The organism is Candidatus Shapirobacteria bacterium (assembly GCA_041659325.1).
In the GTDB taxonomy this organism is placed as follows: domain Bacteria; phylum Patescibacteriota; class Microgenomatia; order UBA12405; family UBA12405; genus JBAZYN01.
The window spans coordinates 1-55176 of record JBAZYN010000003.1; the positions used below are offsets into that span (position 1 = coordinate 1).

67 protein-coding genes (1 of these 67 only partly in view) are annotated in these 55176 nt (G+C 41.7%); 31 read left to right on the forward strand and 36 right to left on the reverse strand.

Features of this window, described 5'->3' with window-relative positions; genetic code table 11:
- Positions 1-285 precede the first annotated feature (285 nt).
- Positions 286-513: a hypothetical protein gene (locus WC841_04805; GenBank protein ID MFA5828645.1), complete on the reverse strand. Its 228-nt coding sequence runs from the start codon at positions 511-513 to the stop codon at positions 286-288.
- Between the two features lie 173 nt (positions 514-686).
- Between WC841_04805 and WC841_04810 the strand changes: the two genes are divergently transcribed.
- The 4 genes from WC841_04810 to WC841_04825 all read left to right on the forward strand — a co-directional run bounded on the left by WC841_04810 (position 687) and on the right by WC841_04825 (position 3956).
- The gene (locus WC841_04810) at positions 687-1913 is read left to right on the forward strand and encodes a hypothetical protein (GenBank protein ID MFA5828646.1); all 1227 of its coding nucleotides are present in this window, start codon (positions 687-689) and stop codon (positions 1911-1913) included.
- Between the two features lie 193 nt (positions 1914-2106).
- Positions 2107-2712 carry an SIS domain-containing protein gene (locus tag WC841_04815; protein ID MFA5828647.1) on the forward strand — a complete coding sequence of 202 codons (606 nt, stop codon included), beginning with the start codon at positions 2107-2109 and terminating at the stop codon, positions 2710-2712.
- Positions 2699-2917 (forward strand): hypothetical protein, encoded by a 219-nt coding sequence (locus WC841_04820; protein ID MFA5828648.1) that lies wholly within the window; start codon positions 2699-2701, stop codon positions 2915-2917. Before WC841_04815 ends, WC841_04820 begins: the two co-directional genes overlap by 14 nt.
- Positions 2918-3293: 376 nt before the next feature.
- Entirely contained in the window at positions 3294-3956 is a 663-nt protein-coding gene (locus tag WC841_04825) for a hypothetical protein (GenBank protein ID MFA5828649.1), read from the forward strand.
- A gap of 14 nt (positions 3957-3970) precedes the next feature.
- Here the strand turns inward: WC841_04825 and WC841_04830 are convergent, their stop codons facing one another.
- The 8 genes from WC841_04830 to WC841_04865 form a co-directional block, all read right to left on the reverse strand.
- Positions 3971-4378, reverse strand: coding sequence for a DUF3795 domain-containing protein (locus tag WC841_04830; protein MFA5828650.1), 408 nt, complete (start codon positions 4376-4378; stop codon positions 3971-3973).
- Between the two features lie 2 nt (positions 4379-4380).
- The gene (locus tag WC841_04835; protein MFA5828651.1) at positions 4381-4791 is read right to left on the reverse strand and encodes a DUF5655 domain-containing protein; all 411 of its coding nucleotides are present in this window, start codon (positions 4789-4791) and stop codon (positions 4381-4383) included.
- Between the two features lie 35 nt (positions 4792-4826).
- Positions 4827-6215 (reverse strand): hypothetical protein, encoded by a 1389-nt coding sequence (locus WC841_04840; protein ID MFA5828652.1) that lies wholly within the window; start codon positions 6213-6215, stop codon positions 4827-4829.
- Positions 6216-6346: 131 nt separating this feature from the next.
- Positions 6347-6958: a hypothetical protein gene (locus tag WC841_04845; GenBank protein ID MFA5828653.1), complete on the reverse strand. Its 612-nt coding sequence runs from the start codon at positions 6956-6958 to the stop codon at positions 6347-6349.
- 192 nt (positions 6959-7150) lie between these two features.
- Positions 7151-7648, reverse strand: coding sequence for a nucleoside deaminase (locus tag WC841_04850; GenBank protein MFA5828654.1), 498 nt, complete (start codon positions 7646-7648; stop codon positions 7151-7153).
- Positions 7649-7651: 3 nt separating this feature from the next.
- Complete coding sequence (locus WC841_04855; GenBank protein MFA5828655.1) at positions 7652-8122, reverse strand: HAD-IA family hydrolase; 471 nt, start codon at positions 8120-8122, stop codon at positions 7652-7654.
- A gap of 1 nt (position 8123) precedes the next feature.
- A complete protein-coding gene (locus tag WC841_04860; protein ID MFA5828656.1) occupies positions 8124-8936 on the reverse strand; it encodes an inositol monophosphatase family protein in 813 nt (270 codons plus the stop codon).
- A 233-nt stretch (positions 8937-9169) separates the two neighbouring features.
- Positions 9170-9550, reverse strand: coding sequence for a hypothetical protein (locus WC841_04865; protein MFA5828657.1), 381 nt, complete (start codon positions 9548-9550; stop codon positions 9170-9172).
- A gap of 206 nt (positions 9551-9756) precedes the next feature.
- Between WC841_04865 and WC841_04870 the strand changes: the two genes are divergently transcribed.
- From WC841_04870 to WC841_04880, 3 genes are all read left to right on the forward strand, one after another.
- Positions 9757-10002: a hypothetical protein gene (locus WC841_04870; protein MFA5828658.1), complete on the forward strand. Its 246-nt coding sequence runs from the start codon at positions 9757-9759 to the stop codon at positions 10000-10002.
- A 103-nt stretch (positions 10003-10105) separates the two neighbouring features.
- Positions 10106-10516: an NUDIX hydrolase gene (locus WC841_04875; GenBank protein ID MFA5828659.1), complete on the forward strand. Its 411-nt coding sequence runs from the start codon at positions 10106-10108 to the stop codon at positions 10514-10516.
- Between the two features lie 134 nt (positions 10517-10650).
- Complete coding sequence (locus WC841_04880; protein MFA5828660.1) at positions 10651-12783, forward strand: acetate--CoA ligase family protein; 2133 nt, start codon at positions 10651-10653, stop codon at positions 12781-12783.
- Between the two features lie 9 nt (positions 12784-12792).
- Here WC841_04880 and WC841_04885 read toward each other — a convergent pair whose 3' ends face one another.
- Positions 12793-13551 (reverse strand): SDR family oxidoreductase, encoded by a 759-nt coding sequence (locus tag WC841_04885; GenBank protein MFA5828661.1) that lies wholly within the window; start codon positions 13549-13551, stop codon positions 12793-12795.
- A gap of 117 nt (positions 13552-13668) precedes the next feature.
- On the opposite strand from WC841_04885, the gene WC841_04890 reads away from it, so the two are divergent.
- Together WC841_04890 and WC841_04895 are read left to right on the forward strand one after the other, a co-directional pair.
- Positions 13669-14169: a hypothetical protein gene (locus WC841_04890; GenBank protein ID MFA5828662.1), complete on the forward strand. Its 501-nt coding sequence runs from the start codon at positions 13669-13671 to the stop codon at positions 14167-14169.
- Positions 14166-14963 (forward strand): [Fe-Fe] hydrogenase large subunit C-terminal domain-containing protein, encoded by a 798-nt coding sequence (locus tag WC841_04895; GenBank protein MFA5828663.1) that lies wholly within the window; start codon positions 14166-14168, stop codon positions 14961-14963. The genes WC841_04890 and WC841_04895 overlap by 4 nt, the downstream gene beginning before the upstream one ends.
- On the opposite strand, the gene mltG is transcribed toward WC841_04895, so the two are convergent.
- Together mltG and WC841_04905 are read right to left on the reverse strand one after the other, a co-directional pair.
- Positions 14955-15947, reverse strand: a complete 993-nt coding sequence (gene mltG / locus WC841_04900; protein ID MFA5828664.1) for an endolytic transglycosylase MltG — start codon at positions 15945-15947, stop codon at positions 14955-14957. The two genes, WC841_04895 and mltG, sit on opposite strands and share 9 nt — an antisense overlap.
- A 60-nt stretch (positions 15948-16007) precedes the next feature.
- Entirely contained in the window at positions 16008-16208 is a 201-nt protein-coding gene (locus tag WC841_04905) for a hypothetical protein (GenBank protein MFA5828665.1), read from the reverse strand.
- A 106-nt stretch (positions 16209-16314) separates the two neighbouring features.
- On the opposite strand from WC841_04905, the gene WC841_04910 reads away from it, so the two are divergent.
- From WC841_04910 to WC841_04920, 3 genes are read left to right on the forward strand one after another with little or no spacing between them, the layout of a single operon-like run.
- Complete coding sequence (locus WC841_04910; GenBank protein MFA5828666.1) at positions 16315-16578, forward strand: hypothetical protein; 264 nt, start codon at positions 16315-16317, stop codon at positions 16576-16578.
- 29 nt (positions 16579-16607) lie between these two features.
- Positions 16608-16829 (forward strand): hypothetical protein, encoded by a 222-nt coding sequence (locus tag WC841_04915; GenBank protein MFA5828667.1) that lies wholly within the window; start codon positions 16608-16610, stop codon positions 16827-16829.
- Positions 16830-16851: 22 nt separating this feature from the next.
- Positions 16852-17322 carry a TspO/MBR family protein gene (locus tag WC841_04920; GenBank protein ID MFA5828668.1) on the forward strand — a complete coding sequence of 157 codons (471 nt, stop codon included), beginning with the start codon at positions 16852-16854 and terminating at the stop codon, positions 17320-17322.
- Between the two features lie 90 nt (positions 17323-17412).
- Here WC841_04920 and WC841_04925 read toward each other — a convergent pair whose 3' ends face one another.
- Positions 17413-18111, reverse strand: a complete 699-nt coding sequence (locus WC841_04925) for a D-alanyl-D-alanine carboxypeptidase family protein (protein MFA5828669.1) — start codon at positions 18109-18111, stop codon at positions 17413-17415.
- Between the two features lie 479 nt (positions 18112-18590).
- On the reverse strand, positions 18591-19712 hold the full coding sequence (locus WC841_04930; GenBank protein MFA5828670.1) for a hypothetical protein: 1122 nt from the start codon (positions 19710-19712) through the stop codon (positions 18591-18593).
- 179 nt (positions 19713-19891) lie between these two features.
- Between WC841_04930 and WC841_04935 the strand changes: the two genes are divergently transcribed.
- Positions 19892-20914 (forward strand): phosphotransferase, encoded by a 1023-nt coding sequence (locus WC841_04935; protein MFA5828671.1) that lies wholly within the window; start codon positions 19892-19894, stop codon positions 20912-20914.
- 118 nt (positions 20915-21032) lie between these two features.
- Here the strand turns inward: WC841_04935 and WC841_04940 are convergent, their stop codons facing one another.
- From WC841_04940 to WC841_04975, 8 genes are all read right to left on the reverse strand, one after another.
- Complete coding sequence (locus tag WC841_04940; GenBank protein MFA5828672.1) at positions 21033-21458, reverse strand: nuclear transport factor 2 family protein; 426 nt, start codon at positions 21456-21458, stop codon at positions 21033-21035.
- Positions 21459-21581: 123 nt separating this feature from the next.
- Positions 21582-22232 carry a YdcF family protein gene (locus tag WC841_04945; protein MFA5828673.1) on the reverse strand — a complete coding sequence of 217 codons (651 nt, stop codon included), beginning with the start codon at positions 22230-22232 and terminating at the stop codon, positions 21582-21584.
- An 86-nt stretch (positions 22233-22318) separates the two neighbouring features.
- Positions 22319-23212: an alpha/beta fold hydrolase gene (locus tag WC841_04950; protein ID MFA5828674.1), complete on the reverse strand. Its 894-nt coding sequence runs from the start codon at positions 23210-23212 to the stop codon at positions 22319-22321.
- Between the two features lie 134 nt (positions 23213-23346).
- Positions 23347-24294 carry a hypothetical protein gene (locus tag WC841_04955; protein ID MFA5828675.1) on the reverse strand — a complete coding sequence of 316 codons (948 nt, stop codon included), beginning with the start codon at positions 24292-24294 and terminating at the stop codon, positions 23347-23349.
- 287 nt (positions 24295-24581) lie between these two features.
- The gene (locus WC841_04960; GenBank protein ID MFA5828676.1) at positions 24582-25019 is read right to left on the reverse strand and encodes a GNAT family N-acetyltransferase; all 438 of its coding nucleotides are present in this window, start codon (positions 25017-25019) and stop codon (positions 24582-24584) included.
- 118 nt (positions 25020-25137) lie between these two features.
- Positions 25138-25470, reverse strand: a complete 333-nt coding sequence (locus WC841_04965) for a hypothetical protein (GenBank protein ID MFA5828677.1) — start codon at positions 25468-25470, stop codon at positions 25138-25140.
- Positions 25471-25631: 161 nt separating this feature from the next.
- Positions 25632-26117: a peptide-methionine (S)-S-oxide reductase MsrA gene (gene msrA, locus WC841_04970; GenBank protein MFA5828678.1), complete on the reverse strand. Its 486-nt coding sequence runs from the start codon at positions 26115-26117 to the stop codon at positions 25632-25634.
- The gene (locus tag WC841_04975; GenBank protein ID MFA5828679.1) at positions 26114-26473 is read right to left on the reverse strand and encodes a methionine-R-sulfoxide reductase; all 360 of its coding nucleotides are present in this window, start codon (positions 26471-26473) and stop codon (positions 26114-26116) included. The genes msrA and WC841_04975 overlap by 4 nt, the downstream gene beginning before the upstream one ends.
- Positions 26474-26538: 65 nt before the next feature.
- Here WC841_04975 and WC841_04980 point away from each other — a divergent pair, with 65 nt between their 5' ends.
- From WC841_04980 to WC841_04995, 4 genes are all read left to right on the forward strand, one after another.
- A complete protein-coding gene (locus WC841_04980; protein MFA5828680.1) occupies positions 26539-27255 on the forward strand; it encodes a C39 family peptidase in 717 nt (238 codons plus the stop codon).
- A gap of 102 nt (positions 27256-27357) precedes the next feature.
- Positions 27358-27834, forward strand: a complete 477-nt coding sequence (locus tag WC841_04985; protein ID MFA5828681.1) for a VOC family protein — start codon at positions 27358-27360, stop codon at positions 27832-27834.
- 319 nt (positions 27835-28153) lie between these two features.
- Positions 28154-29944: a PAS domain-containing sensor histidine kinase gene (locus WC841_04990; GenBank protein ID MFA5828682.1), complete on the forward strand. Its 1791-nt coding sequence runs from the start codon at positions 28154-28156 to the stop codon at positions 29942-29944.
- A complete protein-coding gene (locus WC841_04995; GenBank protein ID MFA5828683.1) occupies positions 29945-30319 on the forward strand; it encodes a response regulator in 375 nt (124 codons plus the stop codon). It abuts the gene before it with no gap.
- On the opposite strand, the gene WC841_05000 is transcribed toward WC841_04995, so the two are convergent.
- A complete protein-coding gene (locus WC841_05000) occupies positions 30309-30977 on the reverse strand; it encodes a response regulator transcription factor (protein ID MFA5828684.1) in 669 nt (222 codons plus the stop codon). The two genes, WC841_04995 and WC841_05000, sit on opposite strands and share 11 nt — an antisense overlap.
- Positions 30978-31166: 189 nt before the next feature.
- On the opposite strand from WC841_05000, the gene WC841_05005 reads away from it, so the two are divergent.
- From WC841_05005 to WC841_05015, 3 genes are all read left to right on the forward strand, one after another.
- Positions 31167-31343, forward strand: a complete 177-nt coding sequence (locus tag WC841_05005; protein ID MFA5828685.1) for a hypothetical protein — start codon at positions 31167-31169, stop codon at positions 31341-31343.
- A gap of 102 nt (positions 31344-31445) precedes the next feature.
- Positions 31446-32651, forward strand: a complete 1206-nt coding sequence (locus WC841_05010) for a hypothetical protein (protein MFA5828686.1) — start codon at positions 31446-31448, stop codon at positions 32649-32651.
- Positions 32651-32989, forward strand: coding sequence for a hypothetical protein (locus WC841_05015; protein MFA5828687.1), 339 nt, complete (start codon positions 32651-32653; stop codon positions 32987-32989). Before WC841_05010 ends, WC841_05015 begins: the two co-directional genes overlap by 1 nt.
- Positions 32990-33116: 127 nt before the next feature.
- On the opposite strand, the gene WC841_05020 is transcribed toward WC841_05015, so the two are convergent.
- Positions 33117-37976, reverse strand: coding sequence for an Ig-like domain-containing protein (locus WC841_05020; GenBank protein ID MFA5828688.1), 4860 nt, complete (start codon positions 37974-37976; stop codon positions 33117-33119).
- A gap of 129 nt (positions 37977-38105) precedes the next feature.
- Complete coding sequence (locus tag WC841_05025) at positions 38106-40577, reverse strand: HAD-IC family P-type ATPase (GenBank protein ID MFA5828689.1); 2472 nt, start codon at positions 40575-40577, stop codon at positions 38106-38108.
- 182 nt (positions 40578-40759) lie between these two features.
- On the opposite strand from WC841_05025, the gene WC841_05030 reads away from it, so the two are divergent.
- The 3 genes from WC841_05030 (at position 40760) to WC841_05040 (ending at position 42411) form a co-directional block, all read left to right on the forward strand.
- Positions 40760-41338 carry an RNA polymerase sigma factor gene (locus WC841_05030; GenBank protein ID MFA5828690.1) on the forward strand — a complete coding sequence of 193 codons (579 nt, stop codon included), beginning with the start codon at positions 40760-40762 and terminating at the stop codon, positions 41336-41338.
- On the forward strand, positions 41313-41972 hold the full coding sequence (locus WC841_05035; protein MFA5828691.1) for a hypothetical protein: 660 nt from the start codon (positions 41313-41315) through the stop codon (positions 41970-41972). The genes WC841_05030 and WC841_05035 overlap by 26 nt, the downstream gene beginning before the upstream one ends.
- Before the next feature lie 76 nt (positions 41973-42048).
- Positions 42049-42411 (forward strand): hypothetical protein, encoded by a 363-nt coding sequence (locus tag WC841_05040; GenBank protein ID MFA5828692.1) that lies wholly within the window; start codon positions 42049-42051, stop codon positions 42409-42411.
- A gap of 97 nt (positions 42412-42508) precedes the next feature.
- Here the strand turns inward: WC841_05040 and WC841_05045 are convergent, their stop codons facing one another.
- From WC841_05045 to WC841_05075, 7 genes are all read right to left on the reverse strand, one after another.
- Positions 42509-43117 (reverse strand): DUF4256 domain-containing protein, encoded by a 609-nt coding sequence (locus WC841_05045; GenBank protein MFA5828693.1) that lies wholly within the window; start codon positions 43115-43117, stop codon positions 42509-42511.
- A 109-nt stretch (positions 43118-43226) separates the two neighbouring features.
- Positions 43227-44489, reverse strand: coding sequence for a hypothetical protein (locus WC841_05050; GenBank protein ID MFA5828694.1), 1263 nt, complete (start codon positions 44487-44489; stop codon positions 43227-43229).
- Entirely contained in the window at positions 44473-44733 is a 261-nt protein-coding gene (locus WC841_05055; protein MFA5828695.1) for a hypothetical protein, read from the reverse strand. Before WC841_05055 ends, WC841_05050 begins: the two co-directional genes overlap by 17 nt.
- A 45-nt stretch (positions 44734-44778) precedes the next feature.
- Positions 44779-45450: an SOS response-associated peptidase gene (locus WC841_05060; GenBank protein MFA5828696.1), complete on the reverse strand. Its 672-nt coding sequence runs from the start codon at positions 45448-45450 to the stop codon at positions 44779-44781.
- Between the two features lie 58 nt (positions 45451-45508).
- Positions 45509-45997: an excalibur calcium-binding domain-containing protein gene (locus tag WC841_05065; protein MFA5828697.1), complete on the reverse strand. Its 489-nt coding sequence runs from the start codon at positions 45995-45997 to the stop codon at positions 45509-45511.
- 91 nt (positions 45998-46088) lie between these two features.
- On the reverse strand, positions 46089-46514 hold the full coding sequence (locus tag WC841_05070; GenBank protein ID MFA5828698.1) for a GNAT family N-acetyltransferase: 426 nt from the start codon (positions 46512-46514) through the stop codon (positions 46089-46091).
- 85 nt (positions 46515-46599) lie between these two features.
- A complete protein-coding gene (locus WC841_05075; protein ID MFA5828699.1) occupies positions 46600-47037 on the reverse strand; it encodes a GNAT family N-acetyltransferase in 438 nt (145 codons plus the stop codon).
- Between the two features lie 132 nt (positions 47038-47169).
- Here WC841_05075 and WC841_05080 point away from each other — a divergent pair, with 132 nt between their 5' ends.
- A complete protein-coding gene (locus tag WC841_05080) occupies positions 47170-47412 on the forward strand; it encodes a GlsB/YeaQ/YmgE family stress response membrane protein (GenBank protein MFA5828700.1) in 243 nt (80 codons plus the stop codon).
- 31 nt (positions 47413-47443) lie between these two features.
- Positions 47444-47656, forward strand: a complete 213-nt coding sequence (locus tag WC841_05085; GenBank protein ID MFA5828701.1) for a hypothetical protein — start codon at positions 47444-47446, stop codon at positions 47654-47656.
- Between the two features lie 60 nt (positions 47657-47716).
- Here the strand turns inward: WC841_05085 and WC841_05090 are convergent, their stop codons facing one another.
- Positions 47717-48400, reverse strand: coding sequence for a hypothetical protein (locus WC841_05090; protein MFA5828702.1), 684 nt, complete (start codon positions 48398-48400; stop codon positions 47717-47719).
- Between the two features lie 134 nt (positions 48401-48534).
- Here WC841_05090 and WC841_05095 point away from each other — a divergent pair, with 134 nt between their 5' ends.
- The 5 genes from WC841_05095 (at position 48535) to WC841_05115 (ending at position 51743) form a co-directional block, all read left to right on the forward strand.
- Positions 48535-48738: a hypothetical protein gene (locus WC841_05095; protein MFA5828703.1), complete on the forward strand. Its 204-nt coding sequence runs from the start codon at positions 48535-48537 to the stop codon at positions 48736-48738.
- 108 nt (positions 48739-48846) lie between these two features.
- Positions 48847-49182: a phage holin family protein gene (locus tag WC841_05100; protein MFA5828704.1), complete on the forward strand. Its 336-nt coding sequence runs from the start codon at positions 48847-48849 to the stop codon at positions 49180-49182.
- Between the two features lie 54 nt (positions 49183-49236).
- Positions 49237-50841 (forward strand): PQQ-dependent sugar dehydrogenase, encoded by a 1605-nt coding sequence (locus WC841_05105; protein ID MFA5828705.1) that lies wholly within the window; start codon positions 49237-49239, stop codon positions 50839-50841.
- Between the two features lie 31 nt (positions 50842-50872).
- Positions 50873-51457 carry a Fe-Mn family superoxide dismutase gene (locus WC841_05110; GenBank protein ID MFA5828706.1) on the forward strand — a complete coding sequence of 195 codons (585 nt, stop codon included), beginning with the start codon at positions 50873-50875 and terminating at the stop codon, positions 51455-51457.
- A 19-nt stretch (positions 51458-51476) separates the two neighbouring features.
- A complete protein-coding gene (locus WC841_05115) occupies positions 51477-51743 on the forward strand; it encodes a DUF5661 family protein (GenBank protein ID MFA5828707.1) in 267 nt (88 codons plus the stop codon).
- 37 nt (positions 51744-51780) lie between these two features.
- Here WC841_05115 and WC841_05120 read toward each other — a convergent pair whose 3' ends face one another.
- From WC841_05120 to WC841_05130, 3 genes are all read right to left on the reverse strand, one after another.
- On the reverse strand, positions 51781-52080 hold the full coding sequence (locus tag WC841_05120) for a hypothetical protein (protein MFA5828708.1): 300 nt from the start codon (positions 52078-52080) through the stop codon (positions 51781-51783).
- A 226-nt stretch (positions 52081-52306) separates the two neighbouring features.
- The gene (locus WC841_05125) at positions 52307-52849 is read right to left on the reverse strand and encodes an NUDIX hydrolase (protein ID MFA5828709.1); all 543 of its coding nucleotides are present in this window, start codon (positions 52847-52849) and stop codon (positions 52307-52309) included.
- A gap of 164 nt (positions 52850-53013) precedes the next feature.
- A complete protein-coding gene (locus WC841_05130) occupies positions 53014-53439 on the reverse strand; it encodes a hypothetical protein (GenBank protein ID MFA5828710.1) in 426 nt (141 codons plus the stop codon).
- 456 nt (positions 53440-53895) lie between these two features.
- On the opposite strand from WC841_05130, the gene WC841_05135 reads away from it, so the two are divergent.
- Positions 53896-55176 carry the 5' portion of a glycosyltransferase gene (locus WC841_05135; GenBank protein ID MFA5828711.1) on the forward strand. Its footprint extends 108 nt past the window's final position, so 1281 of the gene's 1389 nt are visible here — the first part of the coding sequence; the start codon lies at positions 53896-53898; the stop codon falls past the right edge of the window.

Genomic DNA, 55176 nt, shown 5'->3' on the forward strand with positions numbered 1-55176 from the left:
CTTCTATGGCCGCCAGCTCTTTTGGTGTAGAAAGCTTGTTTTTTTCTAAAAGGGTAATTAACTCTGACGAATTTAGCGAGGGCATATATAAGAATAACAAATTTTGGCCGGGGGATATTGCTATTAATACTTGCGGTGGTTTTGGCGTTTAATCGGATAAACTGTGCCTTAAACTCAAAAAGGACAGTTTGATCTCCGCTATCTCGAGGTGTTGGGAGTAGGTTCGTCCAGAAGAGATCCGAGATCGATTACGATTTTATGGGTGTCACCCTGAAAAAAATCAGATTATGGGTTCTCACGAACACATCGAAGCAGTAAATCCTGATCAGAAATGTCGCCGCCTGACAAGCCCTTTGTTGCTCTAAGTTCCGCGTATTGTGCCTGTCTTACTTGTAAAAAAGCCTGTTCCACTTCCTCACTAAGAGGAATATTGGCAACTTGAGCTGTATGTCTTACCACCAAGAGGACACTTCTGTCTTGGTGAGATAATGGAAGTCCTTTTCGTTCTGCCATAGTGAAGTGTACCACCATTAAACAGCAATGTTGCAATCGAAAGTATAGTACCTATAACAATTTGACTACACATATGATAGATGGTAAAATCCGAGCATTTCAGATAGTTATTTTTAAAAGTCACCGGTACAATCAGGAAGATCCGGATATAAAATAAACAAAATATATACAATATGGGTGTTCTAGAAAAACTGAAAAGTGGTTTGATCGGAACAGGTGGGGGTTCCTTTGGTAACGGGAGGGTAGAGAGCCAGACCGTAATCACAGAGGAAATACCCGGTACGGGAATGCAGACAACGGTGGGAAGATCACCGACTTATGAGAGGGGGACACCCGAATATGAGCGGCTATCCCCCCAAGGCAAGGTAAGGGTTGATGGGGCTAGGGATAGGTTTGCCGCCAACCGAAAACGGGCCGATATAATATCCCAAGCGCAGGGTGGCTTGGAAGCCTTTTCGTCGGTAGTTGACCGGCGGCAAGCTACTCCCGAATACCTGAGAGTTTTAACCCCGCAGGTTGTTCCACGGGAAGAAGTATTGCGAGTGGCAGAAGGTATGGTTGATGCCTATGACCAACTATTACATGATCCGTCCAGGCTTGTCATATATGAACATAGTATAGACTTTACCCCAGTTAGCAACCTTGACCCGGGACTTGTGAGGAATCTGCCAATAGACCGGGAAGTCCGCCATGGCCCGAAAACCGATGGTTGGGCCGTTAATGTCCTCCTTAGACAAGAGCCCGATACCGAAAGTTCGCTTTGCTCGCGGTTAGTAATCGCTGATGCTGTGGTATCCGTTACCCCGGATGTGACTGAAACGGAAACAGCACACGTTAGACTGAGCCCATTGGTGATGGCATTTGAAGGACGAAACCTACTGACTCGGCCACTTACTACTTACCTGTCCTCTCAGGCGGCATCGTTGGTCACCGCGGTAGCAAGAATATCGGCAAAGGGACCAACTGAAGAATTTATTGCTGCCGGGTTGGGTACACGTGGGTCGGAAAATGAATGTACCTCCGAAGCGGACGCCAGACTACATAGAATATTTGGCGAAACTGAATGGCATGTTAATTGGGTATATGGAAAGCGTGATTTTTCTGATGCCAGACAACAAAGAGCACAAATATTATGGGCTACAGAACGAAATCGAGCCGAAAGCGATGCCGCAGGGGGGAAATTTGAAAGAGAGGTTAATAATGCTCTTTCTACTGCAAGTAGTGAGCAAATTGTACAACAACTAGGTACTGATAGAGTTGATAGATTGGTTGATCTCGGAGCAGCAATTGGTGGGACCTGGCCCGATAGAGTGGGAGCATTTGCACATGAGAGACTTACGAGGTTGGGTTCTCCGGACAAGAAAGGTGGCCCCCGACTGGTTTTTCCCGGAAAAAGATAAGACGCAACTTTTTGTGGTTTAGAGGATTTCCGTGCTGTATATTATTGGTATGTCGATGTATGAAACAATTGTAAGAACAGCCGGGTAGTTTGCTTTTGAGCCAAAAATTATTAATGAAGAAAACCTGAAAGAACATAGCGGATATGTGACGGTAGGAATGGGAGGGTCATATTTGGCGGTAGGATTGGTCTAAATGTGGCTGCCGGGATTGGACATAATCAGGCATCAGAACTACGGACTGCCCGTAATTTCCGAAGCCAAACTTAAAAAGCGATTGATTATTTTTAGCTCGTATTCCGGGAACACGGAAGAAGTGATTGACGCATATACAAAAGCCGGCGAGATGGGATTAAACAGAATAGTAATTTCCGTCGGCGGGAAACTTTTGGAGTTGGCGAGGCGGGAGGGAGTAGCCTATATCCAAATGCCGGATGAAGGGATTCAGCCGCGGTCGGCGCTGCCTTTGAGCCTAAAAAGTATGCTCCTGATTTTAAGGCAAAAAGAATTGCTATCAGAGATAATAAAGTTACAATACGATTTTCATCCGGAAAAGTGTGAAAAAGAAGGCAAGGAATTGGTAGAAACGCTTAATGGCCGGGTGCCAATAATATATACAGCCAGCCAAAGCGCCATTTTGGGATATGTCTGGAAAATTACTTTTAATGAAACCGGGAAAATACCGGCATTTAGTAACGGTTTTCCCGAACTTGACCATAATGAAATAGAGGGCTTTGGAGTAGAGGAAACGACGGCCCGACTTTCGTCTAATTTTTTATTTTTTGTCTTTGTCAGACGGTGATGATAATTCAAAAATAAAAAAGAGAATGGAGGTAACGGCTAAATTGTATGCGGACCGAAAATTACCAACCAAAATGGTTGAGCTTTCCGGAGATAATAAGTATCTGAAATTTTTTAATTCCAGGGCAGTAGCGGAATTTGCGGTTTTTTTACTGCTAAAAATTACGGACTGGAAGCACAGCAGGTGCCAATGGTGGAAGGACTGAAAAAAATGTTTTGAAGAAATATGTTATTTTGAATATATAGAAAGTCTGCAAAAATCTGACCTTCTTTTGGTTTTTACCTATGCGCCGGCCGGACTGGGACACCCGAGGGTAACGGATGCGACTTCGATAGAGATTTGGTATGTACCCGGAGCAAAATATGGTGTTCCTCTCTACAAATCTTCCTGACCCGCTTCTTTCTGGCTGCAGTTGTAGATTGTGAATTTCTTCAGGATCAAACATGGTGATTGGGGCAATATATATTCCGTTAGGATGCTTGTTAAAATTTGTCAACATAACTTGAAAGAAAGAGGGATGATACCGTGTAATTGATTGGGTTTAATGAGAATGCCGAAATTTATTGTTACAATATGTGATTATGCCAGGAGAGAGATCCGGCTTTTTTCAGTCAATCATTGAGTCGGCAAATAGCCGTCGTCTGGAGTCTAAAACCGGGACTTTTCTGCGCGAACATGACCTAACGGTCCACACGACAGACAGACCCTCTTATCCATGTTTAATTCTGTCAACTCATCCGACAATCTGGGATACGGTATTTTGGCGAACAAATGAGAATATGTACCATGCGATAAATAGTGCGGCAAGTAGAAAAACAGGTGTCGAAGGTCTTGATATGATGTTGGCCCGGACAATACCTGTGTATCAGGGCGAAAAAAGATTAAGGACCTACGATCTAATTGCCCGGATAATATCCCATGGAGGGCAAGTTGTGTTAAATCCGAGCGGAGAAACAGCCTGTAGTAACGATGTTCCGTCGCCGGAAGAAATAAAACTTGGAGCCATGTATAGGTCGTTACAGAGATCAGACATCAGAACAGTGGTGCCGGCTATTGTATGGGTTGATGGAGAAATATGTATCGACGGTACTGTCGGCAGTGCGAGTAAGGTGAATATCATTTTCTCGACACAGCCAATGGATTTGAGCGAGGTCGATTTTCGGCTCGATCGTGCGCCTCCAAATATGGCATTGAAAATTTGTAGAGAATGGCAAAGGTTGTACGCGGAGGCTAGCGGAGTATAGAATAGTTTTTCGCATTAAATACGGAACCTCGGACCGTCCGATTGAATAGTTTTTTCTGGATATCGTTTCTTGTCGTGGACGCAAAATGTACCGTCTGAATTTACCCACTTTTTTTCTTCCTTTTCAAGAAACGATGATATCCCCTCTTGTTGAATTGTTTTTAAATTTTCTATCTCGCTCATTCCGTATCTATCCTGATATCTTTTATCCAAGTGTTTTAGCCTGTCGCAGGGAAATTTATCACAGTTGAAACAGTAATCTCCGCGTCTATCCTTACAAAGTTTAATCCCGCATTTTATGCATTTTCCACTGACCTTTCTGCCACTTAAGCAGCCCGGGCATTTGTTTTTTTCCCGCAGATGATGAAGACAAAGCCCGCAATTCATACCGCAGGGAGCAATAAGGTCTTTGTTTACGGCCATAATTATTTTAATTCCTTCAAGTGATAGGATTCTTTAAGCCAGCCGATAACTAAGTCATCTATGTCGTCAACTGAGTAAATATCAATACAATCTTTGTAAAAATGTTGAGATAACGGTACTGTTTGCTTCACTCTTTTATCGGTGAGAATTCTGTCCAAAGCAAACCTGATTTCCAACCTGTCTTTTTTGGGCAGAGCGGCCAGAAAATCATAGTTGCCAAATAGATGGATACAACAGGGAATTGAGATTACTTGGCATTTACCGATTTTTTCTTCTATTGTCTTTTTCAAAATGCAAAATAATTCCAGGGCTTTTTCTTTGCCCTTGAAATGAAAATCCAGGGGGACTTTTCGGCAGGAGTGGGGCTGGGAGTTTTTGGCGAAAATTCGACTGCAGATTTGACACGTCCACATATAAGTTATGATACTCCAAAAATTAATTTATCGGACTAATTTTGTACTAATAACTTATTAACATATTCCAGGGCCTCAACCTGTTCTTTTTCGAAAATCCGGATGGTTTTTTTCCTGAGAGACGATGGGAGGGAATAGGAGGTATGGATGCCAAAAAACTCTTTTACCAATTTATCTTTTCTTTTTTCAGCTTCATCTAAATAAAGTTCGGCAAATTGATCAATTAATTCGCCTTTGGTTCCGTTTTTGTAAGCCAAAAGAAAGGCCAAAAGCTGCTCGTCCCGGCCTAAACCACTGCCACCATAAGCACTGTCTTTTGTGACCTCACCAAAAATTGCGTAGAGATCTTTTTTCCCGGAATTTAGCATTTGTTTACTTCGAAAACCGATTTTTTCCGGATCAACTCCAAGTGCCTTAAAAAAGATATACATGCGGGCACATTTTTCACAATTACCACACCATAGACTTTTTTTTGCCTCCGGATCATCGGAGAAGCACGACATCTGGAAGCGGCCGATATCGGGATAGCGGTGATGGAGGATATAGCTGATAAAAATTTCATGAATCGGCTCCACTAGACTGCCAAGATGAGTATTGATGGAAAAATGTTTTGGGATTTCCTGGAGCAACTGCATACCGGCCACGCTTTGTTCGTAAACCGGGTTTACCAGATAACCCTCATCGTCTAAGGCATTGTAATTACAACTTTGTTCATTGCCAAGGAAAATATATTTTGCCTGGTGATAAAAAAGATAGGGAATTAAAACAAAGACATATTGGGAAAGGAGAATATCCCAGCCCCAGTATGATTGATCTTCCTGCCTGAGGCGGCCAAAAGACAGGGGAATAATACTGACATCTTTTTTGAACTTTTTATAAAATCGGTCGGCCAACTTTTTTTTATGGGAATTCTCGAAAGCACATTGGGGTTCTTTCATGAAAAATAGATTGATACCAACCCCAAGTTCGTCAAGTAAACCGTAGGTCAAAAGACTATCCTTGCCAAAGGAGAAAAGAAGAATGGCTCTTTCTTTTAGACTTTTTTTGAGTTTTTTACCCGAGAAATTGTAGTTAAGAGCCTTATACCGAGTTTGGGAGTTGTAGTTGAAAAAATTTCTGATTAACTCGGAGTTTTTGGGTTCTTTTTTCTGAAAGACACTGGAGGCGATTGAATATAAAAGAATTTTGAAAATTATCGGCTCGACAATCGGATGGGAAAAATGATAAACCAGACTGCCGTTTTCAATCAAGGGGAGGTGCCAAGTGGCAAGATAGGAGAGGCTGTCGGCAAATATTTTGTGTAGAGGCTTGGGGAATTTTTTCCAAATCCGGCGGGGGTATGATAATTCATATTTTTTTTTCCTGACTTTGATTTCGACTCCGGAAGTGGTGAGTTTTCTAAAAATATGTAATTCATTTACCATTTTATGTATTTTACATTATATAAATTTAATAAAATATTATTGACAGTGGGATTTGCTTAATTTACCAGAAACGGATCACAGGGTGAAATATCCGCCGAAAGTGGAAAGATTATCAAACTATTACCAAAAAACTATTCCGCAAGTCTCAAAATTTCCTTTTCCAGCAAAAGTTCATTTTCCTTAAATTGGTTCCACCATATTTGTGGTTTTTTGGTCCAACGATTTCTGTATGTATCTATACAGTAGTCTACCCTATCCTCAAAGTTAACGTCTTTGCTTCCTTGAAGAGACCAATCGGCATAATGAATTATTTTTACCTCCAAAGAACCGGTCAAATAAACCTGATTTCCTGTCCAACCGATACTGAGAAGAAAGTCCGCTAGATCATCAAAACCTTTTTTCCGAAATATATTTGCCAAAACCTGAAGTTCATGACCATCACTCCCATATTTTTTTCTAAGTTTTTTCCATCTTTCTATTTGCTCTTTTGTTGCCGGAGGTGCTCCAAATTTTTCCGGAGCTAATTCTTCAATTGTTACGATTTTTGCCATATCGTGAAATTTCGCCCCCAACTCGACAAGTTCCAGGTTTATACGGTTGGCTTTTCCGTTTTTCAATATTTTACCGGCAATTAATAAGGCTTTTTTTGCACACGCTTCACAGTGTTCGGAAATTATTGGTAGAACATCTAATTCCTCCATTAACTCTCGTGTTTCCAGGCTAGACGGAATCTTAATCTTCATGTCTCAATTTTAACAAACAATAGTCGTAAATACATCAAACAATTCAAATCTGCAACACAAACATATTACGTAGATTTCCAAATAACTATGTAATGGATCACTAAAGAGAGGCTGAAACATCAATTATCTTTCCATATACAAAACCTGAAACCCATTTATAGACGGCAGTGGTAGCATATCAAGATAATGAGGCTAACTATATAAGTTTGCAGTCTTAGCGTTACCTTTTGCGAGAAAAAACTTTCGCATTAAGTCCTTTGATTGCCCTTTCAAATCTTCATAAGGCTCGGATACTAGTTCTATGTTTGGGAAAAAGTCCTTAAACATTATCTCACTTTTTAAATCGCCGATACCGCCTCTATGTGGGTCCTCTAGTGCCCAATAGATTTTCTTGATATTAGTTCTAGCAATAAAAAAACTGCAACCGAAACACGGTTCCAAAGAAGTAAATAAGATATTTTCGCCTGTCGCATCTTTTGATAACGCTAATCCCGATTGCCTAATACAAAGTATCTCTGCGTGAGCAGTAATGTCCTTTTGGGTTGTGTTCTCATTAAACCCTTTAGCAATTATGTTTCCCTGGCTATTTACTATAATTGAGCCAATAGGATAATTGTCTTTTTCAAAACCTTCTTTTGCCAGGTCAATGGATAGCTCCAAGTATTTTCTAATTTGTTCTTCGTTTAGCATAGGTTATTTTAATTGGCTTATCTTTTTAACAACGCTTGCATTATCCAAAAATTGAATTGTATTCAATCCAGCCCGGGAAGCGGCTTGTATGATTGTTTGACTATCGTCTATATAAATAACCTCATTCGGATTTTTAGCTAATTTTTTAGTCAGGGAAACATAGGCTTGCGGGTCTTTTTTTGATACTCCCATTACTTCTGCCGATAAAATACCTCTAAAAATCCCTGCTATCCTAGTTTTTATCTCTTTGGCGTTTTGGATTGAACCAGAAGTAAAAATATAAAGATCAAACTTTTTCTTAATTGTTTCAAGGTAAGCGAGTAGTTCTTCGTTTAACTCAAAATAGTCCAAAAATGCATAGTTTGGATTTTCTGCAAGAAGCTTCTTGTGCAAAGGATTTAAGTCTTCTTTATAGACCTTATCCTTGGCAAATAATAAAACTCGGGAAAAATCAAAAATTATCGTGTTAATCATATTATTGTCTTGGCTTTTTTAAGAGGTCTAAAACAAAATTAAATTTATCACCTTTAATAATTGTTGCTCCCGTGCCAGGTAGAGCTATATAGTCTTGAAGTTTCAGCTCCTCACCTTTATCGTCATAGACCTTTCCGCCAAATGCTCTACAAGCAACTGCGGCAGGTATAATATCCCACAAACCAGCAATTTGAACCCGGTGAACTGTGATTGCCGATTTGTGTGGGTTTATGACTGTATAGAGAGATTTTAGCCCTAATGCGGCTTGTTTTATTATACTTACACCAGACATATTTATAAGTTCCCGTTCAATAAAATCGCCAGGTCTTTGGTCAACATATATCGCATATTCTTGTGAGTATCCCCGAGTATTGTTTTCCCTAATTAAGTTATCTGGATTGTTACCGTCTATAAGAATCTTTTCTTTTGTTATAAAGTTGTAGCAAGCACCAAAAGTGGGGATACCATTTTCTACTAAGCCTAAAAGGAGACAGAAGTCGCTTGCTGCACCTAAATCCTCTTTAAGAAAATCTGTGATATCACCTTTATCTATGGCCTTGTTAACATATTCCAGATAACCCAAAGTTCCGTCAATCGGATCAATAGTTAAATAGTTGCCCGACTTCACAATTTCCAGGACTTTGTCTCCTTCCTCCGGAACAACTTGTAAATTATTGCTTTGTGCGATTTTTACCAATCTATTTTCTATTTGCTTATCGCAGTGTGTGACTACACTTTTGTCTGCCTTATGTTCCGCACTTATGGGAGTATTAAGAGTGAAATCCAGAAGCTCGTCTGAGGCTTCTACAATCATTTGGTTAAATAGCGAAAATGCTTGGTCTTTGGTCGTAGATTAGATTATAAACTACTTTAATCTATACCAAGGCTCCTTTGTCTTGGTTTCCTACTCTGAAGTTTCCACCTTCACTTGAGTTTCGACGGACGGACGAATGAGTCAATCAGGACCGCTGAGGGTGGGAACTGCTTAATTTATCCGGACTGAATCACAAGGTAAGATAACTCACGAACAGTGGAATGATTTTAGGACTATGCCAAATTGGAAACAGTAATGTTTACTGTTTCCTCGACTGATTTCACTGAAACATCAATTACCTTTCCATATACAAAACCTGAAACCAATATATAGACGGCAGTGGTAGCAACAGTACCGTAAGATTTTTGTCGGTGTGAATCCCTTTGGATGCAAACGCGTAGGGGAGCTGTCAGGGTGAAAACAAAATTTTTCGGGAAGTTTTTTATCAGGTCTTCTATCTGATTACGATGATAAAAATTCCCGTCAACCACAACCGATATTCCATTTTTGATAGTTTGTTTTATTTTGGGAAGAATATATTCGTTGACCTTTAAAAAACTTTTTAATGGGATGCAGCCTTGTTTTTCGTCTATATTGTCAAGATTTTTTTCCAAAAGAACGTCATCAACAGAAATATAATCTCCGTTTATACTTTTTGCTATTTTTTGGCAATGGTTGATTTACCAATCCCCAACGGACCTCTGATGATTATTAGTGAGCCCATGACTGATTATACATAAGTTCGAAAATCGCTCCGGATGCTCCACCGCTGCGGACCAGGTTAGTACTTGTTTTGTTTAGTTTTGTGATAGACTTCAGTATGACAGAGGTTAAAAATGTTCTTTGTGTATGGAACGTTTCTGAATGGGACAACGAGCACAAAAGGGCATTGGGGCAGGCGGTAGGAGAAGGGTTGGCTACCGCTTCTATATCATCCGAAGGCCTAGCGACAGTAGTGGCAAGGGAGGATGTATACCCTCAATTATACCGTAGGATGACTCAAATTTTGAACGAACCGGGCGTACCGATAGCGCCAGCAGCTGAGGCGCCCAAATCAAGGCAGTAGCGGAAGCTGAAGTTTCTACCTACACTTAAGTTTCGGCGGACAAGCCGGCGGACCAGACGAATCAATCTGAGCTGATGTTTACGAATGGTTGTATAATCTGCCCATGAATAATAAACTACCTCCTTGTTGTTATAGGGTATCGATTAAGGCATTGATATTTAAGGATGAGAAAATACTTTTGATAAAAGAAGCTGATGGCAGGTGGAGTTTACCTGGTGGAGGACTAGAGGTTGGAGAATCGTTTTCATCAGCGGTTACAAGAGAGTTGGAGGAAGAAATTGGTGTGAAAGCAACAAAAGTTTCCTCTCAACCTTTATACACCTGGACGCTTGTAAGTGTTAATAAACACGGTAATTTAGTTCCTAAAGTAATTTTGGCTTTTGTTGTTGAAACAGATTCTTTTAATTTCAAGAATGATTCTAGTGAAAGTGTTGAAATAAATTTCTTTTCAAAATTAGAAATACTAACATTGGACTTACATCCAAACGCGCAGGAATTATGTAAAGTTCTCTAGTTTATGACTGGGTATAAAAAGTTGGAACCTGTGCGTTAAAGCTACGGCGGACGAATTAGTCAATCAGGACCTGAACGAGCGGGAGATTAAATCTGAAAAAACATAAATTCGTAAATTTATGATAGCCTAAGTTGATGTCGCGCGACCTATCCGGTTTGTTTAATCCAAAATCAATTGCGGTAATCGGGGCATCCCGGTCGCCTAAAAAACTCGGGGCGATAGTTCTCAAAAACATAAATATCTCCGGTTTTTCAGGCCGGGTGTATCCGGTTAATCCTAATGTTTACAATGTCGGCCCGGTGAAATTTTACCCGGATGTGGCTAGTCTACCGGAAGTACCTGATTTGGCGGTGATTGCGATTCCCGCGGGAGGAGTTTTGGGGGTATTGGAAGAATGCGGAAAGGCGGGGATTAAAAATATTGTCATATTTTCGGCCGGATTTAAGGAAGCCGGAGAAGAGGGCCAGGCACTGGAAAAACAACTAATCGCGATTGCGACTTATTACAAATTTAATATTCTGGGGCCAAATTGCCTGGGTTTTGCCTCGACTGTCCCCCCGCTTAACGTGACTTTTGGCCAGGTTATCAAAAACCGCAGTAGTTTAAGATTTATATCCCAATCGGGGGCTTTGGCCTCAAGCTTGTTTGATTGGTGCCAGTCGACCGGTCTCGGTTTTAACAGTTTTATAACTATCGGCAACAAAGCGGTAGTTAATGAAAACGATATTTTGGAATATTGGCTGCCACAACTGGGCAAGAGTAGCGAGACAACACGACCGGTGGGTTTATATCTTGAGTCAATCGTGTCGGGCCAGGATTTTATTAAAACCGTAAAACAAATTACCCCCCACAATCCCGTATTTATTTTGAAACCAGGCAGGTCGGCGGCGGCGGTAGAAGCGATGCGTTCACACACCGGGGCTATTGCCGGAGAAGATAGAGTGCTTCGGGCGGCTCTGGCTGAAGCCGGGGCGATTCATTGCCAGGAACTGGGTGATTTTTTTGATTTGGCTCAGGCGTTGGCGTGGAAAAACGCTCCCCGCGGCCCACAAGTAGCCATAGTTTCAAACGCCGGCGGGCCGGCGGTAATGACAACTGATACGGTGGCTGACTGCGGGTTGGAAATGGCTAAGTTTAGCCGTGCTACCCACCAAAAATTATTGGAGTGCCTACCCCGGGTGGCCTCGGCGCTTAACCCGGTAGATGTTTTGGGTGACGCACTGGCGCAGCGGTTTGGAGAAGCTTTGGAAATAATTTTGCAGGAAAAAACAGCCCACGCGATAGTAGCGTTACTAACGCCGCAACTGATGACGCAGATCGAAAAAACGGCCGAAATAATCGGAAAACTATCGGCCAGATACTCTCAGCCAATCTTTTGCTCGTTTATAGGCGGCTATCATACGGTTGACGGCAAAAAAATACTCAATCAATATAAAATTCCGAATTATTCTTATCCTGAAAGAGCAATTAAAGTGATCGCCAAAATGTGGCAATGGCAAAACTGGCGCAAACACAGGTCGGTATCCCGTCTTTCGGGACGACTGTTAACGGAAAATCTGCCGGGGGTGGAAAAAATTCTTAATCAAGCAGTAGCGGCAAAATTACCAACGCTTGATAATCTACAAGCTGACAGATTGATGGGGATGATCAAAGTGCCCACTCCCCCGACTGAAGTTATCACTTCTGTAAACCAGGCGGTAATTTTTGGCCGAAAGTACGGTTGGCCGGTGGTTTTGAAATTATCGTCGGTGGGACTTTTGCACAAATCAAATGTGGGCGGGGTGATTGTGGGCATTAAGTCGGCCCGGGAACTTACCAATGACTTTAATAAGCTTGTCCGCAAGACAGCTAAACTGAAAAAAGAAAATGGGCAAGAGACGGGAATCCAGATTCAGAAACAAGTGGTGGGGGGAATTGAAATAATATTCGGGATTCGACGTGATGCCTGTTTTGGGCATATCTTTTTGTTTGGCGCCGGAGGCAAGTATGCTGAAGTTTTGGATGACCATAACTTGGGATTGTTGCCCATTACTTTGGAAAAAGCCAAAAAGTTGGTGGCGAGGAGCAAAATATTTAAAATGTTGTCGGGGTATCGGGATGATCCGCCGTATAACCTCAGCAGACTTTATGAAATTATGATGACTCTGGGGCAACTGGTAACTAGCTATCCACAGATTAAGGAAATTGAAGTTAACCCAATGATTATTACTCACAAAGGGGTTTGGGCGGTGGATCCCAAAGTTATACTGAATCAGGAAAATAATTGACAGGTCAATCTAATACGCCGTCCAACCGGAGTCGGCAGTAATGACGGCCCCGTTTACCAAACTGGAATCATCTGAGGCGAGAAACAAGGCCACTTGGGCGATCTCGAGAGGTTCACCCATCCGGGGATTATTGCCCACGCCCGACATAGCTCGTTCCATTCCAAATTTATTGGGGTTATCGATGGTTTTGCCGATATTGGTATTGACACCACCGGGGGTGATAGCATTGCAGCGGATACCCTCTTTGGCGTATTGAAAACCGATGTTTTTGGTTAACCCGATTACAGCGTGTTTTGAAGCGGTATAGGCGGCGCCGGCACGTGAACCCTGTAATCCACCAATGGATGAAATATTGATGATATTCCCCTTTTTGTTTTGGGAAAATATCGGCATGGCTTTTCTGATAGTGCGCATGGGTCCGGTGAGATTGACACCCAGGACTTTTTCCCAAAGCTCATCGGTAACATCGGCAATAGGGACAAAATTGTCCATAATACCGGCATTGTTGACTAAAATATCCAGAGTTCCATAAGTCTTGACGGCAGAATCAATAAGGCTGTCCACCTCTTCCTGGCGAGCGACATCGGCGGAAGCGGCAGTGGCAATCCCATGGGCAGCGGTAATTTCCGAAACTACTTGCCCGACACCTTGCGCGTTGATATCCGAAACAATTACTTTGGCCCCTTCTTTGGCAAATAAAACAGCGATGGCTCTACCAATACCGCTGGCGGCGCCGGTGACAATGGCAACTTTGTTTTCTAGTTTCATTTGGCTAAATCCTTCTGAATGATTAATTATATAAATTTGGACTTATTACTAAATAGTAATTTTACACATAATTTTATCTTATTGCAGCGGATGGAAAAAAATTTGCTAGACTAGTCTATGAATTTTGAAAGAATACAGACGATTGCGATCGAAACGGTGATGGATAGCAAAACAAAAGAAGTGCTTCTGACCCTCGGCTTGGTGGTGATACCGTTTGTGTGGAGCGGGCCACAACTATTGGTTGGTTCAGTGGTGAACATGTTGTTGTGTTTGACGGCGGCAAATAGTCAGCCGAAAAGTTGGTGGATAAAGGCGGCTTTGCCTAGTTTGGCGGTGGTAGCCCGCGGAGGATTGTTTAGCTCTTTTACCCCATATCTTTTGTATTTATGGCCAATAATTACGTTAGGGAATTGGGTATTTATGAGTATTGGTCAAAGTAAACTAAAAGTTTTAGCAAAAATTAAATTGCCGGTGGCGGCTATAACTAAAATGGTGATACTTATGACCGGGGCGACGGTATTGGCTCAACTAAAAATAATACCGGGGGCCATGGTGGGCAGTATGGGGATAATCCAATTAGTTACGGCTTTAATTGGTGGAATGCTTGCTGCCTTATGAATGAAAGTCAGACCTTAACAGAGCTTCTGAAAAATGGTAGCCCATTGGTGGCGATGTTGGCACCGTCGTTTCCGATTGTTTTTAATCCAAAAACTATTGTTGGGCAATTAAAGCGGGCCGGGTTTCAGCAAGTGGTTGAGATTTCGGTGGGAGCCAAACGCACCAACGAAATGATTATTGAGGCGCTGAAAAAAGACGAAACTTCCAGATTTATTGCCAGCCCTTGCCCTAATATTGTCAGAATGATACGAACAAAATTTCCGGAAGCGGTAAAGTATTTGGCCTTAAGCGCTGATTCACCCATGGTGGCCACCACCCGCATAGTTATTGAGAAATTCAGCGGTAAACGACCGGTTTTTATCGGCCCGTGTCTGGTAAAGAGACTGGAAGCCGCGCAAGATTATCCGGAACTAAACATTCTTTGTATAACCTATAGGGATTTACAACAAATTTTTGCTGATCTAAAAATCGAAGAGGAAGAGAGAGATAAAAATGTAGCGTTTGATTTATCCGGGGAAGAAACCCGACTCTATCCTATTTCGGGCGGATTGGCTCAAAGCAGCGGGGTGAGGGATCTTCTAAGTGACGATGATATTGAAGTGGTATCAGGGGCGAAAAATGCAGAGGAGGCGGTGAAACGGTTTCTTGACTCTGACCATCTCCGGCTTCTTGATATTCTTTTCTGTGAGGGAGGGTGTATCAGCGGCCCGGGAATTGACAGTCCATTAACTTTGGAAGAAAGGCGGAAAAAGGTAACTGATTATTGGAACAGACAAGTTGGTCAACTACCGTAAATATTTTTCAATATTGTGAAGATGCTCTTTGTAGGTAGGGGCGCAATGAATCTGCCGGTTATTGTCATGAATATAATATAAACAATCGGTGTCTGTCGGGTTTAAGACAGCTTCGATGGCATCTATCCCGGGATTACTAATCGGGTGAGGAGGCAACCCTTTGTATTTATAGGTATTGTAGGGAGAATCGATATTCTTAATATCGCTAGATTTTATGGGTGACCACCAACCTTCGTCGGTTTTGCCCCGGGCGTATTGCACCGTGGCATCGATCTCCAGCTTCATATCTTCTTTCAAAAGCCTGTTCCAAAGTATTCCGGCAATAAGGGGCATATCAGCTTTGCCCGCCGCTTCCCTCTGAATTATGGAGGCAAGTCGAAGCCCGGTGGTCCAAATAATATTTTGTTTGGCAAACTGTGGGAGGTAGGGATCGAATTTTTGGTTGAAACGATTGATCATCCGGTTGGCAATATCCAGCCCACTTTCCCCAACGGGGATAAGATAGGTGTCGGGGAAATATACCCCCTCATGATAATCGAGTTTCATGGCGGTATAGACGGTGTTCCATTTGTCTAGATCGTCGGAGGTCCAATTGAAAGTTTTTGTAAAAATTTCGCCAATTTCTTCTTTTCTTAACCCTTCGGGGATAATCACCCATTTCATATCGGGCGATGTGGTAAGTTTATCCGCCACCCGCCAGACATTCATGTTTTTTGAAAGGAAATATCCTCCCGGCTCGATTTGGTTGTGTTTATTTTTTATATACAAGACTAAGTTGAAAGCCAGAGGACTGCGGATAAACCCCTGACTTTTTAATTTGTCGATTATCACCGATTCGGCTGATTTCAAGGTAACAGTGAAAACTTGGGTGTTTTGAGTTTTTGGCACTGGAGCGCCAAAAAACATGAAGTAGGTAACAGACAAACTTACACCAACAGTGAGAAATAATCCTGCGATTATTAAGACAATTTTATACTTCGTCAAATATCTTATTATATATGCCCGGTGAGTAGTCTCCTACACTGAAGTTACTACGGGCTGCTTTTATTCTTGGTGAATTCCTAAATTTTGTACTATTTCTCTCCTTTGGACAAAAGTGGCTTCGCCTTCTGCCATTGGCATTGGTCTGAAGCCAAATTTATCTTGTAAATTTTGCGCCCTTTTAGGATCAGTTACCATTGCTATGGTACCTCCATCATTGATAAGAAACACTTGGAATGAACTTCCCGTTATTTTCTCATACATAATTTATTGTAGCAATAATTTTATTATATTCAAGATTTTACTTAACTTTCCGGTATATGCAACGTTCTGCTACTTTAGAACTATTCGGTATGGATTATAATTATTTATGAAAACAATTTATAAAAGAATTTGGCCAGATATGTTTGATGGCGACAAAGAGCTTTCGCTTGATTTTCGTTTAGCTGATTTTGAACTTGAAGTCGGAGATGAAATTGCTTATCAGGAATGGGACCCGGCAATAAAACAATATACCGGGCGAGAATATAGAAAAATAGTTAAAACATTAGTTAATTGTGAAAGCCCGACAAGATATTGGACGGTTGAGGAGCTTAATAAACACGGATTGTATCTGATGGAATTTGAACCATGAACCTGACCAATGAAAGTTATACGATAATTATGGGCACCAAAAATTTTACCGAAAAGTATTTCAAAGACAAATCGGGGTGGCTTAAAATTTCAGCAAAGGGCAAAGAATTTCGAATGACGGCCGAACAAGTTCTCAATCATATATTGCCGGCAATAGCGGGGATTAAAAAGAATTTGATAATAAAGGTGGAACACCGGGACAAGATTCAGGGGCTCCCCTGGCGGGTAGTAATTGGGCAAAAGAACCGATAGAATAATATTAGGGAAAAACGAGATGAAAAACTTGTCAAAACTTTTTGTTTCGGTGGTTGGTTGTGAATTGGTCGGAATTTTGGGGACGCCGTTTACCCTGTCGGCAATCCCGGGATGGTACGCGGGTCTTAACAAACCATCTTTTGCTCCACCCAATTGGCTTTTTGGACCGGCCTGGACGACTCTGTATTTCTTGATGGGAGTGGCAATTTATCTTGTCTGGAAACAGGGGTGGAAGAAAAATGAAGTCAAAACGGCCGGCAGGTATTTTTTGGTACAATTATTTCTTAATTTTATCTGGTCACCGATTTTCTTTGGGTTGAGAGCACCAGTGGCAGGACTAATAGTGATTGTGGCAATGTGGGTGATGATTGCTATGACCATGAAGAAGTTTTATCCCCTATCCAGGCCGGCGTTTTACTTACTACTACCGTATATTCTTTGGGTCAGTTTCGCCACCATGCTTAATGCAGGGATTGTATTGTTGAATTAAGAAGTTTGAGTTGGTACTCGCCACCCCGGACTTGGTTAGGATCTCGATGTGGGGGGGGGCGGCTCGGTTTAGCGGAATGATATTGGGACTCTAATTATCACTATATCCCCAATGCCATGGTTCGAATATTATTCCAAACGTGTTGTTTTTTGGATATGATTGGACGAATCCAAATTTTGAGGCATTTTTTTTAAGCCAACGGTATTCAACCGATCGGGCAAAATTTAAAGGTTTTTTATCAGATGGTAAACCGTTTTCAGTGATAACATCTATGGCTGGTTTGGTTGATGAACAATGTTCACTATATCCAGGTATGGCCACTCTTTTTGTAGTCATTCCAAAATTGAAACTATATATTTTAAAATAATAAAGAAAGGTAAGACATTGATAAATCGGTGATCTATAAGCTGAATCTATAAGTAGTTTTTTCTCTAAATCGGTTGAAATGGACTTATTCATTTGGCTATATGCTTCAAAAACTGACTTTCTTAAATACTGGGTTTCAATGTGGTGGATTTCCCTCCTGAACGTATATTTTTGATTTTTTATGGCCGCTAAATCATTAGGAATCGCATCAAGACCTAGATATGGGCCACTAAATCCATATTTGGCCGGATCAATATTAAATATTTCATTAATTAGTTGATTTTCTTTGGCGGTTAATTTCTGGCCGAGAGTTTGTTTGTCAATTAAAACTATCTGATCAACCATTTCCGATTTAAGTTTTTCAAACTTCTGCAAGATAGATTCGGTCGTTATTTGAACTGATTTATCGGACCAGTTGATCATATTTTCTTAATCTTACTATAAAATACCATGTGTATTGTGGTGCATGCCTGGTGGAATAATTATTCAGAGGTAGAGAGGTTTTAGAACTTTACAATCTAACTTTAACAGGTCCTCCATCTCTTAAGGGACAGCCGGTGGAACTAACAGCCGTGATATTTCGACAGCCCCAAGTAATACCTGCTGCGATAATGGTATCAACATCAATATCACACCTTGCTCTACCAACACCCTGCTCATATTGTTCGATTTCAACAACTGGGGTTCCTTTAGTCGCATCAACTAGTCTTTGTTGGATTGCCGGACAACTCCCTCTAATAGCTTCAAGTAATGGATAGCACATCTGGTGAAATTTACCCTACATAGTCAAATATGTCAAACAAACTTAGGGCCTGGACAGTGGTCCCCCGCTCCGCCAATTGGCGGATACGACGAACGAGCGTCTCAATCAGGACTGCGGTGGGGGGGGGGTGTTTAACTTGTTATTCTTTAGTTAAAAGCTGAGGAGTACAAGGCTTAGTGAATAATGTTTCCACCAGTTTGTCTTTATTTGATGTTTTTCGATAAAGGTCAGACAAAAAGTTGAAAGCTGAATAATAAATCGGCGCATATTTACCAAATATTGGATCAGTGGAGAAATTTATTATTTGACGAATAGTGTCATCAGAAATATAGTACCGGCTGATTTCTTTTTTTATATCTTCGACACTTCGGTCATCATCATTAAAAAGAAAAGTAGCCAGATTTTGGAGGGCAAAAGTAAGGCGGTCATAATACCAAGTCAGTTGTTCTTCGAGATTTGATTCGTTGGTAATTTTGAGAAGTACGTAAATTCCTACGGCGATAGCTTCGCTAACAAAAGTCTGAGGACTGAGGTTGATAACCAATCCGTGCTCACCGAAACCCTTTTCAGTGAGCAATTTATCTTTATTTGATAGCTCCGAGTGGTGCCCACCATAAACTTCGTGGGAAGCCATGCTGAACAAATCGTAGGTACTGAAATGTAAATCAGTGTTTAGTGTTAGTTTTGATTTGAACGGTGCGACATGAGAGTTAAAAGCACCCCACGGTTTATTGATTATGGTTTCAATAAGAAAGCCTTCATCCGGAAAATCCAAAATACTTGGAGGTAGTTTACTCTTGATGATTTGAATAGCTTTCTCAAAAACTGATTTGTACTCTTCCGGTTTTACCAAGTTTTTGATGTAAACCTCTTGACGAGAGAGACCAATTTTGGTTTCTAAGTCTCTAATCTTGTCTTCGAGAGTTCGGATATCTTTTTCCGCGATTCTTGTAATCTTGTGGCCAAATGTTTGTTCGGAAATCTGCTCATATGGCAGTTTCCTGCCAAAATTATTTATTTGAAATTCCAGACTTTTTATAATTTCATTGAGATATCGCTTTCTTCTTTCGTCCGGAATACCATCAACGAGAGACCTGGTTTGATTAATTAATCCATCGACATTATTTTGATCCGGAAGATTTTTTTTAAGGCGAGACAATAAATCATTATCGACCCAAGTTTCGGAAACCATACCAGGAATTAGTTTTTCCAGGTATAATGCAATCTTAAAAATGTTTTCACTAACGAGGTCAATTATCATTGACCAATTCTATCAAAAGTTCCAGAGTCTATGACGGCGGACAAGGAAGGCGAGAACCAATTTCAGGTTCAAGTCGACGTTGCCGGGATAACAGAACGGTTCTAGGGCTACTAAAACCATGAGTTTGTATGTTGCGCGGGGGGAGAATAATCAGGGTAATGTTCTGTGTATAATCACCTATGTTGAGAGACGAAGAAATAATTGAAGAATTAAAGATTCGGTGGAGAGAAGTAGATGATACTCAGCCCAGGAAATTCGACAGACTAAGTGGCGGAATGAACAATCATTTGTATCAAGTAACTAATACCGAGAATACCCGGTATTTGCTCAAAATATACGTTGTTGACGAAACTGATCGCCTAAGCCGGGAGTTTAAGGCCTGTAGTTATCTGTGGCTACACAATTTTCCCGTACCGAAACCAATATTTAAAAATGATATTAAAAACTATGCCATCTATACATTTGCAGAAGGCGGCCCTAAAAAAGCACAAATGGTAACAAAGGATGATATTGATAAGATGGTAGATTTTTTAACCGCTCTTGAAAATTGCCGACCAGATTATTATTTTTTTGATAAAAGCGCCTCGTCTTTTACCCGCCTATCTGATTACGTTAACTATGTAGAAAAGCGGCTAGATACGTTAAAGACATCATTAATAAACGATGCAATTGATGATAGAGTCGACGAATTTTTGAAGAGAACTAAACTAATTACGTTTATTGAGGATGAAAAAAGAAAAATATGTTCCTCAATATATAGTGATGAGTGGAACAGAGAACTTAATATCGATCAACAGGTATTATCTCCTTTAGATTTTGGCCCTCACAATGCCCTGTTTGCTGCGGATGGAAACGTAACTTTTATTGATTTTGAGAAATTTGGTTGGGACGATCCGACTCATGTGGTCGTATCGTTTGTGAACCATATTCAAACCATAGGACTGAGGTATGAATATAAACAGTATTTTTTGAAAAAATACTTTGAGAAATCCAGTTACTCTGGGCTAGTTAAGGAACGATTGCCCAAAATAATTCAAATTGACCGTCTAGGATGGATTGCTTTTTTGGCCAACACCCTCACTCCTGACCGACTCCGCCACTATTTGGATGCTCAGCCTCAATTGGGCAAGGACGAGTATGTGGAGAGGCAGCTTTATGAAATTGAAATAATGTTAGGCGAATTGGCAAAAAAGCTCGATTAAATTACTTTTAAGTAAGAAAAAGTGAAAGTTGGGACTTAGTGTTGAGTAAGCGGTAGCTTTCGTTCATAAAAATATTACCTTCCGCCCCGGACTCAATCATGAGGGCGGCGGGCAGGAATCAATATCTTAATAATCCGTGGTGAGCAATTAGTTTCCAATCACCATTAATTTTTGAATAAGTTTTGCCTGCTCTTCCAAACCACTTGGTTTGAATACCGTCTTTGTTTTCCCAGACAGTATCAACATCAACGACAGCAAAGGCACCATCACCCTCTTTTGATATTTTTATGTCTACAACTTTTCTTTCGTTTTTTACTATCTCGTTTTCACTAAACATTTTTCTATACACTTCTTTCCATCTCTCGTAATTGAATTTACCTAATGGTAATTTCCAATCAATTGGATTTTGAGAATTATTGTCATTCGGCCAGACCCAAACCATATCGGGGTGAAAAATTGAAAGTAATAGTTCAACGTCTTTGGTATCCCATGCCCTCGTTTCCCGATCAACTATTTCCCTTATTTCTTGTTTTTGAGGGTCCATAAATAATTATACAAAAGTTTTCTAACCTAGGGTGGGATGTGAAAAGCTTGGACCTATTGTTGGTTTTGCTAACAGGTTTGAGTCTGGTTGACTCCGCCAATTGGGAAAAGCGGGCGAATTTATCTATTCTTTCGCCAAGTGCTGAGTAAATCCCCTCTTGACCAATTCCCCATAAGCCGCCCACACTTCCGGGGGAATATCCTGGGGGATTTGAAAACCTTTTTGGGGGTAAATTTTTATTCTTTGGGTGTACCCAACCATTAGGTTGATTAATAAGTTTTTGGAAATAGTTTCGTTTGGATAGACCTCGTATGATATTTGTGGGGCAGCAACCATAAACTCCATTTCCGGCCATTGTTTTTTGAGAGTAGCATAGGCTCTTCTTTGCATATATGGCTTCTGAACTGAAATAATTGATTTGATATCCAGTCCTTTTTCTTTGATTAGCTTTTTTGTAAAGATAATGTTTTCGCCGGTGTTGGTTGACTGATTTTCAATATGTATTTTATCTTTTGGGACGCCTAATCTGACCGCTTCGTTTGCAAATATATCGGCTTCGGGTTTACTAAAAAGTTGCCTGGTTAGATCTCCGTAGCCACCGGAAAATATGATGAGCGGGGCGAAACCTGAGAGAAACAATTCGGCAGCCCGATGGGCAACACGGATATCGTTGCTGCCTAAACCCAAGATACAGTCGGATTTTTTGAGAGTATGCTGGAGATTATTGTAGTCCCACAAAATTTTTGCCAATCGGTCGTCTGTATAATCTTTCATAAGTCAGATTATACAAAAGTTCCAGGCTATCTCCCATGGATACAAATTAATGCCAAAAAGGCTTGATTGGATAGCCAAACGGTTTTTTAAAACTTGTTTTTCTTCAGCCAACCAATTAAATATTCCGATAACTCTGCCTCACGATTATCATAAGTATGGGAGGCACCGGGAAGAATGAACCTTTCAAACGAGGGAATATTAATCGCCTTTTCTTTTAGTAAACTTAAATCATCTTCAATACTCCGGACAACGATATCATCATGTTCACCAACTATCGCCAGGGCAGGGACTTTGATCGACTCTAATTCGGGAAATGACTTGGGGTTTCTCATTAGCGGTAAATTATCGGCAGGACAACCGTCTACAAATAAATCAAGAAAGGTCTGAGAACTTAGGTTATACCAGTTCCACAGCATAGGAGTTAATAATTTTCGGGGATTGCCTTCGGCTATATTTTTTTTCGCTTCGTTGACCAATTGTTGATATATCTTTGATTCCCCTGATTCCTTAGCGTTTGCAACCATGTCGGGCGGTGATAAAAGGATTACTCCCGCTAAATTCTTTGGATTCTTTTTGTAGATATAATGAGTTACTTTATTGCAACCCAATGAGTGTCCCATTAGGATAATTTTCTTGTAACCAAGCTCCGTCATATGTCTGTACCAAGCGTCAATATCATACACAGAATCTTCGAATCTTTCATACACCGCTCCGACTCTAACTGACTTGAAAGCGTTTTGTTCATTCATCTCTCTGACGACAATGTCGTTTATATGGTTATAACCGCGATTATGAGAAAAAACGCAACCGAAACCATTTTTTTGCAACGCCCGTCCCACTACATTTCCCCAGTAGTTTTCAATTATGTTTCCGGACATTCCGTGGACAATTAGGACGCCGACCCGTTTGTTGCCGGATTCATAGTGATTACCGGCCAACCTTAGATTATCTTTAGTCCAAACGTAAACTATGTCGTTCATTGCTTTATGATATCACCGGTATGCAGGATTGAGATTAGCATCGGATTCTCCAACTGCTTTGGAATTAACAGGACTGTGTGTGGGTTACAAAACAACCCACCGAAGTGGTGGGTTGTTGTTGCTACTGATATAAATTACCAGTTTCCAAGACCAGCCCGAACCGGGCTTTTGTATATTTGACTTTGATCACCTGAACAGGTGTCATTAGAAACCTCCTGAATCATGGCGAATTCGCCCCAGATATCCGGACCGATTTCTTGACCTTCTGGTGTGTACCAGACACCGTCAGTATTTATTGCGTTGGCGGGCACGGCGACAACCTTTACAAAATAGTTCCAGGTACAGGTTTCATAGACTGCTGGCTCTACCCCTGTGGCAGTCCATGTTAAATTGTTGCCATGACTATCTGCGAAGGAACCATCAACCAAACCCGTTTCGCTTATGGTAGCCTGGAAGTCTCCTGTGTAAAGGATCGGAGCCCTGTCGTAATGTAGGGTTAGGGTATTTCCTGTTACATTGCCTCCTAATGTCCCCCCGTATTCAAATTGTGAAGTTGCGGGGTTTAGCCACCAAAACTCACCGGTAACATTGCCGGATTCGTCCTGGACCAGATTTCGAAACTGACGGTTATCTGTCCCTCCGGCGAAGTCTAGTAGCCAAGTTCCGGCAACATTCCAGGACACAATTTGACCCTGATATGTGCCAGACTGATGGTTGGTTAACCAGGCACCAGAACCGATATATGAATCATGTCCATAATGTCTGTCAAGTAATTTATCACCATCACAATCTTTATTGGATAGCCAGGCATCATTCCATTTCATAATTAAATTGTCTTCTGCCCACTCTTGACACCAAGCAGCGTCTTGATATACATCACAAAAACCGCCGCTGAATAGGTGCCCCTGATAGTTGTATCCCCACTCGTCAAAGCCAGTAGTGATGACCTCTCCCGCAGAGTCTACAAGTGTACCCGACTGAATGGTGGTACAAGTGTCCTTTGCTGGTTTTGCTGCTAATGCAGGACTGGCGGCAAAGGCTAGTGCAGCAACGGAAATAAATAATGAAAGAAGTCGTTTCATACTCAATACTCCTTGTGAAAAATATAACTGGTCTAGTTTATTTATAGGCTTTGGGGAGTCAATGTCAAGCTGCCTAAAAAACTTGTTTATCCGTATCCTTTGTGTATATTTTATTTCAAGTAAAAGGTCAATTCCTACGAGAACTTTTATCAATTTCTGCGAGGAACTGGGTATTTTGTTTCGGATATGACTTTGCCGGAAAATTTAAGTAATTATAATTCCGAAAGATAGAACGATTTTTTTAACTGCTTTGTTAGACCATGCTTGATGGACGGCGGGTGATATGGTTATAAGTCAAACCTAAACATATTTTCAGTATACCTGCCGCCATTTTTTTCATAAAATTTATGAGATTGGTGCAAGTTTTTGTCACTGTCAAGCTTAATTACTTTAATATTTCTGTTTTGGCAGTACTCTTTTATTGCTTCAAATATTTTGGTTCCAACTCCTTTTCCCCGATACGACTTGGTAGTAAAGAAATCTTCGATATGCCCCCGGTGCCAGCCATGCCGGATATTGGGTAGTAAATAAAATGTAGCTAAACCTACTAATTTCCCCCCATCTTCGGCGACGAAAATCTTGGTGTCGTCTCCGACGATGATTTCGTCAAATATTTCTCCACCGATTTGAGAAGGAATATCTTTTGCCTTAAATAAGACGGAAAATTCATCAAATAAACTTAGAACTTGTTGTTTATCTGCGATAGTTGCCAGTCGTACCTTCACAATAAGATTATACCGGAGTTTTTATAAAGAGCTCGTTTAGGGTTTTCTCCCCCGACAGATAGCGGATACGAAGGACTAACGGCTCAATTAGGACGGTTATTGAAAGTAAACTATTACTCTATTTTGATTTAAAAACTTTCTTTGAAACACTACCAGTAAAAAGCCTAAATGCCAATCGTTTTTCTTTTTCGTAAACATAAGGAATTCCCAATAACTGTTTGCAATTTGGGCAAGTAAGTTGTGAAATTTTTTTTAGCGGTAATTTATCTAAACCAGAGTATAAATTTGATTCAATAATTCTATCCAAATATATTCTCTTCAAAATTCCTATACCATCTTTTTGATAATAGAATAAATGAACACCACATTTTCCGCATTGAATATCCAAAAGTCTAGAATGTCCGCCACGAGATTTTTTATATTTATCACTCTTAAATTTTATTTCGACCACTGTCCAATTGTAACAAAAGTTCCAAAGTCCAAGACAGAGCGAGATTGTAGGTGGAAGCACAGGGAAGGGTAACGATGGATTATGAACAGGCAGATATGACTGAAGTGTCGTCAGTCACCGGGGGGGCAACATTGTTCTAAATTGGCAGTTTTTAAATTCCGCTATAAATAACTACCAAATCGAATGAAATGACAAGTGTAACCATTTGGATTTTTCTGAAGATAATCCTGGTGATATTTTTCGGCCGGGTAAAATTCTTTTAGGGGCTCGAGGGTGGTAACTACGGTGTTTTTCCAGCGCCCGGATTTGTTAACGATTTTTATAAAATTTTGGGCTACTTTTTTTTCCTGCAGGTTTCCATAAAAAATGGCCGAACGATAAGAGTCACCGAGATCGTTCCCCTGCTGATTTAAAGTGGTTGGATCGTGAATTTGAAAGAAAAAATCAAGCAGCTTTTTGTAGGAAGTTTGATCTGAATCATATTCTATTTCGACTGCTTCAGCATGGCCGGTGTGATTTTCATAAGTCGGGTTTTTGACAACCCCGCCGGTGTAGCCAACGGTGGTTTTGACGACTCCGGACTGGTGACGGATAAGCTCTTCCAGGCCCCAAAAACAACCGCCGGCTAAAATTATTTTTTTGATCATTTGACGCCCGGGATAAACTTTAAGGAAATTGAATTGACACAATGGCGAACATTTTTGTCGGTTAGCTGCTCACCTATAAATATATGGCCCAAGTGAGCGCCACATTTTGCACAGGTAATTTCGGTCCGAAGACCGTCTAAGTCTTCACTTTTTTTGACTGCCCCTTTAATTTCGTCGTCGAAACTCGGCCAGCCACAGGTTGATTGAAATTTGTCTTTTGAGTTGAAAAGCGGAGCGCCGCATTGTCGACAAACATAAACGCCGGTTCTAAATTCGTTTATATATTCTCCGGTAAATGGGGCTTCGGTACCTTTGTCGAGAATGACCCGCTTTTCCCTGGGAGTTAACTTTTTCATAAATGTATTCTAACATTTTGAGGAATCTAAGCGGAATTTTATTATTCAGGTATACTTTGGTAGAGATGAAGTATAAAAAAATAATATTTTTGATGGTGGTTATCGCAGGGGGGATAATTTTGCTAAAAAAATATAATAATAGCCCAGGCACTAACACAAACCCAGTGCCGGTAAGTGAACAAAAACCAGTGGTACTGCCGGAAAAGGTGGAGTGGAAGGTACCGTTTACAGCCCAGGCACCACTCGGAAAATGGGATGATGTAAAACAAGGAAACGGATGTGAAGAAGCATCAATTATGATGGCCTATCATTGGGCAAAAGGAACTAGCATTAGCCCCGACGAAGCAGAAGTAGAAATAATTAAAATGGCTGATTTTTCCCTAAAGCTGCTCGGGCATTTTCACGATATTTCAAACGAAGACACGATTAAACTGATGAAGGAATACTATAAATATGACAAAGTAATTCTAGAAACGGAAATAAATATTGAAAGGATAAAAACCAGACTAGCACAGGAAAAAATTTTGGTAGTGGCGGTAAACGGAGATTTACTTGGGAACCCTAACTATCAAATACCAAAACCGGCAAACCACAAATTGGTGATAACCGGGTATGACGAAACTACGAAAGAATTTATCACCAATGACCCGGGGACATCGAGGGGACAAGGCTTTCGATACAAATACGAAAAACTCTTTGAAGCAATTACAGACTACCCGACCGGATACAGGGAATCATTTAATCGGGTGTATAAGACGATGATCGTGGTGGAAAAGGAATAAAGTTTACCTACTTCTTACATAGTTTTTGTATATCTCTTTGAATTGGCCGGTAGTCTACTAGTATCTTAGATAGTTTAGTTAGACACAAGACAAAATAAAATTATGATACAAAAAATTGTCCCTAATTTATGGTTTGACGATCAGGCGTTGGCGGCGGCGAATTTTTATACTTCTGTGTTTAAGAGTTCAAAAATCGTCAATGTTATGCATTACGGTAAAGCAAGTTCAGAGGTATCGGGAAAGGTCGAGGGGAGCGTGATGGCGGTAGAATTTGAAATTGAAGGCCAAAGATTTGTGGCTTTAAACGGTGGCTCCGAATTTAAATTTAACGAGTCGATTTCGTTTATTGTAAATTGTGAGAATCAGGAAGAAATTGATATGTACTGGCGGAGTCTAACTGAGGGCGGTCAGGAGAGCGTTTGCGGTTGGCTTAAAGATAAATTCGGAGTATCGTGGCAAATTGTACCGACTGTTATCGACGAATTATTAAGCGATCCTGATCCTGAAAGAGCGGAAAGGGTAATGAGGAAGTTTCTGGAAATGAAAAAGATAGACATTAACAGTTTGATCGATGCGTAAAGTTAAATATTTAAATATAAAAATGACTAAAATATCATGGAGAAAAATAAAAGAAACAGTAATCACCGGAGTAATGCTTTTCGGACCGCTTTTGATGATGCAGTATTTGTGGGTAGGCCATATAGGCATAAGGTAAGTAGTAGAGAGAGATATTTTGTTCTGCCGGATTTCTTACATATCTTTGATGCGGAATTGCTGTGAATAAGTTTTAATTATATATTATTATAAGAATCTTTTCGTGAAAAAAAATTTAAAGGGTTTGTTGAGTAAAATAAGGAAATTGAGGGTTAATTTGCAAAAGATTAAGGTAAAATAGGATATGCTGAGAAAAAATACACAGGCGACCGAAAAAGATATTCTTGATGTTTTAATGGAAAACACCGATGCTCATTTGGCGTATCTTGATAATAATTTTAATTTTTTGAAGGTAAATTCCGCTTATGCCAAAGGATCCGGCGTTTTAAAAAAGGATCTGATTGGCAAGAATCATTTTGACCTTTTCCCCAGCCGTGAAAATCAGAAAATCTTTGAGAAAGTCAGGAAGTCGGGTAGAACGGTGAGATATCGGGCTAAACCATTTGTTAACCCGGTTGATCCGGAAAAGATGACGACTTACTGGGACTGGTCTTTGACTCCGATTAAAGATGGTGAGAAAAAAGTTATTGGGTTGGTATTTTCTCTGATGAACGTGACGGATTATAAAAGAACTGAAGAGAATTTGCGAAGAAGCGAGGGTAAGTACCGTAAACTTTTTGATAATATGGTGGATGCTTTTGCCTACCACAAGATGATCTTTGATCAAAAGGGGAAACCTATTGATTATGTATTTTTGGAGTTTAACCGAGCTTTTGAGGTGGCAACCGGACTAAAGAAAAAAACCGCTATCGGGAAAAGGGTGACGGAAGTGCTGCCAGGGATAAAAGACGGTGATTTTGACTGGATTGGGAAATACGGCCAGGTAGCTAAAACCGGAAAAAAAATTAAATTTGAGCGATATTTTGAACCATTAAATAAGTGGTTTAGTATTACAGCCTACTGCCCGCGAAAGGGATATTTTGCCACTACGTTTAAAGATATAACCGGACGGATTAATACGGAGAAAAAGTTAAAACACCTGGCCTCTTTCCCGCGCTTCAATCCCGAGCCAGTGCTAGAGTTGGACTTTGCCGGACAAGTGACATATGCCAATGCCTCGGTATATCAAGTCCTAAAAGAAGCGTGGTTGGGTCAAAACGCCCGGTTGTTTTTGCCGACAGATATCGGTGAGATAGTTGATACTTTAAGAAAAAGAAATGGTGTCTCATCTGTTTTAAAGGAGGTTAAGGTGGGTAACAAATATTTTGATTTGAAGATTTATCACCTGGTGAAACTAGGCTTAGTAAGAATTTACGGACACGATATTACCAACAGAAAGAAGATTGAACAGCAAAAAGACGAGTTTTTTAGTATTGCCAGCCATGAACTAAAAACTCCGTTGACCAGTATTAAGGCATTTTTACAGCTAATACAAAGGACGTGTAAGGGAGTATGCAACCCGCAAATGGGGCACTATCATGAGAGAGTGGCCGTCCAAATAGACAAATTGACACATTTGATAAATGATCTTTTGGACATAAGTAAAATTCAGAGTAAAAAAATGGAGATGGCCAAGGAAAAAATTAAGATTGACAAATTAATTCAAGAAGTGGCGGAAGATGTTCAAATGACGGCCAGTAACGGGCACGAAATAATTGTTAAAAGTAAGGTCGGAGCCACAATTTTGGGTGACTCTTATCGAATCGGTCAAGTATTGTCCAATCTGTTGGTTAACGCAGTCAAATATTCACCCGACGCCAATAGAGTGGAGGTTTCGGCTAAACGGAAAGACGGGATGGTAGTTATTAGCGTTAAAGATTTTGGACTAGGGATAGCAAAAGATAAACAAAAAAAGATCTTTGAACGTTTTTATCAAATTCAACCTAGCCCGGATTTTTTGGGAAATTTTTCGTCTCTTGGATTGGGACTTTTTATTTCGGCAGAAATTGTGCGAAATCATGGTGGGAAAATCGGGTTAAGAAGTGAAACCGGGAAAGGCTCAACTTTTTATTTTAGTTTACCGGAGAAAAACTAAATGAAAAAAATTCTTATTGTTGATGATGATGAGGCAATTTTGGAAGTCTTGAAAGCGATAACGGAAATGGCGGGTTACGGCGTACAAACGGCAACATGTGGGGAAGAAGCTTTGACAGTGGTTCAAAATGAGCGACCGGACCTGATAGTTTTGGATATGCTAATGCCAGGGATTAGTGGGAAACAAGTGTGCGAATACTTAAAAATGAATCCAAAGACTAAAAGAATTCCGGTAGTGATGATTTCCGCTAATCTAAGAGATCAAGACTTTAGGCAGAAACCCTGGGCGGAAGAATTTTTGGAAAAACCGCTTGATATGGACAGATATCTGAAAACAATTTCCAGAGAATTGGAGAAAACGGGGGCTATTGCCTGATGGTATAACCAAAGCCCCGAACACACTGGATTAACTTATGTTTGGATTGACCATCGACTTTTTTGCGAAGATAACCGATATACACATCGATTACCCGAGTCTGAACTTCAAAATCATAAGACCAGACACGATTTAGAATTGCCTCGCGGCTTACGACTTTACCTTGATTCATCATTAGGTACTCGAGCAAATTAAATTCTGTCGGACTAAGACTGATTTTTTTATCACCTCGGGTAACGTCATAGGTTTTGGTGTTGATAGTAAGGTCGGCAACGGTTAATTTGGAGCCTACTCCGGGTTGACGCAAGCGAGTCTTGATCCTGGCCAACAATTCATCCAGATCAAATGGTTTGGGGACATAATCGTCAGCGCCCAGACCCAAGCCTTTGGCAGCGTCTTTTGGAGTATTTTTGGCGGTCAAAATAATTACGGGAAGCTCGGGGGAATATTGTTTAAATCTGGAGCAAACGGTTTCACCGGAGATATCGGGCAAACCCAAGTCGAGTATTACCAGGTCAGGAGTGTTTTCTTCAAATTTTTTTAGGGCCTGGCCGCCCGTAAAAGCCTGGTCTACCAAGTAATTGTTTTCTAAAAGAAAAGTTTTTAGGGGGGTTTGCAAGTCTACGTTGTCTTCTACTAGAAGGATTTTACTTTTCATTGCTTGGATGGATTATACCATTTATGCATTAAGGTATCTTATCGGTGCTACGTTAGGAGAATTTTAAAATTATGTAAGATATATGTAAGAGTAAAAAAACAAAAATCTTCTTACCGTTTTTTTACCTTTTAGTAACAGATCTTTTAACATGGTTTGTAAAAATGTAGTTAATTATAAATTTAGAAAAGCATGAAACAGACAATGAATCAAAGAAAAGATGCGGGTGAGGATAGACTTAATATATTTTTTGGCGGCCTGGAGGGTCTAAGCAGTAGCGAGAAGGCAAAAGCCAAAGTGGTGGTACTGGCAATAATGTCGAAGTATTATGACAAGATCGCCGCGGCCACGGGAGCCGGCAAATATTGAGCCGGCAGGTAGTGTCACCATAGACCTATGGGAAATCTAGGTCTATGGTGGTGAGGAAGGTATCGGTGGGAATTTTGGGCGAGAAGTAATATACTCAAGAGAATGAAGAAAGTGGGGATATTAACTTGGTTTGTAATAATTTTTCTATTTATGCCCCTAAATAGAGTTCGAGCCGACGACGGCGGGCCGGATACCAATTTTTGGGTTAAGGATAATAAAATCACCTGTTTTAGCGTAGTCAACCCGGAAAGTATATCCCCTGACTCATTTCTTCTTTTTGATTATTCCCGCTCTATTGGTGAAAACCTAGGGAAACCCTGGTCAATAATAGAGAAAGGCCGATGCTATCAAATCGATAAAAGCTATGAAACATCCGGTCAAATTATTGGTGGAAGTGAAATCTATCAGGTTAAAATAGTTGATGGCAGCGAAAAAAAATATTACTCCGATTACCACAACTTCTCTCCATCCCAAAACCTTCAAGAGGGAATTAATGTAACCCCGATTGAATGGTTCCGGAGGGAAATTGGTATCAGCATGGATGAGTATCTTCATTTTACCGGCATTCACGCCGAAAGTTTATTTCCTACCAAGTATGTGGCCGGCTACCCCTTTACAAGTTTTACTTCTAATCAGACCGAGGAATTTGGAGCAATTCTTGATGATGCAACTTTTATTGCTGCCGATAATCTATATCAGCAACTCGCCACCGGGCTTGAAACTGCCATCCAAACGTGCGATAGCCGGAAACGGATAGAATATCAATTTGAAGTCGCTTCCGATAAGAACCTTAGCCTGGGGAAAATTATTTGGAAACTTGAAAATAATTTTAATTATGTAATTAACCCTAACCAATCCGATACAAGAGCGAGCAATGGTTATGAATTACCGCTGGTATTTGAGCGACTGCAACTGATGGGCTGCCAAAAAGCATTTGGAGAATACGAAACGGCGCATAAAAGTGACTTTGCCCGTTTTGATTTGCTAGCAGATCAACTTAGAGAAAAATACCCCACATCACCCGGGGGCTGGATTGGGCTAAACTTGAGTAAACGTGATGATCGGGATTTGGAACTTATAGGGGCTTTTGCTAATAATTCATATGTCCCCGAAAAAACTTTGCCATTGCCAACAGTGGTTTCTGACAAAGAAACTAAGTCTACGGTCTTGGATGAGCCGACGGCTGAGAAAAAAACCGATATTATCCGAAACTCGAACAGTTCCATTTTGGCTGTTTATTTTCTTATGCCTTTTATTGCGGCGGCCGGGATTACCTGGTTTTTCTTGAAAAAAAGAAAGCGCCACTAATGACTACCGAGCAGGAAATATTTTTGGCCTTTGCCATAACTCTGGTGACCGAACTGACATTGATTCTTGCCATTCAAAGACCGGGGGATTGGCAAAAATGGATAGCGGGGATATTGCTTATTAACTGCTTTACTCACCCCATAGTCATATATTTACTCCATTTTCAAAATTGGCCATATTTGTTGGTCGAGGCAGGAGTGATTCTGACGGAAGCGGTGTGGTATAGGAAATTTTTTTCAATAAGCCCCAGGCGGGCCATGCTCGTCTCGTTTGTGGCTAATATTTTTTCAATTTTTATGGGAATGGTTGCCAGAAAGTGGGTTGAATTTATGACCTAACCACCGTCTTTGTGTTGTTTTGGATGGTTCGATGGCCTTTGCGATGTACTTGACTAAACACTGCTCTTTTTGGAAATCAAAAACGGTGGTGGGACGTATGTTTTCTAAAATTTTTTAATTATTTAGGCTACCAACACCACCAAAGGAAACATGTCTTTTGGGGTAAGGGGGTTTTGGCTGGCTTGGGGGTAGGTGTATCGGCCACTACCAGGGAAGGGGGCGGTGAAGGTGATTGTTTTGAAGCCGGATTTTTGGAGGGTGTTTTGGGGCTAATAACTGAAACAATTTTGGAAATGATTTTTTTCAAGATAGTGGTTTTTTTGTAATAGGTTTGGGGTTTACCGGTATCCTTTTGGATAGTTTTTGCTTTTACTATGTTGCTCCACACCCCGGTCTGGCAGCCATTTTGCCCACGAAGCTTGAAGTAATAGGTGGTGTTGGGTTTAAGGGAGTTAACCGTAAAATTTTGGACACCTTCACGGGCCAGAGAGACACGGGCACCATGGTCTTCGGCTGTTGGCAGAGCGGAAAAACTGATATAGAATTCCGTGGTATCGGAAATGGGAGTGAAAAATAATTTGGCAGTAGTGGCAGTTACATTGATTTGAAATAAATCGGGAATTGAAGCAGGCTGAGGGTCGGAACAACCCGGAACGGAATTAGTGGCATTGGATGAGGCTTGACTGGTAGTGGCCGAATTGGCCGCGGGAGTCGCGGTTGAGGTAGGGCTAGAAGTGGGCGTTGAGGTGGGAGTGGGGGTTAAAGTAGGGGTAGGAGAGGGCGGGAGAGGGGGGCCAAAAATGCCAAAAATGGAAAAATCGGAAGTTTGGCAAGTAACCGTGCGACTGTTTTGATTGACAGTGCAATTGTCTAATTCGTGCCAAAGAGAGCCATCGTGACGATATATTTTGAGACCTGATTCATTGATATTTGTAACATCGTCGGCTCCGTAGGACAGGGTGATACTAAGAGGTAGCTCAAATTGGGAAATAGTTGAGGAGGCAGATGTAAGGGCAGAAAGCCGGACTAGAAAATTTCCGATTAATTGATGATTGGATGGTGCTGAAATTGAGGCGATGATCGGGTCTTTGTTTAGCTGTAGCGCCTGGAAAGTAGCATTTGATTGAGAAAAGCCGGAGGGAATATTGACAACTAAACTGCCGTCGGAGTTGGAAAAGGACTGAGTTGCCCCAATATTTGCGGCAACACTGAGAATATTTGAATCTAAAACCGTAGCTGAATTGGGACAGCCAGTGGTAATAAAACTGGCAATGCTACTTTGGCCGGTGGCACTATAAGCACTGGTGGAAACAGTCCGGTAATAATATTTTGTACAAGAAAGCAGGCTGCCAATTTGGACGCTATGATTATAAACTCGGGTTGAGATATCCTCTTCGTCGGTAGCAGAAGGAACTGAACTGTTGACACCAAAAACCACTTTAGATGAGGTGAGCAGGTCAGTGTGCCAGGTAAAAGAGGCACTATTATTATCGTAATCTGACAGTGAAACACTAGTTATGGCCGGGGGGGAACCGTCGGCAACATTGACGCTGGTCGGAGTAGAGAGAACAGTTTTGTCGCGGACCAGAAAATAACTGTAGATTTCTGTGGCCGGAGCCACCCAGACTTCGTCTGATCCTCCGGGGCCATAGTTGTCGTAAACATGATCGATTACCTGCCCCAGAGAGGCTTCTTTGTTGCCGTGAGTCAGAGTGTTTAACCAAAAATGACGTGAAGAAGAGGCGTTGGCCGACATCCAATCCATGATTGAATTGGTTACCGAATAATCGGTCTCGATACTCATATCCCGGCCGATTTTAATTGTGTCTGAATCAACCGCCAAGGCGACCCGACCGGAATTGCTGTAACTGGCAGCATCTTGGTCAATTCTCATAAGGCCGTTTGATTGCGATTCGTTGTACATTATACTGGTAGCGGCGGCCGTTCTCATAGCCAGAACATAGGCATCATACGCAGAGACAAAACATGGGGCGGCAAATCCCAAGACTTTGTAACCGGGTACTGATGAAGCACTAACGATTTCCATTATTTTGTTATAGCCGTTTAGAATGGTGTTTTCCATAAATTCCGGATCAGAAATTTGGTCTCCCACACACTGATGATTATAGGTGTGGTTACTTAAGGCCCAACCCTGCTGAAGAAGGGTGGTCAAAACGGGCTTGTCATAGATCCAACTTTCGTTTCTGGCATCCTGAATGATATTGCCGATTAAATTAAAAGTCCCCCGCCAGTTTTTTGAATTGAGCAAGGCAACTTGGGCCGCCAAATTAACATTGTCGTCCATCCCGTGCGACCAGGCAAAGCTTTTGTGGTCTTTTAGGGCTGATTTGCTTACCGTAAATACAGTTGGATCTGAGGGATTTTTTATAAGTAACTCAAATGAATTTTGGGGGGAGGTAAACCAAAGGTCGCCGGTAAGGGAGCTATAGTGACTGACAACCGTAGTGTCTCCGGTTGTTACGGTCGCCTCGTCAACTGTGCCCAGATGGACAAGATAGGTCAACTGCTGATAATACAGACTGGGGACAGCTGACTTGTCGGCGGTAAAAGACAGGGTGTAATAAATCGGATTGGCTAAAACTTCGACACTGACTGAAGCCTGGGCGGTGTGATTGTTGCCATCTGAGACAGTATAAGTAAAGGTGTCATCGCCTAAAAATCCGGCGGTGGGAGTATAAATGATTTGAGTGCCGGAGATAACAGCTGTGCCGTGGCCCGGAGCGGAAACCGAGTCTAACGTCAGGACATCATTGTCGGGGTCGGTGTCGTTGCTGAGCGGACTAAAAGTGGCTTGGGTATTGGTAACGATGGAATCGTTTTGAGGGGTCGGAGAGGAGTTTGAATACACATAAGAAATATCCAAAGTAGGCTTTGGCTCGGAGCCGGTGTAATCGGCGGTGAAAAAGGTGGAGGTTGACCAGGTAGTACTATTATTGTTACCAACCCATAACAAAATTGAATTGCCAGAGACCCAATCGGACCGATTGATAACCGTTTGGAGGACCGAAGTTAGATCGGGAGAAGTGATACCGGTGCCGAAAGTGCCAAGAGGGACGGCGCTCCAGTCAACATATTGGCTAGTTAATTGCTCCTGTTTTGTCAAAAAGGTGGCGGAATCGGTGGGTATAGTAGGAGAAGCGGCGTTGACAGCTTTGATTCGGACATTTACGGTATCGGCGCCTGATCCGGATAGAGTTAGTCTGAGCTTGGCAGAACTTAAGTTAGTGCCCCGGGCGATAGTAACGTTTTCAAAGAGAAAAAAGTGATTGGTAGACTGGTTACTGCTTTTGCCTAACTGAGCGGTAGTTTCGGTGTTGTGAAAGGTATCGACAATTAGGTGACAGTCGTGAGATCCCGAAGCAATGCTTTTGGAAAAATTAGCAACTGTTAGATTAGCGATATCCTCGATTTTGGCGGTGTTGTTTGATGTATAAGTTGTCTCGTTTGCCAGGTTATCACCGACATCATACTTATATTGGTAACAATTGCCCAAAACTACGGTGTCGTCTGAATAATTTGGGTAAGTACCTGACAGATCGATAGTTGACCAGGAGCCATAGGAGCCACAGATCTGATCAGTCATGGTGGCTAAGCGGCGATAGAAAACCCGGCTTGAAGTATCAATGCCGGAACCCGAGTCGGTGCCATCGACCGCCGTAAAGCTAACGGAGGGGTTGACGTAAAAACCGTCATTGTAACTCAAACTGCCGCCACTTGGCGGGGTGGTATCTATTTTTACGGTATTTGAGGCGGTTTTTGGTGATTCAGCCACACCGTTTGTATCGGTAGAAAAATATTTTAAGGTATAAACGCCGTCCATGAAAAAACTGACGGTGTTTCCCGAAGAAGAGCTTAGACTTGGGATTGACCCATCGGTGGTGTAGTAAGTGGAAGCACAACCCGGGCCACCGACGTTAGTGCAGGTGAGGGTGACGCTGACTATCCCACTATGCCAGGAAGAATCGGTATTGTCCGAAGTGGTGGGAACCAAGGGACCAACAATAAAATCCGGCGATGAACCTGCGGCAACAAAAGGGCTGCTACCGGCCGAGTTGGTAATTCGGGATTGCCAGTGATAGGACTGACCGTAAGTCAAGCCCGTTACCGGGACAGAACCGGTCACGGCTGGTCCAACATACTCAAGGGGTAGACCAAAATAATTGGGGGTGCCGTCGAAAGAGACACCAATTTGCCGAACTTCGACTTCCGGAGTCAGGGTATCCGAAGAATTTTCCGAATCCATGCTAAATTTGAGAACAACTTGATTTTCGGGAGTAGTTTCTCCGGCGGCCAATGCCGTTGACCCATCGCTTCGATATTGAGAAAGGGAGGAGGGAGAGTTGGGGATAACAACCGGAACGGAATAAGTAATGACAAGAGATGGTTTTGCCTCGGCGCCGGTGTGGTTGCCCATTATCACGGTCCGATTTGACCAGGCGGCAGAATTGTTGTCGTTTATAAAAATCTGGATGGAGTTTCCGGAAACCCAATCTTGACGATTGACAATTTCTGCGATTATGGTCGAAAAGTCGGGAGAAGTAAACCCAACTCCCCAACCAACCGAGGGCAGATTGGTCCAGGGAATTGTGGACGAAGTAAGGTTGCCCTGAAAGGTGGTAAATTCGTCCACGCTTGCCGGGGCAGTAGGGGAAGAAATGTTTTGGGCAGCAACAAGAAGGCTAACGGTTCCGGCGTTCGAGCCGGTAGCTGTAAAACCCATATAAGCGGAATCAATAGTGGAACCTTGGGGAACAGTAACATTGGTAAACAAGAAGAAAAATCTGGTCGGATTGTTGTTGGCCCGACCGAGTTGGGCGGTGGTATCGGTGGCAGAAAAGACACCGTTGGTTACCTTTGAGTCGTTTGGGCCGGAAGTGATTGACCTGGAAATGGTGGTAGCAGAATAAACGGACGTGGGTTTCAGGACAAGAAAACAAAAAAAGAACAAAAGCACTTTCCGCAACATTGTTCAATTATAAACTAAACGATGTCTATGAAAAAAAATTAAGGCAAAAATACACTATGCAATTAGTGTAGATTACCTACTCCGTTTTTTGAGTATTTGCCGCCTTGTTGAGAATTCGGTTGGAAGAAATCAGACGGATAAGGAAACGGGCGGGGTGTACTCTTGTTGGCGATTGGCCCCGGAACTTAAATGGTAAATGAATTTTATAATTTCAACCGTAAAAAACATAAAAATCGAAAGACCCAGGGCTATCAGCCAATAGGATAGGGGTAGTTTTGCCAGATTGAAAAACTGTCGGGTGGCCGGAGTGGCGAATGGCAAAATCTGCAGAACTAGACCCGCCACGACGGCCACTATTAGCCATTTGTTTTCAAATAGGTTGTTTTTCCAAAACGGTATCATGAGGGTTCTGACTGAAAATACATAGACAAGGGAATCAAGACCAAGGGTGATAAAGACCATTGAGCGGGCAGTAACCAAGTCCCCTGTTAGCCTGAAAGTAAGGGAAAAAACAATCAGACAGGTCAGACCGGTGACAATGCTAACAAAGCCAATCAAACTCATCATCCAGGGAGTGACTAGCTTCTCTTTGGCGCAACGGGGGGGTTCTTTCATAATACCGGCTCTTTTGGGGTCGATGGTTAAAGACAAATTGGGGAAGCCGTCTGATACCAAATTTATCCAGAGAATTTGCATGGCGGTGACGGGAAGGGGTAGGCCGGAAACAATGCCGCCAAGAACGACGATTATTTCGGCAAAGGAGTCGCAAAGAAGATAAAGGATAATTTTCCTGATATTTTCAAACATAGCCCGACCTTCTTCGATGGCTCTAACCACAGTTGAAAAATTGGAATCAAGAAGAATGATGTCGGCTGATTCTTTGGCCACATCAGTGGCCTCGCCGACAACCACCCCGATATCGGCGGCGTGAAGGGCCGGGGCATCATTGACGCCATCACCCATCATGGCAACTATTTCCCCGTTTTTCTTTAGCGCTGAAACGATAGCGTGTTTTTGGTCCGGTGTGGTTCGGGCAAACAATTTGATGGTTTTGACTTTTTTGGCTAACTGGCTAATGGTGAGGTTTCGTAACTCATCACCGGCAATGATTTCATCTTTGGTTACTTTTATCCCGAGTTGATGGAGGACAAATTCGGTGGTCTTGGCATAATCTCCCGTAATTACTAAAGTTTTTATACCGGCTGAAATGGTTTGGGCTAAAGCTTCCTTTACCCCCAAACGAACCGGATCGGAAAAAGCCAAAAGACCAATCCAGGTAAGTTTGCTTTTGGCATCAGCCGTGACTAAGCTTTTTTTACCAAGAGGGGTACTTTTGCGGGCAAAACCGATAATTCTTTTTCCCTGTAGGGTAAGGCTATCAATCGTGGATAATATTTTGTCTTTTTCTTTTTGGGGTAGAGTTGTCCAGCCCAGAACCAATTCGGGGGCACCATTGACAAAGACCATATTTTGACCGGCAGACCAGCGGTGAAGACTAACAAAAAACCTTTCTTTGGAGGAAAAAGGAATACTGTCTAGCCTATGATGCTCGGAAACAAAATCGGTAATAATAGTTCTCCCCCACTCGAAAGCAGAAATAACCATGGGGTCGTCTAAATCGTTTGCAAGGAGGACTTGTTTGGCCAAATCGGCTTTGTTGCCAATACAATCTACGACTTCCATTTTGCCCTGAGTCAGGGTGCCGGTTTTGTCAACACAAATCACAGTAACTCCTCCAAGAGTTTCGGCGGCTGATAATTTTCTGACTAAACCGCGCTGTTTTAGTATCTTTTGCATCCCCACGGATAAGACAACGGTAAGAGATACCAAAAGACCTTCGGGGATACTCGAGACCGCCAGGGCAACAGAAGTAATAAAAATTTCGGTGGCGCTATATTGATATAAAATCCCCAGAAAAAAAACATAAACGGTGATAATACCGATGACAATGGCTAACTGTTTGCTAAATGATTTCAATTGTCTTTGGAGGGGGGTATCTGCTTCCGGCTCCTGAATCTCTCCGGCGATGGCGCCCATTTTGGTCTTTGCCCCAATAGCGTTGACCAACATTGCCGCCTGGCCGGAAGAAATAGTGGTGCCCATAAAAACATCATCACCTTTAACTTTTTTGGCAGGGAGGCTCTCACCGGTGAGAATAGCTTCGTCAATAAAAAGACGGTTGGCCGATATTAACCGGCCGTCGGCCGGTATTTTGACACCCTGATCAAGGATGACAATGTCGCCAACAACAATTTGGGAGGTGTCGATTTGGGTTCTGCTTCCGTTACGGATAACAGTTGCCCTATCGGTCATATAATTTTTGAGAGCTCTAAGCGCATCGGAAGCCCGATTTTCCTGAACGTAGCCCAAAATTGTGTTGATAAAGACCGCCAAAGAGATGATGGCGGCATCAGTATAGTGGCCAATTATTAGAGTAATAACAGTGGCGATAACTAAGACATAAACTAAGGGACTTTTTAGCTGTTCGAGTAAAATTGAGAGGTGACTAGCGGCAGGTTTTTCCGGTAATACATTCAAACCATCTTGTTTTTGTCTTTTGACTACTTCTTCATTTGACAATCCTGGCTCGTCGGGAAACATATAATCATTTTCGCATAAATTGCTCGTCTTTTTACAAATACCACGACTAGTGACAGAAAAAACATCTTTTATACGATATGATATTTATGTTTTTTATTTTGTTTTAGGTTTTGGGAAACAGGGATTGATTGGCCTTTTGAAATAAATCGGATAAAGAAATTGTATATATACTAAAGGAAGTGATGATCGATGAGGACTGTCAAAATTTAGAGGATAATGAATTGGTGGCGCTGTCTTTGGACGACAGCCGGTATTTTTACTGCCTAATGAAACGGTATGAAGAAAAACTGGCCCGGTATGTCCATCGATTTACCTACCTGGCGGAGGATGATATTGACGATATTGTCCAGGAGTCATTTATCAGAGCCTATCAGCATTTAAACGATTGTGACTGTGATTTGAAATTTAGCAGCTGGCTGTACCGGATAGTTCATAACCAGGCGATTAATTTTATGAAGAAAAACAAACAATCGATAAAAATAGACTTTGAAAATGATGATGAATTTGTGGACTGGCTAATAGCCGACACCAATATTGAAAAGGAAACTATAAAATCGTATTTTAACGATCAGGTCCAAACAATTTTGCAAAAGCTGAAACCGGAATATAAGGAGGTACTGGTGCTAAAGTTTTTTGAGGATAAAGACTATTCAGAAATTAGCGACATTTTACAAAAGCCAATGGGGACAGTGGCAACACTTATCTCCCGGGCAAAGATACAATTTAAAAAAATCTATGAAAAAGAAAAAAAATATCAGTGATAAAGCAATAGAGCTTATCAATCAACAAAAAATCAGACCGATCCCGAGGTGGGAATTTGTGGCGAAAAACTGGGGGCTGTGGCTAGCGCTGACTATGAGTCTCGGAGCCTTGGTTCTGGGAACCGGGGTTTCATGGTTTGGGGTGGTTGAAAACATAATTACGCCATATCTTTGGCTACTGGTGGCCTTAGTATTTTTGGGAATTTCATTTTTTTTGTTTGAAAAAACCAAGCGGGCTTACCGATTTTCCAAATGGTGGGTGATAGCAATCATTGGCATCGTAGGATTAATTATTGGCGGAGTGTTGTTTAGAGCCGGAGTGGCCAACAAGATTGACAGGCGACTGGAAACCACTATCCCCTTTTACCGACAGATGGTGCCGATGAAACTCCAAACTTGGAACAGGCCGGAATTGGGATACCTGTCGGGAACTATCACAAAGGTAGCTGACGGGAATAATTTTGAGATAAAGGATTTTGGTGGAAATACATGGAGTATCAGCGGCCAAAATATATTGGTGAGAGGGAGGACAAGGATTGAAACAGGGGCGGAGATTAAGCTTGTCGGGACAAAAACCGGCGAAGGCGAATTTCTGGCTGAGGAAATCCGGCCGTGGGCAGGCAGGCGAAACTAAGTTGAAAGAAAACTTATGGTCAGCTTGTATTAGTAATAGACAAGGCCTGTCGGATTAACAATTAATTTAAAAACTTATGAAAAATCAAATTGTTTTAGGAGTGGCAGCTTTAGCCCTGGGTTTGGTGGCAGTTAAATCGTTGACACCGGTTTTGGCATATCGGGGGGACGCTGCAGTCCGCGGCCCCAACTACACCGAGGCCCGACATACTGCCAATTTAAGCGCCTTTGAAAAAGGTGATTACAAAGCTTGGGCAGCAAATATGCAGGGTCGGGGAGCAACCAGATTTGTTAACGAATCGAACTTTAAGGAGTTTGCCGCTGCTCAAGTGGCCGCTCAAAAAGGTGATTCAACCCTTCTTGAAGCCTTTAGGGCTAAATACGGCATGGGTAAGGGGAACGGTCAGGGTTGTGGGATGGGTAACCGGGTAAATAAATAATATTTTGCCGGTGAATATTGGAAAACCCCTCTTTTTGAGAGGGGTTTTAGTTTGTATTAAATAAAGCTTGATACGCCAATAGGTACATTCTTGAAGCCTAGACTTTAAGAGCGCCGCGGAACCCCCTTGAGCCATAATAAGATTCGGCCCCGTTGTGATAAATAAAAACATGGTTGTAGCGGCGATCGGCAAAAATGGCACCACCAAGTTTTCTGATACTTTCGGGTGTTTTTATCCAACTTGAAGTTTTGGTATCAAAGACACCAAGTGACTGCAGCTGACGATATTGGTCCTCCGTTAAGATTTCAATCCCCATGATAGCCGCCATGTCCAGGGCATTGCCCCGGGGCTTGTTGGCTTTTCGAGACTCGAGCGCCTGACGGTCGTAACAAAGGTTTCTCCGTTCTGTGGGACTTTCGGGAGAACAATCATAAAAAATAAGTTCCCCCGGGTTAAACCCCACCACATCCGGCTGACCGCCGCTTTGTTCCATTTCATAAAGTGGGAGGAGCTTATCGAGGTTAGCTTCCAACTTTGCCAGAACCTTTTCCCAGACCAAATCCGGGTGACGATTCGGGAAAGTCTTAAAACGGGCCTGCAAAATATCGAGTAACTTTTGGCTTTCGTCGGGTAAGAGTAATTTTTTGTGGTTATGAAAGTTGCTGCTGCTTATTTTTTTACCCTCTTTGGCATTATTTTTTTTCATAAGAAAAATAAACGTCCTTAATAATCCTGATAAATAACTTTGCATTTTTATAATACGCACTAAGGGTGAAACTGAGGTAATAAAAAGATATGAATTGGGAAAGAATGGGCTATTCACTGTTGATGAACTGTTCCAGCTCTTTGATGTTGCCAAAGGCAACCCGGTCGGGAACATAGTCCTTCGTCCCTAGCATCATGGCCGGAGTAATGACAAAATCCCCCCATTTTTCCTTAATTTTATCGACGGCTCGGGTGAGGCTGATTTTTTTGGTGATTTCGTTGAACAAATCGAGCTGAGAAAAATCGGACTTTTTTAGATCAAAAAGAGAAACGGAAAGATTGGCCACCGGTTTGCGATAGGGAGAGGAAACCATAATACGGTAGGCATATTTATAAATATCGCCGGCGCTAAAAAGTGGCTCCCGGTGAACAGTACCACCATGATGCCAAAAAGAATGGTCCCGATACAAAAGGGCGACATGAACTCCCCGGGCAGAAAAACCGGCCCGGCGCATACGGAAACTACATTTTTCGACTAGCTTGTGAAGCAGAGGAGAAAGCTTTTCCGGCTCGGAAAGAGCCGTGGGGAGAGAGTACATATTGCCATAACTTTTGCGACTAAATTCAACATCGTCTATTTCCCAGCCGCGAAGGCGAAGGTACCAATAATAGCCCAAAATTGATTGGAAGGCGCAACGGAGTTGGCTGACCGGAGCTTGGTAAAAATCAATTAGGGTGTGAATGCCGACATTGTTTAGCCGAATGGCATTGGCAGTCTTGATGCCATTTAAATCCGTCAGAGTAAGTTTGGAGTAAACTTGGTGATAGTTTTTTGAATTTATTTCTTCAAGACCGTCCGGTTTTTTTAGATTGGCGGCAAGTTTGGCTAAAAAACGATTCGGCCCAATACCGATAGAAACGGTGAGCCAGTCACCAATATCCTGTTTGATTTTTTGTTTGATTTCTTTGCCCGCCTGATGAAGCCCGAGCCTGAAAGAGGGATAGCCCTCAAAATTCAGGACAAATTCATCGATTGATTTTGGCGAAAAATTAGAAGTATAGCGGGAAATCAGATCACGAAGCCGGACATGAATATTTCTGTATTTCCAGGGATCAGGGCCAAGAATCTGCAAGTGGGGGCAAAGAAGTTTGCCCTCTTTGACCCGCATGCCGGTTTTGACCCCGTATTTTTTGGCTTCGATTGAGGGAGCCAGAATACAACCACTGGGAGTGGTGTAGGCGGCTACGGCAATGGGCCGGCCGCGAAGCAAGGGGTTGGCTTGCTGCTCGATGGTGGCAAAACAGGAATTCAGATCAATATGCATGATGGTGGAAGGCTTGGAATTAAAAGGAAGGTTAGCCAGGTAATCCATCGGAGATTTCTTCTAAACGCCAGGATAAATTTTCGGTATTTAAATTAAGGCGGAAAAAAGTATCGCCGGAAGTAACGGAAAATATGTGGTGGAGGGTGCGGCCGTTTCTAAACTGGTGATGGAGGCCGACTTTGGTGATTGAATATTCCCGGCCATCCCAACGAACCCTGAGGGGAGAAACCCTGGCCCCTTTGGGATCATAGACAGAAATAACGGCGATGGGGACGTCAACCCGAAGATGCATACAAGAGTCTACCCGAAGAATACCCGAAGGTCAAGCGGGGTAAAACTAAGAAACCGGTTTGATTAGACGGGGATCATTTTCAGAGGAACGATTGAGACGATCGGAGACTTGGGTGGAGAGCATGGAAGAGGGCGAAAAGGGCTTTAAAAGAGCTAAAAGAGAGTCCGGAGATGTTTTATCATCGAGCCATGTTTTCTCGCTCTGGGGTTTTAAAATTACCGGCATACGGTCGTGAATGGGGCTGATAAGCTGATTTGAGTCAGTCGTAATAATAGTATAAGTTTGAAGTTTGACACCGTTTGGATCTGTCCATTCTTCCCAAAGACCGGCAAAGGCTAGAAGCGGCTGATCTTTGAGAGTGTAATAAAAGGGGGTTTTCTTTTTGTTTTTTGTTTCCCATTCATAAAAACCACTGGCGGGAACCAGACAGCGTTGGCGGCGAAAGGCACTCCGATAAGAAGGCTTAACAGAAACCGTATCTGCCCGGGCGTTGATCATCCTAAAGCCTATTTTGGAATCTTTGGCCCAGGATGGGACCAAACCCCAGCGCATAAGAGAGAAATGATTGCCCCTTTCCCCGGAGGTGATAATGGGCATAAACTGACCGGGAGAAACGTTGAAATTAGCCTGTAAATCCAATCCCCCCTCGTCTTTGGGATCAAGAGAAAACCTGTCAAAAAAATCTTGGCCGGGATAAAAGGCATATCGCCCACACATGAGATAGTGTAACAAATGGCGGACGACTACTTATTTTCTAATAAAAGGCACGCCGGATTTACTTGTTTCCTTGGGGCAAACTCTCGCAGGCATCACCATCTTTGTTGCCGTCCAACCTATTTACGTCGTTACCGACACCACCGACTTTTAGAAAGAACTTTTGGGCTTCGGGCTGAGTGGAAAAATCGTCACAATTATACTCATCGGCTTTCTTGCCTTTTGAAGAATCGGTGGTAATTTCACCAAATTTATCAAATAAAATGTTGCCGGCAGAATCCCTGGTAACCTTTGATTGCTCAAATGATTTTGTTTGCCAAAGTTTTCCCAAATCCCAATCGTTTTGAGAAAATTCAAGGCCAAAAGCCCCCAATAAAGCGACAAAGGCAATTACCAATACCAGTCTTAGTTTTTCGAAAAATATAAAAAGAATAGCAACGATAACAAGAAGAGCGCCGATGAACCACAATCTGGTCTTGCGGTTTCCGCGGAGCGTTTGAAATTTTGAGGGACTTTTTTCACTTACATCGACATTTTTTTCTTTTGGCATATGTAAGTTATAACACCGGAGGATGAGGATAACAACAAGTTTACGAAAAATATTGCCGGAAAAATATCGTATTTAAAACTTGATGCAAAAATTAAAGACTTTTTCTATAGTAACTCAAACAACAACCTTTGGGGAAATCTTCTAGTTTTCCGTAAAGTTTATAGCCCAATTTTTCATAAAATTCTGGTGCCTGCCAGGTAAAAGTATTGGTATAAGAAAAAGTACAGCCCCTTTTTGTCCCTTCTGCTTCGACGGCTGCCATTAACTTTCTCCCCCACCCCTGTTTCCTAATTGATTCGTCTACCCACAAAGAATCAATCTCCATCCCATTCCACAAAACTGAGGCAAGAACACAGCCTAATAATTTATCACTTTGGTCCCGCAAGACTATGGAGAAAACATCTTTTTTCCTAGGATGCCCTTTGCTAGCATGGTATGCCAACATCCCATCTACTAAGATTTTCCTATCTTCTTCTTTTAAATCCCCATCTTGAAACACCAGCTTGTATTCATTCATATCCAAATCATACACCATTGAAGTTGCGGACATGAAGGTCCGGGGGTAATCGGATGGAGTGATTTTGGAGGTAAGGGGGCGAGTTTTATAACTTTTTGATTAGGCCAACCCGTGAGTGTCCGGAAGAGTAAAAATCTTCGAAGGTAGCAAAGATTTGGTAACCTTGTTTTTGGTAAAAAGACGATGCCTCGTAGTCGGCCGTCCAGGTCCAAATATATTTGATGCCGAGTAATTTTATTTTTTCTTCGAGTAGACCTAAAAGCTTTTTGCCCAAACCTCGTTTTCGGTATGCTTTTTCAACTAAAAGATCACTTAGATAAAAGTATGGCGCATATCCATTTTCGATTTTTTGGGCTAAGCCACTTGAGCAACCAACAAATAATTCATTGTCGGTGGCGACAAATCCATGGCGTTGCTGGGTTTCCGGCGGATTACCAAATTCCAACCCATGTTCATCAAAAGCGGCCTGTTCCCGCTTGAACTCTGAGTCGGTCATATCACGATCGTCAAATTTGATGGTCATATGAGTTAGTCTATCAAAAGTTTGGCGGAGAGCTTCGGTTAGTCTTACAAACTTCTTACCTTTTTTTACTATAACACTTGGAAAACTTGGCCATAATCAGGGTGAAATTAATAATTAATAAATGGAGGTCAAATGAGCATTTTAGTTTGGATAATTTTTGGAGCGATAGTCGGCTGGATTGCCGATTTAATAATGAAGGGAAATCATGGAACGGTGGAAGATATAATTTTGGGAATTGTGGGAGCGTTTTTGGGAGGACTTATTATGAACATGATTGGGCAACCCGGAGTGACCGGATTTGATTTGTACAGCATAATGGTGGCGGTGATTGGCGCGGTGGTCGTAATATTCTTGGGCAGAGCTTTACATAGATAGTTTTTAATTTAATAATTTATAAGGAGTAAAAATGGACGGAGAAACAATAAAAAATCATAAAAAAAAGAGTGTGGCGATGGGCATTATTTCGACGGCGGCCGGAATAGGGTTGGTGATTGCAGCAACCAGAGCTTTGAGGAATAAAAATAATCGGAAAAAAATTGCCACCAAAATGACCGAGGTAAAAAATAAGGTTAGCCAGGCAATGAAAACCGATAGAAAAATATTACCCAAAACGCAGTAATATATGGTGCCAATCGGCTATCGGGGGTAAATAAATAAGTATTTATTAAGCGTAACCTGACTAGTCACATACGAGATTTTTTCGGCAGGTTGACTTGAGGTCGTCCGACCCGGCCCCCTCACAGATTTGGCAAATTCTTTTTAGTTCGTCGGTGATTGTTGAATTAATATCGGCGGAGTCTACAAACTGGAAATCGAAAGGCACTTCAAAGACGGGATCGACATCATCCCAGTCTGAACACAGGTGATCACCGGATAACGGCGCGCTACCAAAACGTTTTAAGACACCAAGTTCGGAGATATCGACGTTAAATCTAAAATCCGATAGTTTCATTTTTTGCCCTGACGGGTTTTCGGGTTTTGGTCCACCGTAATAAATCGGCGGATTCCACACATAGACCTGGCCACCATCATAAAATATTTGGGTTTTGAAAGAATTTTCTTCGGAAGTGGCACTGATGCGATAATCAGCTCTAATTTTGTCCCCGGACATATAAGTAAAAAGCTCGATGGTTGATTTGGGACTAATGACAACACTCTGGCATTTTATTATTTTTTGAGGTTTAATCTCATCGGTATCGGCAAGTTTGGTCTCGGTGGCGGGAGATTTTTGGATAGTTTCGGGCGGGGTAACTTTTTTTGAAAAAAACGATTTGTATAAGAAATAGAGAGCCAAAAGCAGGAATAGTAATAGAAATATGATCAGCCACTTGGGATTTTTTTTGTTTTCTTTGGTGTCTTCCATATGCTTATTGTACTACGGCAAAGTATTTTAGAGCGGAAAAATATATTATCTCTTTTCTTACATTATATTTGCACGACTTTTATTTCTATGACAGAAAATTGATTAAAGTTTTAATTATTAATTAATTTAAAAATATGGCAACAATTGTCAATACTCCCTCTTCGGGGGAATCGAGTGGCGGTATGGGAATGTTTTTGACCGCAGTTTTGGTTATCGGTCTTATTTTGGTGGTGGGATATTTTCTGCTACCGGCAATAAGGCAGGGGGGGCAGACTAACACGCCTTCGATCCAAATCCCGGAGGAAGTGGATATAAATATTAATCAACCAACCCAGTAAAAAACTAGCAAGGTGGTAGGTCTCTTACCGATTTATTACTAAATCTTTGTAATTTATTAATGGGGCGAAATTATATTGGAGTATTAAAATTTTATTTAAAATATGGAGATGTTGGTAGGATTTCTGGTGTATAGTCTGGCAGTATATATAACTTCGTATGTTTTACCGGGGATTGTGATTAAAGACTTTTTTACGTCGGTAGTGGTTGCGTTGGTGTTGGGTTTGGTAAACACTTTTATCAGGCCGGTGTTTTTGTTTTTTACATTTCCAATAACTATTTTGACGTTTGGACTGTTTGTATTTGTAGTAAATGCCCTAATGGTGCTTTTGGTGGACGCTCTGATTCCGGATTTTGAGGCAAAAAGTTTTTGGTGGGCACTGGCTTTTAGTGTGGTTTTATCAATCGTCAGTTCACTGATATTTTCGGTAACTAAGGTTAAATAAAATAACCAACGTAACAAACAAAAATAATATAACAAATTATAATTATTTAGGCATATGAAAAAAACAATTTTATTTTTTTTGATAATTTTAATAATTATCGCGGCGGGTTTTCTTTTTGCTCCGAAAAATGAGGGCCAACCGAGTATCGTCAAAGAAGAGCCGGTACCGGGGGTGGATGTAAAACTGGTGGCCGAGGGTTTTGTGTCACCGGTGGCTTTGGTGCCGGCAAACGACGGGACTAAGCGGATGTTTCTGGTTGACCAAATTGGCTTGATAAAAGTGATAGATGCGGAGGGGAAGGTGCTCGAAAATAATTTTTTGGATTTGCAGAATAAATTGGTAACACTGTCGCAAAATTATGACGAGAGAGGGCTGCTGGGATTGGCTTTTCATCCTAGCTTTAGGGAAAACGGCCGGTTGTTTGTCTATTACAGCGCGCCGTTGAGAAGCGGGGTGACCGGAGATTGGAACCATACCAGTATTCTGTCGGAATTTATGGTTGATAAGAACAACCCCAATATGGCGGATCCAAATTCGGAAAAGGTCATTCTTCAGATTGACCAGCCCCAATCAAACCACAACGGCGGACATATCACTTTTGGGCCTGAAGGTTTATTGTACATTCCCCTGGGAGACGGCGGGGCAGCGAATGACGTGGGGCTAGGCCATGCGGAAATTGGCAACGGCCAGGACATTACCACCATGTTGGGGAAAATTCTGCGGATTGATGTCGATAAAGGCAGCCCATATACCATACCCGAAGATAATCCATTTGTGGACAAAGAAGGGCTAGATGAGATATATGCTTACGGACTAAGAAACCCCTATCATATTTCTTTTGACTCGGGAGGAAATAAAGAGCTTTTTGCCGCCGACGCGGGGCAGGATTTGTGGGAAGAGGTAAATATCGTGACAAAGGGGGGGAACTATGGCTGGAATATCAGAGAGGGCAGCCATTGCTTTGACCCGTCGAATGCGGAGCAATCAGCGGTGACTTGCCTGAGCACAGGACTTAACGGTGAGCCGCTTTTGAATCCGATTATTGAATATGGCCATATGGGAGAGGGCGGAGGAAAGGCGATTGTGGGCGGATATGTTTATCGGGGGGAGGCAATAAAGGAACTTAATGGGGATTATGTTTTTGCCGACTGGAGTCGTGACTTTACAAAGGGTGACGGCAGCCTGTTTGCGGCAAGTTTGGATAATGGGAATTGGTCTTTGAGAGAATTAAAAATTTCTAATGGTCAGAATAGCCGCTTGGGACTATTTATAAAAGGAATGGGCCAGGATGAGGATAACGAGTTGTATCTACTAACGACAGGGACACTCGGCCCTTCGGGCGAGAGTGGAAAAATATTTAAAATTTTATCGCCGGGAAGTGCAAGTACCGGTGAAAACAAGGAGGCAGAAATGGAGGAAGAGAAGGTAAGGATTAAAAATTTTAAGTTTGAGCCGGAGACGATAACTATACCCAAGGGGACAAAAGTTACCTGGGCGAATGAAGATTCGACTCCGCACACAATTGCCAGTCAGGGAAATTTTGAGTCGAATACTTTTGATCAGGGAGAAACGTTTAGTTTTACTTTTGAGGAAACCGGAGAGTTTGACTATATTTGCGGCATACACCCGGAGATGAAAGGTAAGGTAATAGTGGAGTAAAATATAAAGCAGAATATTTATTAAAAAAATCATGAAAAAATATAGTGAAGCAAAAAAATATAACTTTTCGGAGCTAAAGGGAATTTCCCAAAAAACCATGGATGAACACTATGGGAAACTTTATAGCGGCTATGTCAAAAAATGGCAAGAGATTCAGGACCGGCTGAAGGCAACTGATAAAACAACTGCCAATGCGACATTTTCCGATTTGCGGGAAGCGAAACTGGAAGAAGGATTTGCGGCGAACGCCGTTCTATTACATGAGGCATATTTTGATATTTTGGGCGGAGACGGAGTCCCCGGGGGAGAAATCCTTCAAAAAATCTGTGACGATTTTGGGTCGTTTGAGCAGTGGCGAGATGAGTTTAAGGCACTAGGGCTGACGGCCCGAGGGTGGGTGATATTGGCTTTTGATTTTAACGACGGTAAATTACGTAACTATATCGCCGATGTCCACAACCAGGGCGGGATTTGGGGTGTTTCACCTGTTTTGGTAATGGACGTTTATGAACATGCTTATTTTATCGATTTCGGGGCTGACCGGAAAAGCTACATTGAAGCCTTTTTCCAGAACGTGAAGTGGGAAATTGTGAATAAAAAATTTGAGAAATACTAAAAAGAGAAGGAGGTGAGATATGAAAAAAACAAAAAGACACCTGACGACAGCAGAAGCAAAACTTATCGGCAAACGATTGGGCATTAAGTGGGATAAATTTGATATCCATCAGTTTGAAATAGGGATGAAAGTCGAGTTGGAGCATGGGATTATCAGCCCGCTGACAAATGTCACAAATGACGATCTGTTAACGACAGGAAAAATTGCATTGGCCCATCTAAATGAAATTCCCGACTATTATACCCGCCTTTTAAAAATGGAAAAAGAAGCCGAGAAACAAAAATAATCACACCGATCGCTTGTTAGAATCGATCTGAAGGAATTTATAACTGAACTTCAGGTGTGGGGATGGCGGTTGACTGAGGAACTTGGGTTTCTTGTGGATTTTGCGGGATTTGAGTGTCTTGAGGATTTTGAGGAATTTGGGTTGCCTGGGGATTTTGCGGGACTTGAGTTGATTGTGGACTTGGTGTAGGGATGCTTGACGACCCATCATTGCTACTACTAAATATGGCAAACAAAAACATTATTACCACAACGGCGCCGAGAATCATCCATAGGAGCGTATTATTGTTTTGGGCGGTCTGGCCTGACGGCGTGGTGTTGTAAATTTGATCAGTCATAAAATTTTGTTAAATTATTAATATTAATTTATTTTTAAGTTTACTTTGACAGATAGCTCCATTCTGTAAACCAGATTACAGGATTTCCGTGATGGGGGTACCAGACTTTTTTAATTGGAATTTCAAAATTCAGCTCCTTGGGTCATACTCAGGACAGATTGGACTGAATTTTTTTTGGGCGGGATTTATTAGATTTTAAGCTCGAAAAGCGGGATGATTTTGAAACTCATTTATCAAGCGAAAGTGTGTATAGACAGTAGGCTGTAATTGTAGAAGCGTCTTTGATTTCTCCCGACCTAATAGCTAGTTTTAGTTCTTCTTCGGATAGTATCCTGTTTTTCATATCAGCCTCTGTGCCTTCGAGATGCCTATTCCCTTCTCTTATTTCTTCTACTAAAAAAACAGAATAGCATTGTTGACTGTGTCCACAGGCAAGCCATACTTTGCCAAGATTCTTTAACCTGCCAGCTTGATAACCTGTTTCTTCTTCGAATTCTCTTCGAGCAGCATCTTCCGGAGTTTCATCACCTACGATACTTCCTTGGGAAAATTCTAACGACCGATCTCCGACCGGGTAACGATCTTGTTCGACTAATACGAATTTATTATTTATCTTTGAAATTATCACAACAAAATCTTTTTTTACTAAAACATCGTATTCGCCGGGGTTGCCGTCTGGTCTAATTACTTCATCGTGTCTCAAAGCCAACCATTTACTTTCGTATACAAACTTTTGGGAAACTGTTTTCCAATTTGTTGCTTTATTCATAACAAATTGTAGCAAATGTCTAAAGTCTGAAATCGTTCTTTTTTAATGCCCTAATAGTACAATGGCTCCGGAGATCGAGCCCTTCAACTACGTTCGGGGTAAACTAGCTCAGGACAAGCCCTTCGACTCAAAAGATTTTTTATTTTGGCTGGCGGGTGAGCAAATTAATGGGTCGGTCTATTGAAAGTTCTTAGCACCCGTTCTTGATCCAAATCACTCGTCCAGTCGAGCTGCCGATCGGCTAATAAAGCCACACTCCTATTTATCTTATCTTCTTCACTTAACATAACCTGAGCATAACCTCTACCTCTATTTTTTATTATGTGTTCCAACAAATCGGATGTCGGCCTATCTAAAGCCTCATCGGGTAAAATCAAAATAAACTTTGCAATATCAATAAAGTGTCTTAGTTTTTCCGGAGGAAGATTGGCTAGTTGGCCTTGTCTTGCAATAAAAATTCCCATTGCAGATACTTCCTGTTGAAATTTTTCTGCTTGCCCGCTTCTTAGATCAGAATGTATAAGTAAAATTCCGCCAGGCAATTGGGCTTCAATTTCACCTAATTTTGTTTCGGGTCTTGGCTCTGCCATGTATTTATTATAAGGCAAAAGCTATAGTCTGTGCCACCCCTGATTTTGATATAAAAGCCCTGGGTGAAATATTGGCAAGATAAGACTTAATATCGCCTTTTTAAGCCCCGGCACAAGTGGGACCTTCGACTGCGTTCAGGGCAGATGAATTTTGGGGTAAATAGCGCCGCGTCCAGGTAAATAATTATTGTCCTTTTTCTTACATTGTATTTGAAGGATTCTTAGTATTTTGTAAGAGAATAGCGAATAAATATATTATTATTTTATTCTAAATGATGAGGTGGGAGGTAAAACCTAATATTCCCTCAATATAATTGCCAGACAAAGTCGAAAACATACGAAAGATTTTTGGGGGTGAGATTAAACAATGTTTGTAACTCTAATTACTTTAATTTTGCTAGCAAAATTACTGTTTGCCCCAAGAGTATATAGGTATACTAGATTTCTCCAATTTATATGAGATTTATTAAACGTAAGAGAACACTAGTATTTATTTTTACCGCCTTTACCGGGGCTGGTTTTTCGTTAAATCTGTATCGCCTTCAATCAAGTATTACTTTAAATTGGATACCACTGGTAGTAATTTTGGTTACGCTACTTCTAACTGTTCAGGGGATTATTACTTTGATGTGGATGCTCTATGCCTGGGAAGATCCCGACACTGTCAACAATAACAAATCTCCGGTTGAATTTGCCTATCCTTCGCTTTCTTTTACTGCCCTGGTACCGGCCAGGCACGAAGAAAAAGTTATCCGCGATACCATTATCGCTATTAATAAAATTAATTATCCTGATAACCTAAAAGAAATTTTGGTACTGTGTCGGGAAGATGATGTGAATACAATTAATCGGGCGGCGGAAACAATTACGGAACTTGGTCAAAAAAATATCCGCTTGGTCACCTTTGACGGGTTTCCTATCAACAAGCCCCATGGTCTAAATATAGGTCTCTGGCAAGCGAGGAATAGTGTGGTGACAATTTTTGATGCCGAAGACGAACCCCATCCTGACATATATCAAATAATTAATACGGTAATGATCCGCGACCGGGTAGATGTGGTTCAGTCGGGGGTTCAGCTGATGAACTTCCGATCCCATTGGTTTTCTGCTTTAAATGTTATGGAATACTTTCTTTGGTTTAAGTCGGGACTTCACTTTTTTCTAAAAATCGGCCAGGCTACTCCACTGGGTGGCAATACGGTATTTTTTAAAAAGGAATGGCTAAAGACTGTGGGCGGTTGGGATGAAAATTGCCTGACTGAGGATGCTGATATCGGCATCCGACTGGCTCTGGCAGGGGCTAAAACCCGGGTTATCTATGACGAAAAACACTCAACTCAGGAAGAAACCCCACCAGACCTGGCCGGATTGATTAAGCAAAGAACCCGGTGGAATCAGGGATTTATTCAAATCTTACAAAAAGGTGACTGGGCCAAACTGCCTAGTTGGCGGCAACGACTGGTGATCTTGTATGTTCTTTTCTCCCCGATTACTCAGGCTCTGTTTTTACCATACATTCCGTTTAGTTTTTGGGTGGCTTTTACCCAAAAATTACCGGTATCGGTTTCTTTGTTGTCCTTTGTCCCCTTGTGTTTGTTTATCCTCCAAGTTCTAATTTCTACCGTTGGGCTGTTTGAGTTTACCCGGGCTTATAAGCTAAAGTTTCCTTTTTGGATGCCTTTGGTGGTCATATTTACTTTTATCCCATATCAAATTGCTCTGATGTTTTCTTCGTTT

What these genes read in the sequence shown, in the direction of transcription:
- WC841_04805 (MFA5828645.1), bottom strand. Translation starts at nt 513, where the DNA reads ATGGCAGAACGAAAAGGACTTCCATTATCTCACCAAGACAGAAGTGTC.
- WC841_04810 (MFA5828646.1), top strand. Translation starts at nt 687, where the DNA reads ATGGGTGTTCTAGAAAAACTGAAAAGTGGTTTGATCGGAACAGGTGGG.
- WC841_04815 (MFA5828647.1), top strand. Translation starts at nt 2,107, where the DNA reads ATGTGGCTGCCGGGATTGGACATAATCAGGCATCAGAACTACGGACTG.
- WC841_04825 (MFA5828649.1), top strand. Translation starts at nt 3,294, where the DNA reads ATGCCAGGAGAGAGATCCGGCTTTTTTCAGTCAATCATTGAGTCGGCA.
- WC841_04830 (MFA5828650.1), bottom strand. Translation starts at nt 4,378, where the DNA reads ATGGCCGTAAACAAAGACCTTATTGCTCCCTGCGGTATGAATTGCGGG.
- WC841_04835 (MFA5828651.1), bottom strand. Translation starts at nt 4,791, where the DNA reads ATGTGGACGTGTCAAATCTGCAGTCGAATTTTCGCCAAAAACTCCCAG.
- WC841_04840 (MFA5828652.1), bottom strand. Translation starts at nt 6,215, where the DNA reads ATGGTAAATGAATTACATATTTTTAGAAAACTCACCACTTCCGGAGTC.
- WC841_04845 (MFA5828653.1), bottom strand. Translation starts at nt 6,958, where the DNA reads ATGAAGATTAAGATTCCGTCTAGCCTGGAAACACGAGAGTTAATGGAG.
- WC841_04850 (MFA5828654.1), bottom strand. Translation starts at nt 7,648, where the DNA reads ATGCTAAACGAAGAACAAATTAGAAAATACTTGGAGCTATCCATTGAC.
- WC841_04855 (MFA5828655.1), bottom strand. Translation starts at nt 8,122, where the DNA reads ATGATTAACACGATAATTTTTGATTTTTCCCGAGTTTTATTATTTGCC.
- WC841_04860 (MFA5828656.1), bottom strand. Translation starts at nt 8,936, where the DNA reads ATGATTGTAGAAGCCTCAGACGAGCTTCTGGATTTCACTCTTAATACT.
- WC841_04870 (MFA5828658.1), top strand. Translation starts at nt 9,757, where the DNA reads ATGACAGAGGTTAAAAATGTTCTTTGTGTATGGAACGTTTCTGAATGG.
- WC841_04875 (MFA5828659.1), top strand. Translation starts at nt 10,106, where the DNA reads ATGAATAATAAACTACCTCCTTGTTGTTATAGGGTATCGATTAAGGCA.
- WC841_04880 (MFA5828660.1), top strand. Translation starts at nt 10,651, where the DNA reads ATGTCGCGCGACCTATCCGGTTTGTTTAATCCAAAATCAATTGCGGTA.
- WC841_04885 (MFA5828661.1), bottom strand. Translation starts at nt 13,551, where the DNA reads ATGAAACTAGAAAACAAAGTTGCCATTGTCACCGGCGCCGCCAGCGGT.
- WC841_04890 (MFA5828662.1), top strand. Translation starts at nt 13,669, where the DNA reads ATGAATTTTGAAAGAATACAGACGATTGCGATCGAAACGGTGATGGAT.
- WC841_04895 (MFA5828663.1), top strand. Translation starts at nt 14,166, where the DNA reads ATGAATGAAAGTCAGACCTTAACAGAGCTTCTGAAAAATGGTAGCCCA.
- WC841_04905 (MFA5828665.1), bottom strand. Translation starts at nt 16,208, where the DNA reads ATGTATGAGAAAATAACGGGAAGTTCATTCCAAGTGTTTCTTATCAAT.
- WC841_04910 (MFA5828666.1), top strand. Translation starts at nt 16,315, where the DNA reads ATGAAAACAATTTATAAAAGAATTTGGCCAGATATGTTTGATGGCGAC.
- WC841_04915 (MFA5828667.1), top strand. Translation starts at nt 16,608, where the DNA reads ATGGGCACCAAAAATTTTACCGAAAAGTATTTCAAAGACAAATCGGGG.
- WC841_04920 (MFA5828668.1), top strand. Translation starts at nt 16,852, where the DNA reads ATGAAAAACTTGTCAAAACTTTTTGTTTCGGTGGTTGGTTGTGAATTG.
- WC841_04925 (MFA5828669.1), bottom strand. Translation starts at nt 18,111, where the DNA reads ATGATCAACTGGTCCGATAAATCAGTTCAAATAACGACCGAATCTATC.
- WC841_04930 (MFA5828670.1), bottom strand. Translation starts at nt 19,712, where the DNA reads ATGATAATTGACCTCGTTAGTGAAAACATTTTTAAGATTGCATTATAC.
- WC841_04935 (MFA5828671.1), top strand. Translation starts at nt 19,892, where the DNA reads ATGTTGAGAGACGAAGAAATAATTGAAGAATTAAAGATTCGGTGGAGA.
- WC841_04940 (MFA5828672.1), bottom strand. Translation starts at nt 21,458, where the DNA reads ATGGACCCTCAAAAACAAGAAATAAGGGAAATAGTTGATCGGGAAACG.
- WC841_04945 (MFA5828673.1), bottom strand. Translation starts at nt 22,232, where the DNA reads ATGAAAGATTATACAGACGACCGATTGGCAAAAATTTTGTGGGACTAC.
- WC841_04950 (MFA5828674.1), bottom strand. Translation starts at nt 23,212, where the DNA reads ATGAACGACATAGTTTACGTTTGGACTAAAGATAATCTAAGGTTGGCC.
- WC841_04955 (MFA5828675.1), bottom strand. Translation starts at nt 24,294, where the DNA reads ATGAAACGACTTCTTTCATTATTTATTTCCGTTGCTGCACTAGCCTTT.
- msrA (MFA5828678.1), bottom strand. Translation starts at nt 26,117, where the DNA reads ATGATCAAAAAAATAATTTTAGCCGGCGGTTGTTTTTGGGGCCTGGAA.
- WC841_04975 (MFA5828679.1), bottom strand. Translation starts at nt 26,473, where the DNA reads ATGAAAAAGTTAACTCCCAGGGAAAAGCGGGTCATTCTCGACAAAGGT.
- WC841_04980 (MFA5828680.1), top strand. Translation starts at nt 26,539, where the DNA reads ATGAAGTATAAAAAAATAATATTTTTGATGGTGGTTATCGCAGGGGGG.
- WC841_04985 (MFA5828681.1), top strand. Translation starts at nt 27,358, where the DNA reads ATGATACAAAAAATTGTCCCTAATTTATGGTTTGACGATCAGGCGTTG.
- WC841_04990 (MFA5828682.1), top strand. Translation starts at nt 28,154, where the DNA reads ATGCTGAGAAAAAATACACAGGCGACCGAAAAAGATATTCTTGATGTT.
- WC841_04995 (MFA5828683.1), top strand. Translation starts at nt 29,945, where the DNA reads ATGAAAAAAATTCTTATTGTTGATGATGATGAGGCAATTTTGGAAGTC.
- WC841_05000 (MFA5828684.1), bottom strand. Translation starts at nt 30,977, where the DNA reads ATGAAAAGTAAAATCCTTCTAGTAGAAGACAACGTAGACTTGCAAACC.
- WC841_05005 (MFA5828685.1), top strand. Translation starts at nt 31,167, where the DNA reads ATGAAACAGACAATGAATCAAAGAAAAGATGCGGGTGAGGATAGACTT.
- WC841_05010 (MFA5828686.1), top strand. Translation starts at nt 31,446, where the DNA reads ATGAAGAAAGTGGGGATATTAACTTGGTTTGTAATAATTTTTCTATTT.
- WC841_05015 (MFA5828687.1), top strand. Translation starts at nt 32,651, where the DNA reads ATGACTACCGAGCAGGAAATATTTTTGGCCTTTGCCATAACTCTGGTG.
- WC841_05020 (MFA5828688.1), bottom strand. Translation starts at nt 37,976, where the DNA reads ATGTTGCGGAAAGTGCTTTTGTTCTTTTTTTGTTTTCTTGTCCTGAAA.
- WC841_05025 (MFA5828689.1), bottom strand. Translation starts at nt 40,577, where the DNA reads ATGTTTCCCGACGAGCCAGGATTGTCAAATGAAGAAGTAGTCAAAAGA.
- WC841_05030 (MFA5828690.1), top strand. Translation starts at nt 40,760, where the DNA reads ATGATCGATGAGGACTGTCAAAATTTAGAGGATAATGAATTGGTGGCG.
- WC841_05035 (MFA5828691.1), top strand. Translation starts at nt 41,313, where the DNA reads ATGAAAAAGAAAAAAAATATCAGTGATAAAGCAATAGAGCTTATCAAT.
- WC841_05040 (MFA5828692.1), top strand. Translation starts at nt 42,049, where the DNA reads ATGAAAAATCAAATTGTTTTAGGAGTGGCAGCTTTAGCCCTGGGTTTG.
- WC841_05045 (MFA5828693.1), bottom strand. Translation starts at nt 43,117, where the DNA reads ATGAAAAAAAATAATGCCAAAGAGGGTAAAAAAATAAGCAGCAGCAAC.
- WC841_05050 (MFA5828694.1), bottom strand. Translation starts at nt 44,489, where the DNA reads ATGGATTACCTGGCTAACCTTCCTTTTAATTCCAAGCCTTCCACCATC.
- WC841_05055 (MFA5828695.1), bottom strand. Translation starts at nt 44,733, where the DNA reads ATGCATCTTCGGGTTGACGTCCCCATCGCCGTTATTTCTGTCTATGAT.
- WC841_05060 (MFA5828696.1), bottom strand. Translation starts at nt 45,450, where the DNA reads ATGTGTGGGCGATATGCCTTTTATCCCGGCCAAGATTTTTTTGACAGG.
- WC841_05065 (MFA5828697.1), bottom strand. Translation starts at nt 45,997, where the DNA reads ATGCCAAAAGAAAAAAATGTCGATGTAAGTGAAAAAAGTCCCTCAAAA.
- WC841_05070 (MFA5828698.1), bottom strand. Translation starts at nt 46,514, where the DNA reads ATGAATGAATACAAGCTGGTGTTTCAAGATGGGGATTTAAAAGAAGAA.
- WC841_05075 (MFA5828699.1), bottom strand. Translation starts at nt 47,037, where the DNA reads ATGACCATCAAATTTGACGATCGTGATATGACCGACTCAGAGTTCAAG.
- WC841_05080 (MFA5828700.1), top strand. Translation starts at nt 47,170, where the DNA reads ATGAGCATTTTAGTTTGGATAATTTTTGGAGCGATAGTCGGCTGGATT.
- WC841_05085 (MFA5828701.1), top strand. Translation starts at nt 47,444, where the DNA reads ATGGACGGAGAAACAATAAAAAATCATAAAAAAAAGAGTGTGGCGATG.
- WC841_05090 (MFA5828702.1), bottom strand. Translation starts at nt 48,400, where the DNA reads ATGGAAGACACCAAAGAAAACAAAAAAAATCCCAAGTGGCTGATCATA.
- WC841_05095 (MFA5828703.1), top strand. Translation starts at nt 48,535, where the DNA reads ATGGCAACAATTGTCAATACTCCCTCTTCGGGGGAATCGAGTGGCGGT.
- WC841_05100 (MFA5828704.1), top strand. Translation starts at nt 48,847, where the DNA reads ATGTTGGTAGGATTTCTGGTGTATAGTCTGGCAGTATATATAACTTCG.
- WC841_05105 (MFA5828705.1), top strand. Translation starts at nt 49,237, where the DNA reads ATGAAAAAAACAATTTTATTTTTTTTGATAATTTTAATAATTATCGCG.
- WC841_05110 (MFA5828706.1), top strand. Translation starts at nt 50,873, where the DNA reads ATGAAAAAATATAGTGAAGCAAAAAAATATAACTTTTCGGAGCTAAAG.
- WC841_05115 (MFA5828707.1), top strand. Translation starts at nt 51,477, where the DNA reads ATGAAAAAAACAAAAAGACACCTGACGACAGCAGAAGCAAAACTTATC.
- WC841_05120 (MFA5828708.1), bottom strand. Translation starts at nt 52,080, where the DNA reads ATGACTGATCAAATTTACAACACCACGCCGTCAGGCCAGACCGCCCAA.
- WC841_05125 (MFA5828709.1), bottom strand. Translation starts at nt 52,849, where the DNA reads ATGAATAAAGCAACAAATTGGAAAACAGTTTCCCAAAAGTTTGTATAC.
- WC841_05130 (MFA5828710.1), bottom strand. Translation starts at nt 53,439, where the DNA reads ATGGCAGAGCCAAGACCCGAAACAAAATTAGGTGAAATTGAAGCCCAA.